This is a genomic window from Moraxella sp. CTOTU47915, from assembly GCF_031986685.1.
GTDB classification, from domain to species: domain Bacteria; phylum Pseudomonadota; class Gammaproteobacteria; order Pseudomonadales; family Moraxellaceae; genus Faucicola; species Faucicola tetraodonis.
On the sequence record NZ_DAMAAE010000001.1, the window covers coordinates 403701 to 461371 of the forward strand.

Consider the following 57671-nt stretch of genomic DNA (forward strand, 5'->3'; position numbering starts at 1 on the left):
CAAATGATTTTTTCACCTTGGCTGTCTAGATGGTCAATGAGCTCAACCGCGATACTCGATGTCACCACCCAATCTGCCCGCGCTTTAACAGCCGCTGAGGTGTTGGCATACACCACCACAGTACGGTCAGGATGCTGGTCACAAAACGCGCTAAAATCTTCAATCGGACAACCCAAATCTAGTGAGCAAGTGGCTTCTAGCGTTGGCATTAATACCGTTTTTGCAGGACTTAGGATTTTAGCGGTCTCACCCATGAATTTGACACCTGCAACAATCAGCACATCGGCATCACTATCACGCCCAAACCGCGCCATCTCTAAACTATCCGATACGATACCGCCTGTGGCTTCGGCAATTGCTTGGATTTTTGGGTCGGTGTAATAGTGAGCAATTAACGTGGCATTATGCTGTTCTAACAAATCGGCAATGCGCTGTTTTTTTTCTGCAAATTCGGCATCATCAATCTCAATATCTTGGGGTATACCGAGCTTATCGAGATGTTGTTTAACAATATCTTTGGCAGACACTGCTATCAGTTGCTCATTATTCGCTAATAGAGGATTGGATGGCTGGGTAGTTGCTTGCGGTGTACTTGATTGTTGCATGAAAAACTCCTTCTCATGAGATGACTTACCCATGTCTATCACAGGTAAGTAGCAATTCATTGATTCTCCTGCTGTTACTATAGCAAACTTTTTTGCGCAAGGTGAATCAATTGCGACTAGTAACTGATATAAGGGTAATTTGGCTAAATTAAATACTGGGACCCATTAAAATATTATTGAGCCTCAATCATGACGCTTTTGCCTTTACCAAACCTTTTAACAGCGCGCGCTCGCTATAGCCGATTAAGCCAATATAGACCAGTAATAAGGTATTGGATAACCAAAAATTCATTTGAAAAGCACTGACGATTATCACACTAAACAGCATTAGCGTACCCAAAAAGAAAACGATTTTTTTGGTTTGGTAAGGTATTGGATAAAAATGCTGTCCAAGCGCGTACGATACTATCATCATGAGGAAATAAACAAAAAGCGTCACCCACGCCGACACCATAAAGCCGTATTGTTTTAAAAACAGCATATGGAGCAAAATAGTCAATCCTGCCCCAAGCCACGAGATGGCTGAGCCAATCCCAGTACGGTCAGTTACCTTATACCAAGTTGATAGGTTGTAATAAATCCCAAAACATAGGTTTGCAATGACGATAATCGGTACGATATTAATCGCTGTCCAATAACTGGGGTCGGTGATAAATAACCGTTTAAGCCATGAAATATTGGCAATAATCCCAAGCGCCACCACCGATGCAAATAAAGCAAAGTACTCTGTCATCATGGCATAAGTATGTTTGGCATTGGCATGGTGCATTTGTTTGAATAAAAACGGCTCAATCCCCATCCGATACGCGGTCACAAACAAAGTCATTAACACCGCCAATTTATAGCAGCCACCGTATGCCCCCGCATCGCCTTTATCAATCATATAATATTGAATGATTTTATCGAAGTTTTCATTCACCATAAACGCCAACCCTGCCAGCATGACAGGATAAGAATAGCGAATCATACGTTTGAACAAGGCTTTATCAAAATGCCAGCGTACTTTTTTGATAATTGGAAACAGCATCATAAAAGTGGCGAGACTGGCAACTAAATTGGCAAAGAACGGATACGCCACTTGCTCGGTCAAACCGAAACTTTTGGCAGCCTCAATAGGCACAAAGCGAAATAGGGCAATAACCACCACAGTCTGTATCAAAATCGACACCACACGCACCACCGAATATTTCACAGGCTGGTTGTGATAACGTAGCCAAGCAAACGGAATGGTACAAATCGCATCAAAAAACGCAATCCAAGCAAACCAGCGCAAAAATTCAGGATGATTGCCATAATCCATCAGGATTGATAGCGGATTGCTAAAGAGCAACACCATGACCAAAAAACTGCCTGCCAACATGGCAATAAACCAAAACGCCGTGCTAAACACATTTTTTTCGGCGGCGCCTGTTTTATCTTCTCCTGAAAAGCGAAAATAAGATGTTTCAAAACCAAAAGTGAGCACAATATTGATAAAAGCAATCCAAGCATATAGGCTGGTAAAGATAGCAAAGGCTTCTTTATCAATGTAATTGATATACAACGGATTGAGTAAAAAGGTAATGACACGGGGTAAAATCGCACCGATACCATAGATAATGGTTTCACCTAACAGTCGTTTGATATTCACAGGCTATCCAAAGTTAATGTCGCTTGATGGGTTTTAAGGTTGGCTAATAATAAGGCTTTTGGCGTTGTAGCGCTAACAAAGCGTGTTGCACTTCTTGCACTTTTTTCTCGGTCAATAAATTGCTGATATTAATCCAAATCCAGTGAAAGCCATACCCGCCGTCCTGCATTTCAATTTTGGCATGCTCAATCGTCCAGTTTTGTACCAAAATGCGATACATAGCAACGGTAATACCCGTGCGATCTGAGCCGTGATAACAATGCACGAGCACCTTGTCGCCACGCGCTTGGTGCCACAAAATATCATACAAAATTTCAGCAAGTTGCTGCGGCTTAATCGCCCAAGTCATCAATGGGTGATTGATAAAGGTCAGCGGTAAGTTGGCTAAATTTTCTTCGTTATCATCGCGATCAAAAAATCGTAAATTGATAAGGGTATTGATGCCGTATTGCTGGATAATACCGATATCATCGGGCGTTAGCTGCTCACTACGAAACAGCTGCTCATCGATTTGATAAAGATTGGCATGTTGACACCGTAATTTTGCCCAAGTAGCGGGACGAAAATGCTGCGTAAATGGCATGTCATTGACCTAGTGGTATGATGAATTTATGCGACATAATAGCTTAAAGTGGACAAAAACGCACCGAAATTTACCTGTAAAAAAACCCAATCGATATTGGGTTTTTTGACGTAATTAACAGCAATTGTTAGCTAAAGAAGTTTCACGCTTAAACATCCAAGTAATCTAGGATACCTTTAGCGGCCTCACGACCTTCCCAAATCGCGGTTACCACCAAGTCTGAACCCCGCACCATATCGCCACCTGCGAAGATTTTTGGATTCTTAGTTTGGTACTTATAAGTTTGTAACTCAGGTGCAATCACCCGTCCGCTATTATCCATCTCAATGCCTTGGGTGGTAAACCAATCAGCAGGGCTAGTACGGAAACCAAATGCCATAATCACCGCATCGGCTGGCAAGATTTCTTCTGAATTGGGAATAGGCTCTGGGCTACGACGACCACGGTTATCAGGTTCGCCAAGTTTAGTGGTTACTACTTTAACACCGGTTACTTTACCGTTTAAACCGATAATTTCAATCGGCTGACGGTTAAATAAAAACTGTACGCCTTCTTCACGCGCGTTACGCACTTCACGGCGTGAGCCTGGCATATTCTCTTCATCACGGCGGTAGGCACAAGTCACAGAAGTTGCACCTTGGCGGATACTGGTACGGTTACAGTCCATCGCAGTATCACCACCGCCAAGGACGACCACTTTTTTACCTTGTAAGTCGATGTACTCTTGTGGGTTCGTTTCCCAACCTTGGCAGCGGTTGACGTTTGCGATTAAAAAATCTAACGCATCATACACGCCAGATAACTCTTCACCGGCATAACCGCCACGCATATAGGTATAGGTACCCATACCCATAAACACCGCGTCATACTCATTGAGTAATTCATCAATGGTAACATCTTTACCAATCTCGGTATTTAAACGAAATTCAATGCCCATGCTTTCGAACACTTCGCGGCGACGACGCATGACATTTTTTTCCATTTTAAATTCTGGAATACCAAAGGTCAGTAGTCCGCCAATTTCAGGGCGTTTGTCAAATACCACAGGTTTGACGCCATTACGAACCAATATGTCAGCACAGCCAAGACCCGCAGGACCTGCGCCAATCACCGCAACTTTTTTATCCGTCCAAGTCACACCGCTCATATCTGGACGCCAGCCTAGCGCAAACGCAGTATCGGTGATGTATTTTTCCACGTTCCCAATGGTGACCGCCCCAAAGCCGTCATTGAGGGTACAAGCCCCTTCACACAGACGGTCTTGAGGACATACTCGCCCACAGACTTCCGGCAACGTGTTAGTTTGGTGACATAAATCTGCCGCTTGGAAAATATGACCTTCGGTAGCCAGTTTTAGCCAGTTTGGAATGTAGTTGTGAACGGGACATTTCCATTCACAGTAAGGGTTACCACATTCAAGACAACGGTGCGCTTGGTCAGTTACGTTGTCTTGCTCAAATGGATAGTAAATCTCAACAAACTCGTGAGTACGGGTATTAATGTCTTTTTTTGAAGGGTCGACACGTGCGACGTCTAAAAACTGAAAATCGTTGTGTAATCGTTTTGCCATGCCCCAATGCTCCTAAAGCAATGCTCCTAAGTGAGTGGTATCCAGCGATTCACTGTATACCGACCTGCTTGACAGCGAACTTTTAAAATTTAAGTTAAAGGTAGAGCGCTGGTCACGCGCTACCTTTAGCAATCCAATATCATCAAATTATGCTACACAATCGCTTATTGTGGGTCTGCCATGGTCGTTTTTAGTAGCGAAGTAATGTTCGCGGCTTTTGGTTTGACCAAATAGAACTTACGAACATAATGCTCAAAGTCGTCAAGGATGGTTTGACCCCATTGGCTACCTGTTTTTGCTACGTGAGTTTTGATAATCGACATCAAGTTGATACGGTGATTTTCTGTTTGCTCACTTGAAATACGATGCATATCGATAAGCTCATGGTTACAACGGTCAAAGAAATCGCCATCTAAATCAAGTACGTAAGCAAAACCCCCTGTCATACCAGCACCGAAGTTGAGACCGGTTTTACCCAACACCGTCACCACACCGCCCGTCATGTATTCACAGCAGTGGTCACCGGTACCTTCAACCACCGCAAAACAACCTGAATTACGCACCGCAAAACGTTCACCTGCAGTACCTGCTGCATATAGATGACCACTTGTGGCACCATACAAACAGGTGTTACCGATGATAGCGGTTTGCTGGCTAGCAAACGTCGAGCCTTTTGGTGGGTAAATCACGATTTCACCCCCTGCCATGCCTTTACCTACGTAGTCGTTGGCATCCCCCTCAAGCTTAATGTTTAAACCGCCTGCATTCCACACACCTAAACTTTGACCCGCGGTGCCGGTTAAGTGCAAGTTGATTGGCGCGCTTGCCATACCATTGTTGCCATGCAGCGCAGCAATCTCCCCTGAGATACGCGCACCGATGGAACGGTCACAGTTGCCAATACGATAGCTAAAGTCACCACCTTTGGCTGATTTGATGGTCTCCATCATATCGATAACCATTTGCTCAGCAAGCAAGCCTTTGTCAAATGGCTCATTGCGCTCAACTTGGCAAGTTTGTGGTTTGCCATCGCCTTTGCTATGGGTAAATAATAGCGGCGCTAAGTTTAGGTGTTGTTGCTTGTTGGTAGTGCCTGACATGGCTGATAGCAAGTCGGTGCGACCCACAAGCTCTTCCATTGAACGCACGCCCAATGCCGCTAACCACTCGCGGGTTTCTTGTGCCACAAATCTAAAGAAATTAATCAGCATCTCTGCTTCACCGATGAAATGCTCATCGCGCAGTTCTGATTTTTGCGTTGCCACGCCCGTTGGGCAGTTATTTAGGTGACAGATACGCAGGTATTTACAGCCCACGGCAATCATCGGCGTGGTACCAAAACCGAAGCTTTCCGCTCCCAGTATTGCTGCTTTTACTACGTCTAAACCCGTTTTTAAACCACCATCTGTTTGCACGCGTACTTTATGACGTAACCCGTTGACACGAAGCGATTGGTGCGCTTCAGATAAGCCCAATTCCCAAGGCGAGCCTGCATAGTGAATTGACGACAAGGGTGACGCTGCGGTACCACCATCATACCCTGAAATGGTAATCAAATCGGCATACGCTTTTGCCACACCCGTTGCAATGGTACCTACGCCTGGGCGCGACACCAATTTGACTGACACAAGCGCGTTTGGATTGACTTGTTTTAAGTCAAAAATTAGCTGCGCCAAGTCTTCAATCGAATAAATATCATGATGTGGCGGTGGTGAAATCAAGGTCACACCTGGCACTGAGTAACGCAAACGCGCAATTAAGCTATTTACTTTACCACCCGGCAACTGACCGCCTTCACCGGGTTTTGCCCCCTGCGCGATTTTAATCTGCATCACTTCTGCAGAACGCAAGTAAGCCGGTGTGACCCCGAAACGACCTGAGGCGACTTGTTTGATTTTTGAGTTACGAATCGTGCCATAACGTGTGGGATCTTCACCGCCCTCACCCGAGTTTGAACGTCCGCCAATCGTGTTCATCGCGGTTGCAATCGCCTCGTGTGCCTCTGGCGACAAGGCGCCTAATGACATACCTGCTGAGTCAAAGCGTTTTAGGATTTGTTCAATAGGCTCAACGTCATCAACACTGATGGATTGACTGGTATCTAACTGCAGCAAATCACGTAACGTCGCGACAGGGCGGCTGTTGACAATCGACGCATATTCTTTGTAGTTGTCGTAGTCACCCGTGCGTACCGCTTTATGTAGCGCTTGAATCACATCTGGGTTGAAGGCGTGGTATTCTTTGTTAAAGACAAATTTTAACAAACCGCCTTGGTCAAGCGGTACACGTTTGGTAAAGGCATTGTTTGCCAAGATTTGTTGGTCAATCGCCAAATCGTCAAACGTGGCACCTGAGATACGGCTTTCAACCCCAGTAAAGCAAAGCTCAACCACTTCTTCTGACAAACCCACGGCTTCAAACAATTGCGCGCCGCGGTAAGAAGAGACGGTGGAAATACCCATTTTTGATAGGATTTTTAATAAGCCTTTATCCAAGCTTTTGCGGAAGTTATTTTTGGCGTAAAGCGGATCACCAAGCAAGTCGCCTTTATCGACCAAGTCTGCAATCACATTGTAAGCCAAGTATGGATAAACCGCGGTAGCACCAAACCCTAACAAGACCGCTAATTGGTGAGAATCACGTACCAAACCTGTTTCGATGATTAAGTTGGCATCTGCGCGTAAACCTACATTAATCAGGTGATGATGCACCGCACCTGTCACCATAATAGCATTGGCAGGTACTTTACTTTTTTCAATATTGCGGTCAGATAATACAATCAATACTTTACCTGCGCGTACCGCTTGAGCAGCTTGCTCACAGATGTGTTTGATGGCATCTTCTAATGGCATTGATTCATCATAATTTAAATCAATGGTTTCAATTTCAAAACCTGGTTTTGTGACGCTGCGCAGTTGCATCATTTTGCTCGATGACAACACAGGCGATGACAACACGATACGGTTGGCATGGTCTGGCGTGGGTTCAAAAATATTCTTTTCGCTACCCAAACAAGTTTCCAATGACATCACAATCGCTTCGCGCAGAGGATCGATTGGTGGGTTGGTAACCTGAGCGAATTGTTGACGGAAGAAATCAGCCACGTGACGAACTTGTTTTGACAGTACCGCCATCGGGGTATCATCCCCCATTGAGCCAACGGCTTCTTGACCGTTTTCGGCTGAAGGACGGATGATTTCTGTGCGTTCTTCATTGGTGATATGAAACATTTTTTGCAGTGCTAACAGGTTCTCGCCTGTTTCACGTTGCTCGTAAGCTTTTTCTTCTAGCTGTTCATCATCCCGTAGACGTACCGCATTTTCCCGTAACCATAGGCGATATGGGTGGGCTTTTTTCAGCTGACGACCCACTGCTTTGGTGTCCATGATGTTACCAGTTTCAGTGTCAATTACTAGCATTTGCCCCGGTCCGACGCGACCTTTAGCAATCACGTCTTCAGGTTGATAATCCCAAGTGCCGATTTCTGAAGCCACGGTGATATAGCCATTTTTGGTAGTCACCCAACGTGAGGGACGCAAACCATTGCGGTCAAGCATACAAACCGCATAGCGACCATCTTGGATCACTAGACCGGCTGGACCATCCCACGCTTCCATGTGCTGTGAGTAAAACTCATAAAACGCGCGTAAATCCATGTCCATCGTGTCAACATTTTGCCATGCTGGCGGCACAAGGATAGAAAGCGCACGGAATAAATCCATGCCCCCTGACACCAGTACTTCAAGCATATTGTCTAAGCTTGATGAGTCAGAGCCGACACGGTTGACTAGTGGCTGTAATTCTTGCAGCTCTGGAATCAAATCGGTGACAAATTTTGGCGTACGAGCGACCGCCCAGTCACGGTTACCATCAATCGTGTTTAATTCACCATTGTGGGCAAGATAGCGAAAAGGCTGTGCCAGTGGCCATCTTGGTAGGGTATTGGTTGAGAAACGTTGGTGGAATACCACAATGTGTGACGCCAAACGTTCGTCTTGCAAATCCAAGAAGAACGCGGGTAAATCGGCAGGCATAACCAAGCCTTTATAGATAACCACTTGTGAGGTCAATGAAGTCACATAAAATAACGGATCATCTTTCAGTTCGATTTCTGCTTTGCGGCGTGCAACGAATAATTTACGGTTAAAGGTTGCCTCGTCCATATTGATTGGGCAATTGACTAAAATTTGTTTAAAGCCCGGGAGTGATTCACGGGCAATGTCACCGACGATACTTAAATCAACCGGCACATCACGCCAGCCAGCGACTAGCAAACCTTGTGCTTCAATCGCTTGGCTTAGTGTATCTTGGCTATGCTGTGCTAATGCTTTGTCGAGGTTAACAAATACCGTGCCGACGGCAAAAATTTCGTTTAGGGTAAAGCCATTGTCTGATGCGATTTTTTTAAAGAATACCTTGGGCGTCGCAATCAATAGACCACAACCATCGCCTGTCTTACCATCGGCTGCCACGCCACCGCGGTGGGTCATACAGCTTAAACTATGAATCGCTGTTTGCACTAAGTCATGACTAGCTTCACCATGGGTATGCGCAATCAAACCAAACCCACAGTTGTCTTTGAACACATCGGGTTGGTAAAGATTATGCTGATCTGAATACTGATTTGAAGACATAAGCGTGTTCCCTTAACAAGCTGGTAGCAAAGAAATGGGCATACTATAAATATGTGCAATGTTTGCTATTGAATCATAAAAGATTGGAATAGATAACTGTCATGTTTGTTATCTATATGTACCATAAGAAATCAAAATGATACCCTTCGTTATATTAACGAAAAAGGGTAAAAAAATCCACTGTTATTTGAATTCCAAAACTAACCAACCCGTCTAAAGTCACTAGTTAGCTTGGGACTTCTGCTTGATTAACTCGCCCATGCTATCCTTTGAGGCATCTTTGGATTTTGGCTTTTCTTCAGACGGCTTGTTGTGGGTTTGTTTGGATTTAACGTCAGCATTATCGTTCTTGCTATTGATAACTTTTGGTTCTGAACGAGTAGTATTTGAGTCGTTACTGTTGCTTTCAGCAATCACTTTACCTTCCTGAATAGAAAGGGTCTCTTGCGGATTGGCTGACTTTTCAATGCTAGTTTTTGGTGCTACGCGTTTTGGTTCTGCTGCTGTGGAAGTCGCAGCTTGTGGTTGTCGTTCAACTTTAGCTTTTGGTGCGGGCAATAATTTTGGTGTGGCGTTTAGCTTGACTTCCCGCGCGGCTGTCTTACCGACATCACGAAGTGGCGGCGCGACTTCATACTCATCCATTTGTGGGGCATACATTTTAAATTCTTCAGGAAATGCCTTAACTTCTTTTGGTAAATTAAAATTCACTACTTTAGCTGCGCCAACCGCTTCTTGTACTGAGCCAAATACGCCATAAGTGACCACAAAGCGTTTTTGGTTATGGGCATCGACGATACGAAAATAATTAAATTTATCACGATCGTCACGGCTATTTAGGTAATCGGTGACCACTTCGTGCTCCACCACGTTCATGACTTGAACTGTCCATTTCCCGTTATTGGCCTTGATAAAGCGACTGTCCTTAAATTCTTTGGGATAGTTGCGCATATCACGAATCACGGCATCAAATTTGATGGGCCTAACCTCGGTATTAAGCTCTTCAGGTGTTTTGGCCAATAGGAGCGCGGTGGGATCTTGATTTTGATTGGCATTACTCGCCGCTTTCACCGCACTTTTGGCAGGCTTTACCGCAGAGGCAATCCACACCACGACCGTCAAGCCCCCTGCAATCGCCGCTAAAATCAGCCAAGTGGTCACTTTAAATGCCCATGAACGATACAGCGTAGATAAAGAATGCACCATAAAACAACCTTCTGTCTGAGGTAAGGTTAACGCCCGATATGACGCTTTAACCCATCTATAAAATTTATATCAATTAGGTTTGTCAGTCAAAGCCAGCACGTCTGTTAGTAACGCTGGATCATACGCTGACGTTAATACCGCTTGTCCCAATTGTTCTAGTAATACTAGACGAATTTTGCCGGATTTGACTTTTTTATCATGACCCATCAAATCCAGCGCCGTATTGACCTCGATGGCTGGCGGATGGGTGGGTAAATCAGCACGGGCGATTAAAGAGCTAGCTCTGTCAACATCATCCGCGCTAAGCCACCCTTGTTTTTGTGACAACTGCATCGCCTGAATCATGCCTACCGCGACTGCTTCACCATGCAGCCAATTGCCATAACCTTCATGCGTTTCAATCACATGCCCAAAGGTATGACCAAAATTAAGCAGCGCACGCGTATTGGCTTCAAACTCATCTTGCGCCACAATATCCGCTTTATGCTGGCAAGAAATCAGTACGGCTTGGGCTAACAAATTCAAATCGAGCGTGCGTAACGACGTTATATGGGTTTCAAGCCAAGCCAAAAACGCCACATCGCCGATTAACGCGTATTTAATGACTTCTGCTAACCCTGCTGATAGTTCACGCGGTGGCAAGGTTTTTAAGGTGGTCATATCTGCCAAAACAAGACGCGGCTGCCAAAACGCGCCAATCATATTTTTGCCCAAGCGATGATTGATGCCTGTTTTACCGCCGACGCTAGAATCCACTTGCGATAACAACGTTGTGGGAATTTGGATAAAATTCACACCGCGCATAAAACTTGCTGCCGCAAAACCCACCATATCACCAATGACGCCACCACCAAGGGCAATCAGCGTACAGTCACGGTTAAAGTGATTTTCCATCAACTGATCATAAATTCTATCAATGCTTTGCTGGGTTTTATACTGCTCACCATCAGGTAAAATACAAGTCTTAATGAGTTTATCGGCAGGCAGACGTGCAACGAGTTTATCAAGATATAAAGGTGCAACTGTCTCATTGGTGACAACCAATATTTGTTTGCCACCAATATAGTCAGCAAAATCAAAGGTTTCGATGAGATTTTCCCCGATAAAAATGGGATAGTCGTGTGAACGTGTATGGACAATTAACTCACGGCGCATGGCAGTACTCATATCAATGTTATCTTTTTGGCATCTAGTAGGTTGTCATCAATTAGCTTGTCATACCTATAGTGCTACATTTAGACGGTTATATTGGTGTCTTGCAATTGCAGCAAAATGTCATGCACCATTTTTTTTGGGGAACTGTGACCCGTAACAACGGTGATATCGGCAAGCTGCTGATAAATTGGGTCACGTTTACAAAACAGTTCGGTTAACTTTTGCTTAGGATTGTCTATTTGTAATAACGGACGGTTGCGGTCACGACAAGTGCGTTCATACTGAATGTCAACTTCTGCCCGCAAATAAATGATTATACCACGTTTTAAAAAATGGTGATTTTCAGCGATCGTTACTGCCCCACCGCCTGTGGCTAGTACGACATGATCCAGCTGGGTTAGTTTATCAAGTACACGTGTTTCGCGTTGGCGAAACCCTACTTCACCCTCTTTTTCAAAAATCCAGCTAATACTCGCGCCCGAGACGCGTTCTATTTCCTGATCACTGTCATAAAACGTAAATCCAAGTTGCTGCGCCAACAGTTTACCAATTGTGGTCTTACCCGCACCCATCGGACCAATCAAAATAATTAACGGCTTAGGTTGATTACACTCCATAAAAAAACCACAAATCACTCTATAATATATTGAAAACATTATACTGTGATTTGTGGCAATGTGCTATAAGACTATTTTGTTATACAAAACGTCTGTTGGGTTGTCAATTAATTGATACTACCTGTGTCATTCACCAATTTTGGGGTCACAAAAATCAATAATTCTTGCTTGTTGTTGGTTTTTGAGGTGCGTTTAAAGAAGCGATCAACATAAGGTAAATCGCCTAAGAAAGGTATTTTAGTCACATCGTTACCTAAGGTATTTTTAAACACGCCACCGAGCACAACCGTTTGACCATCATCGACGACCACGTTGGTTTTAATCGAATCTTTAGAAACCGCTGTGGCCCCATTGACGATAGTTGGTGAACCATTTTCAATACTCAAATCCATGCCAATACGACCTTCAGGGGTGATATTAGGGGTCACTTCAAGACTCAATGCCGCTTCGACAAAGCTCGTTGAGGTCGCCCCACTGGCAGAGGCTTCTTGATAAGGGATTTGTGTGCCTGACATGATTCTGGCGGTTTGTTTGTCGGCGGTTAGCACTTTTGGACTGGAGATGACTTCACCCTTGTTATCCGCTTGCATGGCTGACAATTCTAAATCTAATAGTAAATCTGAAATGCTCAACAAGCCAAAGGCAATCGAGCCTGCGGCGTTGGTTGCCCCCAAATTGACACTGAGGTTATTAGCGGCAGTGATACCGCTATAGACTGGATAAGTGGTACCATCGGCATTTGTAGCCGTGGTATAAGTCTTAAGGCTATCAATGGTACTTAAATTACCACCCACCAACAGGTTACGATTACTTGCCGCGCCTTGTGATAAAATGCCCCATTTTACCCCAAGTTCTTTACTAAAGGTGTCTGTCGCACTCACAATGCGGGCTTCAATCATCACTTGTTTGACGGCGATATCGATTTTACTAATCAAATCACGGATGTTGCTGATGGTTTCAGCCGTATCTTTAACAATCAAGGTATTGGTTCTGGCATCGATTGTAACTGTACCTCTGTCTGTTAACAGTGAGGTATTGCTGCTCGAACGATCGGATGTTGCTCTGCCTGCTTCAATCAATGTTCGTACATTTTCTGCTTTGGCATAGTTGAGTCGGATATATTCGGTACGCAGGGGGTCTAATACTTTTTTCTCTTGTTGCGCTTTTAACTCATCGGCTTCTTGTTTTGCAAGTTCTGCCGCGGGTGCCACCCAAATTACATTACCATTAACCCGTTTATCCAAATTTTTACTTTTTAGGATAATATCTAAGGCTTGATCCCAAGGCACGTTAATCAGACGCAAGGTAATATTACCACTGACACTGTCACTGGCAACAATATTGGTATTGGTATGTTGTGCCAAAACTTCTAAAATCGTCCGCACGCTGACATCTTGAAACTCTAGTGATAAAGGCGCCCCACTATAGGTACGTTCTTCAAGGGTCGGCTCGCGCAGACGTTTGGGGGGATCGATATTGATATTTAGCTGATTACCTGTTTGAAAGGCTTTATAGTCATAATCGCCTGTCATGGCAACACGAATCACGCCATTGCGTCCTTGGTTGGTTGCGATAACATCACGCACCAAGCCATTACCTACGGTCATTTGTTTTTGTAGGCGACTTGGAATGGTAGCGCCTGTCAGACGAATGACCAACTCATCACCCATGCGCTGCACATCCACAGGGATACTGTCATTTACCAAATTGATGCTAATATTACCGCCGCCGTTCGAGGTGCCATTAAAATTAATCGCCGCTAGACCATCATAGTTATATTGTTGAACAACCGCGGCAGCAGGATTTAATAAAGGATTGACTTTGACTACCATGGTATTGGCGGGTGGCGCGACTTTTGGTGTTTGGGTCACGACGGCAACAGGTGGCGGCGTTTGCACGACCACAGGTGGCGGCGTGACAATCACAGGGGCAGGAACAGGTTCAGTCACGACGACAGCAGGCGCTACTACTGCGGGCTGACTCACAACGACGGGGGTAGTCACCACAGGTGTAACGATTGCGGGATTGGTAGCTACAGTGGTTACTGCAGGGGTGCTTCCCTTCGGCTGCATGGAGACAACAAGGCGATTATTGACCACACGCGTACTATAAGTCGCTTGATTTGACAGTTCAATAATCATACGTGTCATACTGTCATTGGTCAGCGTTGTGACATTGTTGACATAGCCTTTGTTATAAGTTTGCATCCGTGATGAAATTTGATTATTCACATTGGGAAAATCCAACACCAGTCGTGTGGGTGAAGCAAGCTCATAAGCTGTCGGCGTCACAGCACTGTTAGCGAAGTCGACATTGAGTTCTGTTAGCACAGCGCTCGGCGTGGTAACCGAGATATTTCTAATCGTATCAGCTGCAAACACACTGCTAGATACTAACATCGCACTCATCGCTACCGCAAGCTTAGACGTTGAAGTTCGAAATGGATAGGCATTAAAATTCATTGAATTATCCCTTTGTTTTATTGACTAACTGCGGCAACAATTGAGTTTGCTTTTTCGACATAGCCGACACGACTGTCTGGTATGATTTCAATTAAGTTAATTTGGGTTGGGGTAATCTCTGCAATACGCCCCTCATTTTTACCCATATAATTACCCACTTTGACACTGGCAATCCCCCCATCTGGGCGTTGCACAAGACCATACACCTCGCCAGATGATGACACCATCGTACCTTTATAGGTAAGCTCATTCAACTCAAATTGTTCAAGTGGCTCTTTGAGTCGGGACACATCCGGTCTCACCCCTTTCATTTGCTGTACTTGATTGGCTTGCAGCATTAAACTGGGCGGCATAAATGGACTACGCAGCGGTGAAGCGCTATAATTAAACTCCTGTACCACTTCGGGTGTCGGTGGTGGCTTTACCGGTTGCGCAGGCTGGTTACGGATGTCCTGCATTTGTTGCTCTGCCAAACCCACACGGTCGGTACAGCCAGATAACAGGGCTAATAGGGCTAATAGGGCTAAGCAAATAGAGAGCGGTTTTTTATTAATTGCCATTATTCGCTTCCTTATTGTCAGGTCCCGCTGAATTTTTTTGATTATCTTTTTGTGCCTTCTTTAATTCTTCTTCATTTAGCTCTTTTGAACGATAAGTTTTAACGTTCAAAACAAGATTGGTTTCTGGTAGCTTGTCTAGGCTAGGACTAGGGTTGGTGACCTCAAAGTCATGCAGGGTAATAATCCGAGGTAGTTTAGCTAGACCACTAATGAATGAGCCAAATTGGTGATAATCTCCTAAAGCGGCAATACGAATTGGCTGCTCAATAAAGAACTCTTGGGAGACTTCGGGTTCAACTTTGATATCCTGAAATTTAATGTTACTGCCCACACCAACCATATTAATGCCATCCACCAAGTCAGAAATACGGGTGTCTTTGGGTAATTGATTGAGCAGTTCTTTAAAATCAGACTGCATTTTTGATACTTGCGCTTGATATTCTTTTAGATGACGTGCTTTGGATTCTTTTTGGCGATATTCATCTAACAAGGTTTGCTGCTCGGCTTCGGCAGCGGCAATCTCATCACGTTTGGTACTAATAGGTAGAAACCAAGTTAAAAAGGCGATAACAGCAACCATAAATAGCAATACGGTAACCTTAACAGGCACAGGCCAGCTACCATAATTATTTTGGTCTAGGGATTTAAAGCTTTCGGTAAAGGCTTTAACATCAAACGATTTTTTTGCGGTAATGTGAACGGGTTTTTTGACGAGTTTCGGTCTTTTTAGCGGATTGGTTAATTTCACCGTTATTTCTCCTTACTCGCACTTGCCGCAACGCCACTTGCAGCGGTGGCACTGGCGATGTCGGTTTGCTTAACCATGGTTGTTACCACAAAAGTCACGTAATTGGCTTCTGGTAATGTTGCGCTGGTACTGCTAGCACTGATGTTACCAGCAGCAGGTGCGGGTGTGGGTGCTTGATAAGCCACCGCATTGGGCTGCTGTATACTGACCACAGCCGATTTTTCTAACCACTGCGTCCCATCAAGACTGCGCATAAATGTTGAAATCACATTCGGGTTGTCGGCTTGACCGGTAAAGGTGATGGTATCAGCTTCACGCTTCATACTGGTTAAATACATTTGTGCGGGGATAATTCTGGCAATATCTTCCCAAATACGGACAGGGACAGGGCGACGGCCTTGCAAGTCTTGAATCACTTTCATACGCGCGATGATATCATCACGCTGCTGCTCGAGGGTTTGGATTTCTTTTAACGCCTTGTCTAAATTAGCGTTTTCTTGTTTGATGCGCTCATTAGCAAGCTGCTGGTTTTCTAGGGTGTTTTTATAGTAACTCCATGCCGCAAAGGCACCAAGTAGTGATAATAATAATACCGCAACCACTAAAGTCATAAACTCACGGTTTCTTTGTTCACGAAGTTCTTGACGCCAAGGAAGTAAGTTAATCTTTGCCATTAATCAAAACTCCGTAACGCCAAGCCACAAGCTGCTATTAAGCTTGGCGCGTCCATAATCAGTAATTCAGTGTTGATATGGTTATTAATCGTCATATTTGAAAATGCATTGGCAATACCTGTGCGGGTACCAAGTTTTTGTTCAACCATGTTCGCTAGACCCGCAATGCTGGCACTACCACCACCCAACAAAATATAGTCTACTTGGCTATTTTGGCTGGATGAAAAATAAAACTGCAGCGAGCGGGTAATTTGCTGCACAATGGCATCTAAAAATGGCAGTAACACATCCGTATAGTAATCATCTGGCAATGACAGGGTGCGCTTATTAATCATCGCCTCCTCGAACGTCAAACCATAACGATTTTGAATACTTTCAGTTAACTGGGCACCGCCAAAAAGCTGTTCACGGCTGTATACAAACTCCCCGTCCTTTGCAATATAAAGCGTGGTTTGGCTGTGCCCGATATCAATAAGGGCTATATGCTGAGGTTGACCTGGCAAGCTATCGACCATCAATTGAAAGGCGCGTTCAACTGCGTAAGACTCCACATCCACAATTTTAGTATCCAGCCCCGCCAAAGCACCCGCGTCGACACGTTGGTCAACGTTTTCAGTGCGAGAGGCAACTAACAATACCTTACACATATCAGGCGTAGCTGAAGGGCCAATCACTTCAAAATCTAAATTAACTTCTGATAAAGGATAGGGAATATATTGGTCAGCATCTAGACGTATAAGGGATTCTCGTTCAAGCTCTGTGAGATCCGCTTCCATCTCAATGATTTTGCTAATAACCGAAGAGCCTGCTACGGCTGTCGCAATATTTTTGCTGGAAAAACCTCTGCTACGAGATAATCTTGCGAGGGCGTCACTGACCGCTTCAATATCTACAATATTTTTATCAACAACAGCACCGCGGGGTAACGGTTCAATGCCGTAATTTCTTAAATGAAATAGACCTTGCTGCCGTGTTATTTCAACCATTTTGATCGCAGTGGTGGTGATATCTACCCCAACGACTAGCTTGTTGTTTTTTGTAAATAACCTCACAAGTATGTTCCTTGTATACTAAGTTCAGTAACGTGATTTTTACTACGCTACAATACTTTAGAAATTTATTTGATTCAACCTTTAGTTATGACTAATTTATTAGCTGGTTTAAAAACAAGCGAAAAGCAAAATAGATTTTTCACAGAACTCAAATTTTTTTAGGTATAATAAAGCTTTATTTTGCTTTGAGCTAATGACTTTATGACCCAGTCGACTGCTGCTACCTTTACTTGGATGAAATTTTTACTCAATCTTTTGGTTGCAATTTTAGCGTTTCTTTTTATTTTGGTATTAGCTTTCCCCATCGGTTTTTATGGTATGGCGATGTATATATCACCTAGCCTACCAAGCTTAGATGACCTTAAAAAAGCCAAGCTATCAATGCCACTACAAATCTATACCGAGGATAACCAATTAATTGGTCAATACGGTAATGATATGTCTCTGCCAGTGAGTTATGAGCAAATTCCCAAAAATATGGTGAATGCTTTTTTAGCAGCCGAAGATTCGTCATTTTTTCAGCACAGTGGTATCAGTATTAAGGGTATCGGGCGCGCACTGACCGAAGCGGTGAGCGACGACGATAGCCAGACAGGTGGGTCGACGATTACCCAACAGGTTGCCAAAAATTATTTTTTATCCTCCGAACGTACCCTTAATCGTAAATTAACGGAGTTATTTTTAGCCCGTAAAATTGAAGAAAAGCTGTCTAAACAAGACATCATGACCTTATATGTTAATAAAATCTATTTGGGTCAAGGTGCGTATGGGATTAAAGCTGCCGCTAAGCAATATTATAGTAAATCATTAAATAACCTAACCATTGCAGAAATGGCAATGATTGCCGGTCTGCCAAAAGCGCCATCAAAATACAATCCTGTTGCCAACCCTGAGCGCGCCTTAGAGCGGCGTAACTGGATTTTGGGTCAGATGCTTAAAAATGGCGCGATTAGCCAAGCGCAACACGACGAAGCGGTTGCCGCACCCATTGGACTGCGCCTATACCAAGCAAAGCTTGATAAAAACTTACCGTATTTGGCGGAAATGACCCGTGCCTCATTGGTGGAGCAATATGGCGAAGCTGTCATCAATTCGGGCTGGCGTGTGAAACTTACCATTAATAGTGAAGCACAAGAAATTGCAGAAAACGCCATTAAACGCGGTCTATTTGCCTATGATCGCCGCCACGGTTGGCGTGGCGCCCCTGCTAATACAAAAGATAAAGAAAAACTTGGCAAGCTTGCCAATTTCCCGGTTATCCATTCTTTTTATCCGGTTGAAGTCACCAAAGTCTATCCTGGCAATGGCTTTGATGCGGTTATGAAAGACGGTACCCAGATTAAAGTGCCTTGGTCAAACATGCGCTGGGCGACGCTGCACTATCGCAATCCCAACTCAGCATTTATCTCCAACAACATCGTCAACCTGCATGATATTGTGTATGTCACATCAAATGCTGACAACACCAGCTGGAGCTTGGTGCAAATTCCAGCCGTTGAAGGTAGCCTAGTATCGGTCAATCCAGAAACTGGCGCGTTACTTGCGGTCGTTGGTGGCTTTGATTTTAATAAAAGTAAATTTAACCGCGCGATTCAAGGTTATCGCCAACCAGGCTCAACTATCAAGCCATTAGTCTATACCACTGCCCTAGAAAAAGGCTTTAGCCCAGATACCATGATATCTGATGATCCATTGACCGTCGGCTCATGGAAACCCAAGAACTCAGATGGTCGCAATTTGGGGATGATTCCACTGCGTAAAGGTTTATACCTATCACGTAACTTAGTATCGATTCGGGTACTACGTTCAGCGGGTATCTCTGATACGCGTGAGCTACTCAATGAATTTGGGTTGGAAAAAGAACGCATGCCAAACACCTTATCATTGGCACTCGGTTCTGGTGAAGCGACCCCATTACAGATGGCTACGGGCTATGCGACCTTTGCCAACGGCGGTCACCGTATTCAACCTTATTTTATTCAGCAAATTTTTGACTACAACGGTAAGCTGCAATACCAAGCCAATCCAAAACAAGCCTGTGCAGTATGTTTTAACAATGATTTACAGCAAACCAATGAAGATAACTTAACCGCCTTCCAAGAACAACAAACTGCTTTGTTAAGTGGCCAAAGTAAAGACACGCAAGCAGGCGATAAAGCGACTGAAAAATCTGATTTATTCAACGCAAACCCACTGGCTAAAACCAACGAACAAGACAGTTTAAACAAACAAGATAAGAAAAAACTTAGCAAAGAAGAAGCGGCATTAGAAGCCAGCACTCAGCAAATGCTAGCACGCCAAGCGTCCCTTGAAGCGCAACTATATGATGCCGGTCCCGACACTGATAAGCTAAAACCCATGCCTATTCAGTATATTCCAGCGCAGCAAGCGCCCCGTATTCTTTCTTCTAATGTGGCATTCCAAATGGCCAATATCTTACGTGATGTCATCCAGCGCGGTACTGCGATTAAGGCGCGGGCGCTAGGTCGCTCAGATTTGGGTGGCAAGACAGGTACTACCAATGATGCCAAAGATGCGTGGTTTGCTGGTATCCACCCTAGAATGGTGACGACAGTTTGGGTCGGTTTTGACCAACCGATCGGTATGGGTAAAAAAGAATTTGGTGGCGTGGCGGCGCTACCTATTTGGATGGATTTCACCTCTAAAATGCTCAAAGGTCAACCTGTGGAATGGGTATCAGTGAATAATCGCGCCAAATCCAAAAAACAAGAGCAGGAAACCATTGAGCTTACTGACAATGGTACTAGACGCGTCGATAGCAAGGGCAATGAAATCACCCGTGATGACAGTAAACCCCCGCAAGCGGTTACCCGAAAACGCCCTGAGGAACAAGCATCCGTGCCGATGCCCACGACGGGTAACAATATCAACTACGCTCAGTTAAATAGCAATAAACCACTAAACGAATGAGTCGTTAATAAAAAAGCTCGATTAATTATCGAGCTTTTTTATGGTCTTTGATAAGTATTAATGGGATAAGTAACAATGTGATAAATACCAAAATTGATTAAACGATTAAAACTCAATCATCCCTTCTCGCAAACTATCGATCGTATCCACCAAATCGCCACGCCATTGGCGAATCATATCGACTGAAATATTGGTACTTGATGGGCTTGCCATAACATCAATCACTGGCAGTTTAGCATTTTTGTTGCTTTCATCACTCTCATTTCCAAGATTCTGTGGCACAGGTTTATAGATAATCTGCTGCCATGCTTTTTCGATATCACCCAAATAATCATTAGCTAATAGTTGGTTTAACCGCATCACTTCAGGTGATACTTGGGTTTTAGCCTCCAACGCCTCACTAATTGATTGCAAACTCGGATTTAGCATAGTTAAATTATAATAGCGCGCTACTTCTTGTAAAAATGCCAAATAGCCGCCGTACAAATGCATGAGCGCACTTTCAATATGTGCTTCCTGTAATTGCCCTTTTGGCGTCTGTTCAGCTTGCTGACAATAAATTCGGCAAAAATACATTTTTTGATTAGTTCTATCTGCTTGATAACGTGCAACACGACCTGCCATATTGTTTCCTTAGACATTTGATACGGATATTTTGATGAAAAAAAAGGCCAGTTGCAAGCACTGACCTTTTTATGACTGGTTAATGATTATTTTGCATCTTGGCTATTAAACTCTTCGGCAAATTGGTCTTCAAATGACATTGAAGCAGGTTCCATGGTTTCAGCAAACAAGCTGTCTAACGCTTCTAGCTGCTGATTTTCAGTAGCTTCTGTAGCGGTGGTTTTACCGCTCTCTAGACGCTGGGCATGGTAAGCTAAACCAGTACCTGATGGTACCAAACGACCGACTACTACGTTTTCTTTTAGACCACGTAAGTCATCAATCTTGCCAGTAACCGCTGCCGCCGTCAATACACGGGTTGTCTCTTGGAATGACGCCGCTGAAATAAAGCTTTCAGTTGCCAATGAGGCTTTGGTGATACCGAGCAATAAACGGTCAAACTTGACTGGGAATTTGTTTTCTTCGTCGAGTTTTTTGTTCATGGCGACGATATCAGCGTATTCAGCTTGGTCACCTTTGAAGTAGCTTGAATCACCGCCATCGGTAACTTCAACTTTACGTAGCATCTGACGAATAATCACTTCAATATGCTTGTCGTTGATTTTTACCCCTTGTAAGCGGTAAACGTCTTGTACTTCATTGACGATGTAATTGGCAAGCTCAGTTTCACCTTTTAAGCGTAAAATATCGTGTGGGTTTTGTGGACCATCGGCAATCACCTCGCCACGCTCAACACGTTCACCCTCAAACACGTTGATTTGACGCCATTTTGGAATCAACTCTTCATGCACTTCGCCATCATCATTGGTAATGATAAAGCGGTTTTTACCTTTGGTGTCTTTACCAAAGCTTACTGTACCACTCATTTCCGCCATAATCGCATGATCTTTTGGACGACGCGCTTCAAATAAGTCAGCAACACGCGGTAGACCACCGGTAATATCTTTGGTACCTGATGATTCTTGTGGTACACGACCTAAAATCGAACCTGTTGTTACTTCATCGCCTTCACGCACACGAATGATGGTTTGCTGTGGTAAGAAGTACACCACTTCTTTACCCTCTTTGGTATCAAGGATAATCGCAGGACGTAAATCTTTACCCGAGCTTGGGCGGTCTTTGGTTGCCAAGATTTCGTATGAGCTCATACCTGTTGCTTCATCGATTTTCATGGTAGCGGTTAAGCCATCGGTGATTTCGCTAAAGCGTGCGGTACCTGATACCTCGGTAATGATTGGATGGGTATGCGGATCCCATTTACCAATAGTTTGACCTGGGGTAACCTCAGTGCCATCCGCCACTAAAATTGACGAACCATACGGTGCTTTATAGCGCTCACGCTCACGGCCCAATTCATCGGTAATACTAATTTCTGCAGAGCGAGAGACCACTACCAAATGACCATCGGCATGGCTTACAGATTTCAAGTTTTGGAAGCGAACAGTACCGCCTTTATTAACCTGAATACTGTTTTCCACGGCTGCGGCGCTCGCGGCACCCCCCACGTGGAAGGTACGCATGGTTAGCTGGGTACCCGGCTCACCGATTGATTGCGCCGCCATAACACCCACAGACTCACCAATATTGACGCGGTGACCACGTGCTAAGTCACGACCATAACATTGTGAACAGACACCATGTGGCACTTCACAAGTAATCACAGAACGTACCCAAACTTCGTCAATACCATGTTCATCAAGTACTTTTACCCAATGCTCATCCAGCAAGGTACCCGATGGGATGGCTAGTTCGCCTGTTTTATTTGACATCACATCTTTGGCGGTGACCCGGCCCAGCACGCGGTCAGCCAATTGTTCAATGATTTCACCACCCTCAATGTGTGGCTTCATCAAGATACCTTTATCGGTACCACAATCAGGCTGGGTGATAACCAAATCTTGCGCAACGTCAACCAAGCGACGGGTTAAGTAACCTGAGTTTGCTGTTTTGAGTGCCGTATCAGCTAGACCTTTACGGGCACCGTGCGTCGAGATAAAGTACTGTAAAACGCTTAAGCCTTCACGGAAGTTAGCTTTAATTGGGGTTTCAATAATCGAGCCGTCTGGTTTTGCCATCAGACCACGCATACCTGCCAACTGACGAATCTGTGCGGCACTACCACGCGCCCCTGAATCCGACATGATATAAATCGAGTTAAACGATTTTTCTTTTTCCGCTTCACCTTGGCTGTTGACAACGGTATCTTGTGACAAGTTATCCATCATCGCTTTGGCGATTTGGTCATTGGTACGTGACCAAATATCAATAACTTTGTTATAGCGTTCACCCGCGGTCACGAAGCCTTGTTCAAACTGGCTTTCAATCTCACGAACTTCCGCATCCGCCGCTTCGATGATTTTGTTTTTGGTAGGTGGAATGAGCATATCTTCCATACCAATGGATACGCCTGACAACGTTGCTTGGGCAAAACCCAAATACATCAATTGGTCAGCAAACATGACGCTGTCTTTCACGCCCATTTTGCGGTAGCAAGAATTGATAAGGCGAGCGATGTTTTTCTTGGTCATCTCTTTGTTGACTTCGTCAAAGCTCATACCTTTTGGGGTGATATTCCAAATCAAACAGCGGCCGGCAACGGTGTCAACCATTTTAGTAACGCTATTGGCATTACCTTCATCGTCATACGTGATTTCTTCAATACGTACTTTAATTTTGGCATTGACGCTTAAATCACCAGTACCTAGCGCGCGATACACTTCTTTCACGTTTGAGAAAGTCATGTTTTCGCCTTTGGCATTGATGTGCGAACGGCTGATGTAATACAAACCCAATACAACGTCTTGTGATGGCGTGATGATTGGCTCACCATTGGCAGGTGACAAGATGTTGTTGGTTGACATCATCAAGGCACGGGCTTCAAGCTGGGCCTCCAAAGTTAACGGTACGTGTACCGCCATTTGGTCACCATCAAAGTCGGCGTTGAACGCGCTACAAACTAGCGGATGTAGCTGAATCGCTTTACCTTCAATCAGTACAGGCTCAAATGCTTGTAAGCCCAAACGATGGAGGGTCGGTGCACGGTTTAGTAGTACTGGATGTTCACGAATCACGCTGGCAAGCATATCCCACACCGCTGGTTCTTCACGCTCAACCATTTTCTTAGCGGCTTTGATAGTAGTCGCGATGCCATTTTGCAAAAGTTTGGCATAAGTAAATGGTTTGAACAGCTCAAGTGCCATTTTTTTAGGCAAGCCACATTGGTGTAGACGCAGGTATGGACCCACGGTAATTACCGAACGACCTGAATAGTCAACACGTTTACCAAGAAGGTTTTGACGGAAACGACCTTGTTTACCTTTAATCATGTCAGCTAAAGATTTTAATGGACGTTTGTTGCTACCTGTAATCGCACGACCGCGGCGACCGTTGTCAAGCAGTGCATCCACTGACTCTTGTAACATACGTTTTTCATTACGCACGATGATGTCAGGCGCATTGAGCTCCAACAAGCGTTTTAAGCGGTTGTTACGGTTAATGACACGGCGGTATAAGTCATTCAAGTCTGAAGTGGCAAAACGCCCCCCTTCAAGCGGTACCAATGGACGCAAATCAGGTGGCAATACAGGTAATACGGTCATTACCATCCATTCAGGCTTATTGTTTGAATCACGGAATGACTCAAGCAATTTTAGGCGTTTTGACATTTTTTTAAGTTTGGTTTCTGAACCCGTGTTAGGAATTTCTTCACGTAACTGGTCGATTTCCAAATCCACGTCAATATCACGCAGCAAGTCTTGCACCGCTTCAGCACCCATTTTTGCGGTGAATTCATCACCAAACTCTTCAAGTGCCTTGAAGTAATCTTCATCATCGAGCAACTGATATTTTTCAAGGGTAGTTAAACCTGCGTCAGTGACGACATAGCTTTCAAAATACAATACGCGCTCGATATCACGCAAAGTCATATCAAGTAATAGACCAATACGGCTTGGTAATGATTTTAAGAACCAAATATGGGCAACTGGGCTTGCCAGCTCAATGTGACCCATACGCTCGCGGCGTACTTTAGCGGCGGTCACTTCAACACCACATTTTTCACAGATCACGCCTTGGAATTTACGGCGTTTGTATTTACCACACAAGCATTCGTAGTCTTTAACAGGTCCAAAAATTTTGGCACAAAAAAGACCATCACGTTCTGGTTTGAAAGTACGATAGTTGATGGTTTCAGGCTTTTTAACTTCCCCATGCGACCAAGATTTGATGGTGTCAGGTGAGGCAAGAGAAATTTGAATGCTGTCGAACTCTTGGTTACCAGAGTCGGCAGGGCTTTTCATGATGTCTAATAAGTCTTTCAAACTGCTTCTCCATCGATTAAATTGAAGGTCGCTACAGATTGACTTTCAATTTAAGGTTAATTTTTATTCGTTTGTCATTAAAAAGGTAAACTATTGAGTTTGAGTATGACGACGTTATTAAAGCCGCCATACTCACAATCATGACTTAGTTTTTACTTTTGCTATGATCTTTTAACTCAATATTGATACCCAATGACTTAATCTCTTTGGTCAATACGTTGAACGATTCTGGCATACCGGCTGACATGTTCTGTTCACCATCAACGATGTTTTTATACATACGGGTACGACCTTCGACGTCATCGGATTTCACCGTCAACATCTCTTGCAATGTATAAGCAGCACCGTAAGCTTCAAGTGCCCAAACTTCCATCTCACCGAAGCGCTGACCACCAAACTGGGCTTTACCACCCAATGGCTGCTGGGTAACCAGTGAGTAAGAACCCGTTGAACGTGCGTGCATTTTGTCATCAACCAAGTGGTTGAGTTTGAGCATGTACATATAACCCACGGTCACAGGACGATCAAACTGTTGACCGGTACGACCATCAAACAATACTTGCTGACCTGAGGTTGGCATACCCGCTAATTCTAGCAAGCCTTTGATTTGCTGTTCTTTAGCGCCATCAAATACTGCGGTACCCATTGGTACGCCCGCACGTAGATTTTTTGACATCGCAATGATTTCTTCATCACTCATGCTGCCTAAATCCACTTGCTCGCCGCCAATTTGGTTATAGATTTTGTCTAAGAAATCACGTAACTCAGCAACTGCCGCTTGTTGTTTGATCATCTCATCAATCTTGATGCCCAAACCACGTGCTGCACCGCCTAAGTGAGTTTCTAGAATCTGACCGACGTTCATACGCGATGGTACACCTAGTGGGTTTAGTACTACATCCACTGGGTTGCCGTTTTCATCATATGGCATGTCTTCAATCGGCATGATACGTGATACCACCCCTTTGTTACCATGACGACCTGCCATTTTGTCACCGGGTTGAATACGACGTTTTACTGCCAAGTACACTTTGACGATTTTTTGCACGCCATGCGTTAAATCATCACCTGCCGTTAATTTGCGTTTTTTCTCAGTGAATTTTTCATCGATTTCTTTTTGTTTATCGGTTAAAAAGTCACCAATTTGTGATAAACGCTCTGCGGTATCTTCTTGGGTTGGCTGAATATCCAGCAATGTTTCAAGTGACATGTCTTGCATTGAGTCTTCACTCAATACCGTACCTGATTTTAAGCCCGCGCCACCACTGACAGTCTGACCGTCAAGCAATGAAATAATGCGACCGCGTGCGGCGTTTTCAAAGATACGCAATTCTTCTTTTAAGTCTTTACGATAGCTATCAAGCTGGGCTTTTTCGATAGCTTGCGCACGGCTGTCTTTTTCTACGCCATCACGGGTAAAGACTTGGACGTCAATCACCGTACCTTTGGTAGAAGAAGGAACGCGTAACGACGTATCTTTAACGTCAGCGGCTTTTTCGCCGAAAATTGCACGAAGTAGTTTTTCTTCAGGAGTGAGCTGCGTTTCACCTTTTGGTGTCACTTTACCCACTAAGATATCGCCACCTTGCACTTCCGCACCAATATAGACAATACCTGCGTCATCTAGATTAGCTAGGGCTGCCTCACCCACGTTTGGAATATCGGCAGTGATTTCTTCTGTACCCAATTTGGTATCACGCGCCACACAGGTTAATTCTTGAATATGAATGGTGGTAAAACGATCTTCTTTAACCACACGCTCAGATAACAAAATCGAGTCTTCGAAGTTGTAACCGTTCCAAGGCATGAACGCCACACGCATGTTTTGACCCAATGCCAACTCACCCAAATCGGTTGATGGGCCATCTGCCAAGATATCCCCACGCGCAATGACATCACCTTGGTTGACGATAATGCGTTGGTTAATACAGGTGTTTTGGTTTGAACGGGTGTATTTGATTAAGTTGTAGATATCAATGCCCGCTTCGCCCGCTTGCATTTCATCTTCATTCACTTTTACAACGACACGGCTCGCATCCACGTCCATAATGACGCCGCCACGTTTGGCAGTCACACACACACCGGAGTCACGGGCAACGTGACGCTCCATACCTGTACCAACCAGTGGTTTGTCAGAACGTAAAGTGGGTACCGCTTGGCGCTGCATGTTTGAACCCATCAAAGCACGGTTGGCATCGTCATGTTCCAAGAATGGAATCAAACTTGCTGCCACAGACACAACCTGACGCGGTGATACGTCCATGTGGGTCACTTTCTCTGGTGCCATACGCACAAATTCACCATAGTTACGCACAGAGACATAATCTTCTGTCAACTGACCGCTTTGGTCAATCGGCGAATCCGCTTGCGCAATCACAGTGCCTACTTCTTCAATCGCTGATAGATACTCGATTTCATCCGTCACTTTACCGTCGACTACTTTACGATACGGTGTTTCTAGGAAACCAAATTCATTGGTTTTAGCGTAGACAGCTAGTGAGTTGATTAGACCGATGTTTGGACCCTCAGGGGTTTCAATCGGACACACACGACCATAATGGGTTTGGTGTACGTCACGGACTTCAAAGCCTGCACGTTCACGTGTTAAACCACCTGGACCTAATGCAGAAACACGACGCTTATGGGTGATTTCTGACAACGGGTTGTTTTGGTCCATGAACTGTGACAATTGTGATGAACCGAAGAACTCTTTAATGGCGGCTGCCACAGGTTTTGAGTTGATTAAATCTTGTGGCGATAAGTTATCTGTTTCAGCTGAGCTTAAACGCTCTTTAACAGCACGCTCAACACGGACTAGACCCACGCGAAATTGATTTTCTGTCATCTCACCGACTGAACGAACACGGCGGTTACCTAAATGGTCAATATCGTCCACTACCCCACGACCATCACGAATTTCAATCAACATTTTTAATACGTCAATAATATCTTCGTTGGTCAACACACTGCGTTCACGTTGCACATCAGGGTCATTGGTTGGCTCATAGGCACGGCCCAAACGACGGTTGAACTTCATGCGACCGACATTTGATAAATCATAACGGTCCGCGTTAAAGAACATCGATTCAAACAGTTTTTCAGCTGTATCGAGTGTTGGTGGCTCACCTGGACGCATCACTTTGTAGATTTCAATCAACGCTTCTTCACGGCTCATCGCGGTATCCGCGCGCAGTGTATCGGCGATGTATGAACCATGATCGATATCGTTAGTGAATAAAATATCAAATTCTTTAATGTCGTTATTGCTGATTTTGACCAAAGTCTCGTGATCGAGCAATTGGTTAGCGCGTGCAATGACTTCATCATCCACAACGATATCTTGAGCCAAAATACGCTCATACAGGTATTCATCAGGCACAGGCAATTTAGTCATACCGGCTTGTTCGATTTTACGAATCGCGCGCGCGTTGATACGTTTGCCCTGTTCGACAATCACTTCGCCATCCGGTGAAACGATTTCAAACTGCGCCATTTCACCGCGTAAACGGTCAGTGACAAGATCGATTTCAAATTGCTCATCACCTTTATAGACGTGGGTTTTTTCATAAAACGCATCTAAAATTTGTTGCGTATTCATCCCAATGGCATGCAAAATCACCGTTGCCAATAATTTACGGCGGCGGTCAATACGAGCAAACACCAAGTCTTTGGCATCAAATTCAAAGTCTAACCATGAACCACGGTAAGGAATAATACGGGCGTTATATAGCACTTTACCACTTGAATGTGATTTGCCTTTGTCATGGTCAAAGAATACGCCTGGTGAACGGTGTAATTGCGATACGATGACACGCTCAGTACCATTAATCACAAAAGTACCATTTTCAGTCATCAATGGGATTTCACCCATATAGACGCTTTGTTCACGGATATCTTTAATTGCCGCTTTAGCATCTTTGTCTTTAACATCTTTGTCTTTGATGACCAAACGGATTTTGACACGTAATGGCGCTGCATAGGTTGAACCACGTAAAATACATTCGCGCACATCAAACTCTGGTGTACCTAGATAGTATTCAACAAATTGTAGCTCCGCATTGCCAGTATGGCTTTCAATAGGGAAAATAGAATTAAAAGCGGCTTGTAAACCAATGTTTTCCCGACCTTTTGGCTTTTTATTTTCTTGCAAAAATTGCTCATATGAGTCAACTTGGATGGCCAATAAGTATGGCACGTCCATGACGGTGGGCAACTTTGCAAAACTTTTACGAATGCGTTTTTTTTCAGTATACGAGTATGCCATTAAAAGTCCTTAAACATTCAAAGCGTTAATGCCTACCCATCTATCAATACTTCAGTGCACTGATACCGCTATGCACTGATAAAGTCACAAATCACCAAATTTCCTGTTAGGAAATTAAACTTTTTGCGCATTTATCAACGATGGAATCTATTTTTAAAAGATTTGATGACCCAATCCCTACAGTCTTAAGTCACCAACTTAAATCCAACTTCCTAACGGAAATCTTAAAACCTTGCTCAATCAGCGGATAAGTTAATCATCACAGGATGCATAACCCAATCGGCGATATAATATAAAATCGATACAAACAAAAACTGTAGAGACGACAAAAAGCCAAACACCTTTGGGGTATTTAGCTAAAGTTTTTTACGCATTACCAGACTTTCTAACTTGCATGGAACAATTCTGTCCTTGGTGCGTGTGCCATCTTATGTTCAATCAGACACGAAAGGTCAAGAGAATGATTATAATAAAAAAAAGCCATTATTGCAAGTGCAATAATGGCTTTTTGAAGGTTAGAGAACTTAAGTGCGAGAATTATTTCAATTCTACTGATGCGCCTGCTTCTTCTAATTTTTTCTTCAATTCTTCAGCTTCAGCTTTCGCTACGCCTTCTTTAACTGTTTGTGGTGCGCCTTCAACTAGGTCTTTAGCTTCTTTTAAGCCCAAGCCAGTGATTTCGCGAACTGCTTTAATAACAGCTACTTTCTTGTCGCCAGCGCCAGTTAATACAACGGTGAAATCGTCTTTTTCTTCTGCTGCAGGCGCGTCACCGGCAGCTGCAGGTGCTGCTGCTAGTGCAGCGGCTGATACGCCAAATTTTTCTTCCATTGCAGAGATAAGATCTACAATTTCCATTACTGATTTTTCAGCGATTGCATCAAGAATTTCTTGGTTAGTTAATGCCATGATGTGTGTTCCTAAATAAGTGAATTTGGTTTAAAAATGCTAAGCGTAGCTAAGTTTGCTTAAATAAATTAAGCGGCTTCGCCTTCGCCTTGCATTTTGTCGCGTAATGCTGCCAAAGTACGAACAAATTTGCCTGCAGCGGCTTCTTTCATCGTACCCATTAAGCGCGCAATCGCTTCGTCGTAAGTTGGTAAGCTTGCTAAACGATCGATATCTTTAGCAGCGATAAACTCGCCTTCAAAAGCTGCGCCTTTAATTTCAAACTTATCGTTTGTTTTAGCAAATTCTTTGAACAAACGTGCCGCAGCACCTGGATGTTCAGTTGAGAATGCGATAAGTGTTGGACCTACAAATACGTCATTTAACACAGTGTAGTTAGTGTCTTCTAACGCACGACGTAATAAAGTATTACGCACGATACGCATATCAACACCCGCTGCACGAGCTTCTTTACGCAGTTGGGTCATTTTACCTACTGTTACGCCACGAGCATCGGCAACAACAGCAGAAAGGGCACCTTTGGCAGATTCACTTACTTCAGCAACAATCGCTTGTTTGTCTTGAAGATTTAATGCCATGGGTTGTCTCCATATTATCAGTTTCCTAGTTATGATTAACTTAGGGCACCAATAAACCTAGTTAATATAATAAGTTAAAGTACAACTTATTATCACTCCGATACGGTGGCAGTCAATGATAAAATTAAACTGCCATCCCGTCTGCGTAGGCTGTGAAAAACTTTCACAATTAAACTATTTACGATTAAACCAATAGAACCTACGGTCTTAGACAGCACAACCCGTTTGTGCTGAACTAAATTTAAAATATATTAAAATCTACCATCAAGCGTGATAGCTTAAGCATTACGATAAGGTACTGGATCTAAGTTGATACCAGGGCCCATCGTGCTTGATAAGGTGATTTTTTTAATATAGATACCTTTTGAGGTCGCAGGTTTTGCTTTTTTCAAATCAGCGATTAATGCAGACGCATTTTGCTCGATTTGTTCAGCACTAAAACCTACTTGACCAATCGTGGTATGGATAATACCCGATTTATCAACACGGTAAGTTGCCTGACCCGCTTTGGTGTTTTTAACCGCTTCAGCAACGTTAGGGGTAACTGTACCTACTTTAGGGTTTGGCATTAAACCACGTGGACCTAAAATTGTACCTAATTGACCAACAACGCGCATTGCATCAGGCGACGCAATCACAACATCAAAGTCCATGTTACCCGCTTTGATGCTTTCTGCTAGGTCTTCAAAACCTACGATATCAGCACCCGCTTCTTTAGCTGCATCCGCTGCTGCACCTTGAGCAAATACGGCAACGCGTTTGGTTTTACCAGTACCTGCAGGTAGGTTGGTAGCACCACGAACTACTTGGTCAGATTTACGTGGGTCAACACCTAGATTGATAGCAATATCGATTGACTCTTTGAATTTTGCAGGTGGTAATTTGTTTAGGATTTCCACCGCTTCAGCCAATGTGTATTGTTTGTTCGCATCATAGCTTTCAGCGATTGCTTTTTGACGTTTAGTTAATTTAGCCATTTACACGCCCTCCACGTCAATACCCATTGAGCGAGCAGTACCCGCCAATGTGCGAACCGCAGATTCTAAGTCAGCAGCAGTTAAGTCAGCGTTTTTGGTGTTAGCAATTTCTTCCAACTGTGCGCGGTTGACTTTACCCACTTTAGTTTTGTTCGGTACGCCTGAACCTTTGGCAGCACCTGCAGCTTTGCGAATTAAGAACGCCGCTGGTGGTGACTTCATGATGAAGGTGAACGATTTGTCGTTGTAAACAGTGATTTCAACAGGAACAGGTAGACCTGGTTCCATGCTAGAAGTAGCTGCGTTGAACTCTTTACAGAATGCCATGATGTTCACACCTTTTTGACCCAATGCTGGACCGATAGGTGGTGATGGATTAGCTTTACCAGCTGGCACTTGTAGTTTGATGTAACCATCAATCTTTTTAGCCATGATAGACTCCTGTTATGGGTAATAGCGCTAGATACCCACTCATCGAATGGTAATCCGGCTCCCCGGGTGATATTGTCAATCTTACAGACAACAGAAAAAAATAAAGTGCCATATTATAAGCGAATTTTTACCGAGGTAAAGCAAAAATTGCTAAATTTGGCACTTAGTTACAATTTTAGGGCCAAAAACCCGTGAAAAAAAGAACCTATCAAAAATTAGTTAATTTTTTCTACTTGTTTAAACTCTAGCTCAACCGGGGTTGGACGGTTAAAGACATTGACGGTCAACTGTAAGCGCGATTTTTCGTAATCAACTTTTTCCACCAAGCCTCTAAACTCGGTAAACGGACCATCGATGACCAACACTTCTTCACCTGGCTCAAACAAGGTTTTTGGACGCGGTTTATTTTCGTTAGTATTTAAACGATTTAAAATGGTATCGGCTTCTTTTGGGGTAATTGGCGCAGGATTTTCTGGCGTACCGCCAATAAAGCCCATCACACGTGGACAGTCTTTAACTAAGTGCCATGTGTTGTCGTTCATATCCATTTCAATCAATACGTAACCTGGGAAGAATTTGCGCTCAGATTTGCGTTTTTTGCCATCCCGCATTTCGATAACTTCTTCGGTTGGGACGAGTACTTGACCAAACGATTCTTTGTATTCGCTGCGATTGATACGTTCAATCAATGAACGCTGCACTTGTTTTTCAAAGCCTGAAAATGCTTGTACGATATACCAACGCATGGATAATCTTCCTCTAATTCATTGCTAAACACATCGCCTACTATACCAAATATGAGCAATGCAGGTAAAATATTGATATTGCTAGATAGATAAAAACCCACAGATGTGGGTCAAATAAAAGGGTTTGGCTAAATTTTTGCTATTGACCAATGACGTATTGAATCAACTGGCTAAATACGGTATCTAATAACCACACGATAAAGGCTAATATCCCAGCCACTACCGCAACTTGCCAAGTGTATTCAAGGGTTTCTTGTTTGGTCGGCCAAGTCACACGGCGTAATTCAACGCGAGAATCTTGCAACAGTGTTTTAAAAGCACTGCCTTGGTTGGTCAATGCCAGTGCCAATAATGCAGCAATGATTAGTCCAGCAATAACAGCCACTCGCGTCCATAAATTGCTAGCGGGTTGCCAATATGCGGGTAAATATTGATTGACTAAAGTTGCACTGATTAATGCAACAAAAGCAAAAATCCACAGGGCAAAATCTTTAGGGGAGTGTCGTTTGGCAATCTCAATAGCGGCAGGTTGGTGGACAACCACTTTTTCACCAGACATCCTTTTGCCATTGAGCTCTGCTAGTTTTTTCTCTAGCATTTGTTTCATAAGGCTGCCCTGTCTATCATTAAAACGTATTTTATTATTAGAATAAAGCGTATACGCTAAACTAACTAAAATGTGGCAGGCGATGAGGGACTCGAACCCCCAACATTCGGTTTTGGAGACCGACGCTCTACCAATTGAACTAATCGCCTATGTTGAGTTTGAGTATTATAGCGAGTTTTTTTTTGAATGCAACACTTTCTATAGTTTTTTGCGATTTTAATCTTAGCGTAGCACCGCTAAGATTTTACGGCGTAAAAGTGCAGCGTCCGGCATAGCTTCCCCATTGATTCGTAGTATCGGAATACCTGCACTCAATAGCGCTTTGTCTTTTTTTTCGTCTTGCTGCTGACGGCGGCGGTTATTGTGCGTCCAGTCGTCTAATTCAATTGCCAATAGTACGGTTTGCTTGTCTTGATCGACCAGCACATAGTCAACACTCATACGGCAAATACGATTGAACCAAAAGCCTTGGTCAGTATCGTCATCGTCATTTGGCATGATAATACGTGATAGCTGTACTTGCCCAAAAATAATCAGCTCAGGCACTGCCTGCTGCAAGCGATTAAAAAATATCACTTCGGTGGGCGTCATGATTGGCATCGGCTCAAATGGCCATACCGCTAATTCATCTCCTCGAACTGGCTTAATAACCTCTTCACGGCTACTGCCACTACTGCGGAATGCAAACACTAACAGGATAAACACCACAAACGCTAACACTAAAAAAATTGTCACACTAACCACACACTCATATCTATAGGATAATTACCACAAGCGAGCATTATTCCTCTATTGGGTGATTTTCACAAGCATATAGACAAACAATGCGACACAAAATGTCGCATTGTTTGGGTTGTTTGGCCTTGTTTGCATAGTTTGGCTTTAAAAGGTTAAATAGGCTTACCAGTAAAGCACCCAGCCACTATTGACATTCACGCGGCTATCGTTATTGAGCTTGTCTTTGAGCGCCAAGGCAGCGATTTTGCCTTTTTCTGGACCTACGACGATACGTACTCCTTTACTCGTTTGGGTGGTTTTGACTTTGTAGCCTGCCGCTTGTAATTTTTGGGTGATTTCACTGGCATTCTTTTGGTCGGTTGCCAATGCGACTTGTACTCCAAACGTACCTTTGGCATCCGTTTGTTTCACTGTCTGACGCGCCTGCCTTAAATTGTCTTGTGCCGCTTGGAATGCTTGTTTTTTTTGGGCTTGTTGCTGAGCTTCTAGTTTTTTCTGGGCGATTTCTTGTTGACGTTTTTGCTCTTTTAACTGCTCTTCTTGCTTTTTGCGGGCCATCTCATTTTGACGTTGTTGCTCTCGCGCTTGAGTTTGTTGGGTGATACGGTTGACTTGTGCCGCAGTCGGGATGGTGATAGTTTGCCCGACACGTAAATTGCTGGTTGTGTTGAGATTATTGACGCTTGCCAATACGTCGACTGGCACATTGTAGCGACGTGATAACCCTATCAACCCCTCGCCTGCCTTAACTTGATAGGTGCCAGGATTGTTAGGGGTGGCTTTTGCCACGGGCTGCGGCTGTGCGACGGCGGGTGCTGTCACTGCAGGCTTTGGCGTAGCTGCTTGTTCTTTAGTTTGCGTAGCGCTTCGAGTTTGCGCAGCGCTTTGGCTCTGTGCAGTATTTTGTACGGTATTGGGTACTGCAGCTTGCGTTTGTGGTGGCGCGGCGACCGTGTCAACGGGCCGGGGCTTTACCACAGGTTGGGTAATCGCGGTCACTGAGCTGGCAACCACCGAATTGGTATTGGTGGCATTTTTGTTGGCATACAGTTGATTTTCAGCACGGCTACGCGCCAAAGCTTCCGCTTCAATCCGCTGTTGCTCGGTCATGTATTGCTGGGCTTGTTGTTCTTGCGCAGCGACCCGTTGCTCGCGTTCTTTTTGTTTTTGCGCCAGTAAATTTTTTTCGGTTGCGATATCGGCGGTGAGTGGCTCGTTGCTGATTGCTGATTGTTTATCTGTCGTGGGTTTAGCGATAACTTGTTGGCTATTGGCTGCAGGTTTGGCAGGCGCGTTCAAGACTTGGTGCATAGTGGCATATAACAACACGCTACCGCCTAACAATACCGTTGTACCCAATAATGCTTGCTTAGAAAATTTCATGCCAAATACCCTAGTTTATGTGTCTTGATAAATGATTTTTTCAACCTATAAAAATCAACGAATTTTGACTAATCATAGCAAAATTCGCTTTAGCAGTTTTCACCATTATTGAGATATTAACTGAAAATTTTGAAAAGTAAAATCATTTGACGCACAAATTCGTTATTCACTGAGTGATTGGCTGGTCAATACACCGCTGATGGTATAAAAAGAACCACACACCAAAATCAGGTCATTATCTTGGCTTTGGTCAATCACCGATTGGGTCGCCAAATTCAAATCCTCAAAAATAGACACAGAATTAAAGTAGCGTGGCAACAACTCAGTTAAGCGTTCTTGACTACTGGCTCTAGGGTGAGATATAACGCCGCTGTGAACACTGTCAATCGGCATTACCGTCTGAGAGAATTGCTGTAGCTGCGCGAGCACCGGCTCGATGTCTTTATCAGCGAGCATGGATATGACCAAATGCAATTTGGCGGTTGGATGCTGGTGTTGGTAAGCATGCACATACGGCGCCAACTGCTTGAGCAAAAACTTCATCCCATGCTCATTGTGGGCAACGTCAAACACCCATTGGCGAGCTGACATGCGTCTGCTGTCAAAACGCCCTGCCAATTTTACCTTTGGTAACGCAGCTTGGATGTGGTCTTGGGTTATGGTTAATGGGCTGGCTAAGAGGGCTGTGATAGCCGTTGCGGTATTGTGCAAAGACAAATTGGGCATAGGCAGCGATAAAGTCACCGCGTTATTGCTATATTGCCATGTCACTGCCGCCTCAGTATGACGGTAGCCATAATCTTTGCCATACTGTAGCAAATGGGCATGGTGCTGTGCAATCAAGGGGGGGATGGTCGATGGCATATCGGTTTCGCCATACACCAATGTCAGGTTATCACGCAAAATACCAGCTTTTTCTACCGCGATTTTTTCACGGGTGTCGCCGAGCCATTCGACATGGTCAATACCCACATTGGTAATCACCGCAAGGTTTGGTTCGATGACATTGACGACATCGAGGCGACCGCCTAACCCCACCTCCAATACCCAGACATCACAATGGTTTTGGGCAAAAATCAAAAAAGCGGCAAGCGTCGTCATTTCAAAAAATGACAGCGTCAACCCACAATCCACTCTCGCCTGCTCGATTTTGGCAAACGCATCAATCAAAGTTTGGTCATCGACCATTTCTCCGTTAATTCTGACACGCTCGTTAAACACCAGTAAATGCGGCGATTGATACAAAGCGGTTTTATAGCCTGCTTGTTGACAAATCTCGGCAATAGTGGCGGTGGTGGAGCCTTTGCCATTGGTGCCTGCCACGGTAAACACAAAGGCATCGGTTTGCTTTATACCCAATGCTTGAAATACGGGTATCACCCGCTCAAGCCCCATATCAATCGCGGACACATGGATGCCCTGCATATAGTTTAGCCACTCGGTTAACGAGCTTGAAACGCTAGGCGGCACTGGGGATGGTGAGGGTGAGGGTGCGGCGGGTAAGCTTGACTGTTGCATGGATAAAACCGTGATAATAATGAATTAGTGAGCCTGACGAAAATAGGTCATTTTTTTGAGTAAGCGATGAATCGTTTCTTTCATTTGTAGACGATGGACGACCTGATCAACCACACCATGCTCTACCAAAAACTCAGCGCGCTGGAAAGGCTCGCCCAGCACCTCGCGAACGGTTTGTTCAATCACCCGTTTGCCCGCAAAACCAATCATGGCTTTGGGCTCCGCCAAATGGATATCGCCTAACATCGCAAGTGATGCCGTCACGCCGCCATACACAGGATTGGTCAGTACCACAATATAAGGAATATTGGCGTGTTTGAGTTTCTCAATCGCTGCAGCAGTACGCGCCATCTGCATGAGTGATAACAAGCCCTCTTGCATACGGGCGCCACCCGATGCGGCAAAACACACCAGTGGGATTTGTTCTTTAAGTGCCGTCTCGGCAGCGAGCACAAATCGATCGCCTACCACAGAACCCATTGAGCCACCCATAAAAGCAAAATCAAACGCACAAGCCACTACGGGTAGCCGCTGAAGTTTGCCTTTCATGACGATAAGCGCTTCGGTTTCGCCCGTCTTGGCTTGCGCTTCGCTCATCCGTGTTGGGTAAGGTTTGCTATCGACAAAGTCTAAGGGATTGCCTGCTTGGTACTGCTGCCCTAGCTCGTCATCGACTTGGTCAAAAAACCAGTTCAGACGCGTGCGGGCGGTCATGCTAAGATGTTCATCACACGATGGGCAGACATAATTATTAAAAATCAGCGCCGTATTGGTGATGATTGAATTACAGTTGGGACATTGAGTCGATGGTTCGGTCTCAACCGCCGTCAGTATTTGCTTGGCACGCGGCTTGATGGTGGGTAATGGGCGTTTTAACCAAGTTTCTTCCAGTGTCTGTCCCATCGGTTGAGGCTTCATATCAGTGCTCATAATAAGTCCCTATTAACAGTGCAATTTAAGAGTGCCAATGAATAGTAGTTTTTTGAGTGTACAAGTACAAACTCATTTTATAATGCGTATGCTAACTGATTTTAGCAATAAATGAAATGATTAACCTCAAGTACCTCAAACCATTCTATCACTCAAGACTATCAATCGCTTCTCTTAGCTCATCCATTTTATCTAAGATGGCTTTTTTGGCATGGGCAATTTTCTGTTCATCATTGCCCACATCCGCAAAGTTTTTCACTAGCTCACTACCGACAATCACACCATCCGCATATTGTCCGACTGCTTTTGCCGATGCACCATCACGAATACCAAAACCAACACACACAGGCAAAGCAGTTTGTGCTTTAATCGCTTGGACGTGCTCGCCCACATCTTGGGCATCCAATGCTTTTGAGCCTGTTACGCCTTTGACCGATACATAATAGATAAAACCTCCGCCATGTTTTAACACTTGCTCGCGGCGTTCTGGCAAGGTGGTTGGCGCAAGTAAAAAGATTTCGTTCATTGCGGAATTGGCGAGTTTTTGGGTAAAATCGCCCGCTTCTTGTGGCGGTAAATCGACCATCAAAACACCGTCAATCCCTGCATCTTGACAAAGGCTGATAAACTTGTCATAACCGATGATTTCAATCGGATTCAGATAGCCCATGACTAGCACTGGCGTGGTGGTGTTGGTTTTACGAAACGCTTTTACCATCTCAATCGCTTGGCGGGTACTGGTGCCACCTGCCATTGCGCGCTCGCCTGCGAGTGCGATAGTTTCACCGTCTGCCATCGGGTCGGAAAATGGCAAGCCAACTTCGATGACGTCTGCGCCGTGGTCAACGAGTTCATGCAGTAAGCTGACGGTAACACTTGGGTTTGGGTCGCCTGCCATCACATAAGGAATTAAAGCTTTTTTGTTTTGCTCTCGTAACGTGTTAAATGTGGTTTCAATTCGGGTCATTTTTAACTCTCTTTTAGAAAAACATGAATTTTTAATTAAATAAATTATCAGCAATATTATTGTATCTTTCAGGAAGCAAGCCTATTTCACCAAATCCTAAATGTTCGACACATAATCCTATTCCATTATCAGTAATGGCTCCGTAAAAGATTACAAATCTCCCTACAGATTCATCTCCTATTCCATGTTTTCTTTGTAGCCCATGTAAAGTTTTGACACAAAAATCTTTATAGTTTGGGTGTGAAAATTCAAGGTAAGTCATTCTTATATTTTCATCAGTTGGATTTTTACCAAAATGAACACTACTTATTATTTTGCCTATAAATAATTTTTTATCAGCATTTGGTTCATTGATTTTTCTAACATCATTTAATAGCTCGCTTAAAGGTAAGATTTGATTCGAGTTTGGAAGATAGTAACCTTTCACCAAATTCCTATCAAAATTTCTACAAATTCCACCTCTAACAGTAGTAATTTTCGATGGCAATTCATAAGATTGGTTTCTATGCCTATTCACAGTCACGTTAGAAGTAACATCAACATCATTTTCATAATCAATGACTTCAGTATTGATGTCATCATCATTCAAGATCGGTTCATCGGTTTTAAAATTATGTACGATTACTAAATTCTCATTATCTATAGCCTGTCTAGCTTCAGATTCATTATCATAATTAAAAGCATCGCCTTTATTAGACCTAAATTCACACTCAATATGACTGTAAGAAGGAATGTGCTTAAAATATGCTGAAGTTCCTTCTTTAGTGAAATTTTCTTCTAATGGACTTCGAGTAAGCTTAGTAAAACATTTTGGACAAAAGATAAAATCTTTCATTTCCTTAAAATCAAATTCATCTGAAGTTATTTTTTGCCCATGCTCAACTAAATCTTGTTCATTTCCTTTCTCAAAAGACCAATTCTTAAGAAATATTGCATAAGGTATTTTTCTTTTCATTTTAATCTGCTACACCTGAATACCATCACGTTTCATGACCGTATGCAAATCTTTATCCCCACGACCCGACAGATTGACAATAATCGACTGGTCTTTGCTCATGGTTTTGGCAAGTTTCAACGCATACGCAATGGCATGCGAGCTTTCTAGTGCAGGAATAATGCCTTCTTTTTGGGTACATTCACGAAATCCCACCATCGCTTCTTCATCGGTACAAGGTACATACTGCACACGGTCGATATCTTTTAAGAAACTATGCTCAGGACCCACGCCAGGGTAATCAAGCCCTGCTGAAATCGAATGGGTGCCCAAAATCTGCCCATCATCATCCGCCATCAAATACGTGCGGTTGCCGTGTAATACGCCCACTCGACCGACGGTAAGCGGTGCAGCATGGTTGCCTGTCTCGACCCCATCGCCGCCGGCTTCGATACCATACATTTTGACGTCTGTATCATTTAAAAAGTCATAAAACAGTCCGATGGCATTACTACCGCCACCGACACAAGCGACCAACGCATCGGGCAGTTTGCCTGTTTTTTGGTAGTGTTGTAGTTTGGCTTCTTTGCCGATAATGGCTTGAAAGTCACGCACCAGCATGGGGTATGGGTGCGGACCTGCGACAGTGCCAATGACATAATAAGTGCTATCGACATTGGTGACCCAGTCACGCATGGCTTCATTCATGGCGTCTTTGAGCGTGCGAGTGCCCGAGGTGACAGGTACCACTGTTGCGCCAAGCAAACGCATACGATACACGTTCATGGCTTGGCGTTCGACATCATCTGCGCCCATATACACCACGCACTCTAAGCCCAGACGCGCCGCGATGGTGGCAGTTGCTACGCCATGTTGCCCTGCACCTGTCTCGGCAATGATGCGTTTTTTGCCAACCATTTTGGCAAGCAACGCTTGACCGATGGTGTTGTTGACTTTGTGAGCGCCTGTATGGTTTAAGTCTTCACGTTTAAGATAAATCTGCGCGCCACCGATATCATCGCTTAGGCGCTTGGCATGATAAAGTGGCGTTGGTCTGCCAACATAATTGACCAAGTCGTCTTGAAAGGCTTTCCAAAATTCGGGGTCAGCTTTGGCAGTGTTATAGATATGCTCAAGTTGTTCTAATGCCGCCATCAGGGTTTCAGAGACAAAGCGTCCCCCATGAATGCCAAAATGTCCGCTGGCATCTGGGTATTGATTGAAGTCTTTTACTTCAGTTGGGTTTTGAATGTTCATTATTTTCTCTCTAATTTTATAAATCTTTAACGACTTTTAAACCTGCAAAGGTTTGTGCGGTTGGCATGACTTCGATACGGTTGATATTGACGTGTTTGGGCTGTTCAATCAGCCATGCCACCATATTGGCGATATCTTGTGGGGTGACATATTGCACGCTGTCATAAACTTGGGCGGCTTTGGCGTCATCGCCATGAAAACGAATATTGCTAAACTCTGTGCCACCACATAGTCCTGGCTCGATATTACTGACACGGATATTTTTACCGACCAAATCGGCACGTAAGTTTAGGCTAAACTGGGTCACAAAGGCTTTGGTCGCGCCATACACATTACCACCAAAATACGGATAATTACCTGCAGTTGAGCTTAAATTAATAATGTAGCCGTCGTTGTTGGCGACCATACTAGGCAGGATTTCATGGGTTAAGTGAATCAAGCCTAGAATATTGGTATTGACCATTTGTTGCCAATCGGCAAAGTCTGTTTTATCCGCGGGTTCAAGTCCGAGTGCCAATCCTGCGTTATTGACCAGTACGTCGATGTTGGTAAGCAAATCATTTGGCAAAGTTTGTAGCGCGGTTTTGGTGGCGGGCAAGTCCGATACGTCAAAGTTTAGCGGTATAAAGTTATCGCCCAGTTGGCTCTGTAGTTCGTCCAGTTTTTCTTGGCGTCTGCCAGTGCCGATGACGGTATGACCTTTTGAGATGAGTAATTCGGCAATCGCTTTGCCAAACCCTGCGGTTACGCCTGTGACCAAGATATTCATAATAATTCGTCCATCATAAAGTCTTACGTTCTATTATACTAGTACGTTAGTATATAGAATTTTATTAATTTTGCAATGTTAAATTAATACTTGATTGAATTGACTCATTATTCACTTTTTCCTAGAATCCATTTATCAAATTCTTCAAAGTTTAGTTTCATCAGTTCTGTGTTGATTTTTTTCTGCCAATTGTCATTATCAATCACAAAACTATAAATTTCATTTATTTCACTTAGAAACATAAATAGATTGTGATTATTTCGCCAATGAATAGTGAATGAAGAAAAGTCTCCAACCAAACTGTTAATTTCATAAATATCTTCTTTGTCCAATTCATCAATCCAATTGCTGAAGCTTTCAATGTAAAGAAAATCATTTGGATTATTGGTAAGATTTTTTATTTTACCATTAACATTCCTTTTATCATAAAGCCATTGATGAAAACTTTCAGTTTTTTCCTTAGGAATATATAAAGTAACGAGTTTCATTCTGTTCCAAATGACTTCTAATTTGATTTAACAACGTTTAAAAACGCTGTCATTTTCTGCAAACTTTTCACCCCTTTCGCCGATTCAATACCGCCACTGACATCCACGCCATACACGCCTGTTTGTGTAATTGCGTCACCCACATTGTCTGCGGTCAATCCCCCCGCCAGAATAATCGGTAACGGCGAGTGGTTGGGGATTTTTTCCCAATCAAAACTATCACCTGTACCGCCAAATTTATCGGGATGATAGGCATCAAGCAGCACGCTACACGCGCCGAAGTCTTTAAGCGCTTGGATTTGGGTGACAATCGTCTCCGTGGTGTCATCATGGCTGATGCGTAATGCCTTTATCCAGCGTTTATTGATTCTATCCGCCATCAGCTTGCACTCTCGCGGCGATTCATCCCCGTGAAACTGCACGATATCAAACGGCACGTGATGCGATAGATAAACCAATTCTTGCTCGGGCATATTGACCACCAATGCCACCACCGTGGTAAACGCAGGCACCGCTTTGGCAAGCTCACAGGCTTGTTCGGGGGTCACTGCGCGCGGACTTGGCTCATAAAATACAAAACCCACCGCATCGACGCCAAGATTGACCGCATTTGTAATATCTTCAAGTTGGGTAAAGCCACAAAATTTGACCGCTGTATTTTTCATTGAGTTGTGTTTGTCTTGAGAATGATAAAAGCTAGTATAACGAAAAAAGACACCCAAACGGATGCCTTTTCTCAGTCTTTTATTAGGCTATAACGAATGTCACATTCGCTTAAATTAAAGCCGCCTAGATTAAGCCTCTTTTTTTTCTGACTTTTCCGCCTTGTCTGCATCGTCAGCTTTCTTGGCTTCTGCAAGTTCTTCTATTTTTTCATGAGCAGTCTCTTTAAGCGTGGCTGCTTTTTCTTGAACTGTCTCTTTTAAGGTTTCAGCTGTTTGCATGACGCTGTCAATCACTGTGCTTTTGTCATCAGCGCTATCTTTCGCATGGTCTTTGGATCGCGCTTTAGAATGCTTTTTGCTATCTGCTGCTGATTTGGCGGTATTGATGCCAAGCTTGCTATAACAAGGACAATGACCTGTCGCCCCTGATATTAAAGGCGCTAGGGCTAATAATTTCATTTTTTTTGATTTTGACGATTTTAAGATTGCAAGACCCGCAATCACGCGCGCGATACGCTCTTTGTTGCCCACATTGGTTTTCATTTATTATTCTTCCTTATTTTATGATAATTGATTTAAGGGAATTTTAAGGTAGCGAACGCCATTGTCTTCTGGTTTTGGCAATTCACCTGCATTGATGTTAACTTGTACTGATGGCAAAATCAAACGTGGCATTGCAAGTGTTTTGTCACGTTGGTTACGCATTCGTACAAACTCTGCTTTAGACGTGCCTTGTTTGACATGAATGTTGCGTAATTTTTGCTCACCTACATAAACCGTTGCGATATGCTCACGCCCACCCTTGGGTGGATAATCATGGCAAAGATACAGCAGGGTATCATCGGGCAAGACTAATAAACGCTGAATCGAATCATACAAATCCTCGGCACTACCATGGGGAAAGTCACAGCGTGCAGAGCCGACATCAGGGGCAAAAATAGTATCACCGACGAATACCGCAATTTTTTCATTGCCTGCGCTTTTATCCGTCACTTTATAAGCCATATCGGCAGGGGTATGACCCGGTACATGCATGGCTGTAATGCTCAAATCACCCAGTTTTAGCTCGCTGCCTTCCTCAGTCAAAATATCAAATTGACTGGCATCGGTGGCTAGTTCGTCAAAGTTAAAAATGGTTTTAAAGGTTTTTTGCACCTTATCGATATATTTACCCATCACTATTTTACCGCCTAATTGCGCCTTGATATAAGGCGCGGACGATAAATGATCGGCATGGGCGTGGGTTTCGATGATATAGTCCAAGGTCAACCCTTGTGATTTGACAAACCCAATGATGTTATTGGCATTGTCATAGCTAATTTTGCCGGCTGCGGCGTCAAAATCCAATACTGGGTCGATGATGGCACAGTGTTTGCTAGCTGTATCGACTAGGACGTGGGTAAAAGTTTCAGTGTCGTTGTCTAAAAAAGAATGAATGTTCATAAGTTTTCCTGTTATCTAAAAACGCTTTTGGCATATCTTTATGGCAATTTCAACTGAAAAAACACTTTATACTTTTGTATAATAGCCGCATTGAAAGGCGTTGCTCAATTCATTATATTATTTTATAATATGTTATTCAATATATTGTATTGGCACAAACGTTTATTTATTTTAAAATTATGTGATAAGTTTGATGGTAGCAGCACTTAGTATCAGGCATTGCGTATTAGCCATCAAAATACCTTGGGGGGAAAGTCATGTTTGAAATTGCCGAACCGCAGTCCGATGCGCCTGTGTCGATGGATGCAACCATGCTCGATCAAATGCACGCTGCTGCAGGAAAAGCCAGCCAGTTGTTAAAGTCGTTATCTCATCCTGACCGCTTGATGCTGCTGTGTCAATTGACGCAAGGTGAGCATTGTGTGAGCCAGCTTGAAGAGAAAGTGGGACTGGGTCAACCAAGTCTGTCGCAGCAATTGGGGATTTTGCGTAAAGATGGTTTGGTCAACACCCGCCGCGAGGGCAAACAAATCTATTATTCAGTCGCCAGTGACGATGCCTTAGCAATCCTCAATGTACTGTATGATCGCTTTTGTCAGACAAAATAATTAAATCTAAAGTTAACCAGTCTGCCAATTTATTGGACGCTAATTTATTGGAATAACCACTGTATCGGGATAACCACCTTGCCATTACATTTAGCCAACTTGCGACGCTTACCCCACTGGGTAACGCACTATAACAAGGCAAATCTCAGTCAAGATTTGTTGGCGGGTGTTATCGTGGGTATTTTGGTGATTCCGCAAAGTTTGGGCTATGCCATGCTGTCGGGTTTGCCCCCTGTATATGGGTTATATTCAGCGATTGTGCCGGTACTGGTGTATGCGTGGATTGGCGCAAGCTCGGTCAACGCCGTCGGTCCTGTGGCGATTACGGCGATTATGACCGCACAAGCGCTGCAGCCCTATAACGAATTACCGCCCATGCATTATGCCATTATGGCGTCGTTTTTGGCGCTGATAACAGGGGCACTATTATGGCTAGCAAGCGTGTTTCGGCTCGGCTGGATTACCCAGTTTATTAGCCGTGGCGTGACGGCAGGGTTTATTAGTGGCGCGGCAATTTTGATTTTGGTCGGACAAATCAAATATGTGACGGGTATCGCGATCAGTGGCAATTCACTGCTAGAGAATGTTGAAACCTTTTTGTTTCATCGCCGTGAGTTGCACGTGCCCACCTTGATGGTCGGTGTTGCGGCATTCACCGTACTGTTTATCAACCGCTATTATCTTAAAACTTGGCTCAAGCCTTTATTGGCTGCCAAAGTCATTGAGGTCATCACGCGTATGTTACCCCTTGCGGTGCTGGCAATCGGTATTATCGCCAGTCAAGTTGGCAACTTTGCCGCTATCGGTATTCGCACGGTGGCGGATGTACCCAGTGGTTTGCCGCATTTTGTGCTGCCGTTTTATCAGATTTCGCCCGTTGAACTCATTAATTTATTACCTGCAGCCGGATTGATGGCGCTGATTGCGTTTGTCTCTAGCAACTCGGTTGCCAGCTCATTTGCCCGACAACGCCATGAAGCTTACGATGCTAATCTGGAACTCAAAGGGTTGGGTTTTGCCAATATCGCAGGTGCGTTTTTTCAGTCGTTTACCATTGTCGGTGGCTTCTCACGCACCGCGGTAAATGTCGATGCGGGCGCGCAAAGCCCCCTTGCCAGTATGTTATCGGTACTGGTGATGGCATTGGTATTGCTGTTTTTTAGCCAGACTTTAGAGCCACTGCCCTATGCCATATTGGGCGCTACGATCATGTCAGTGATTATCAGCCTGATTGATGTGCAAACGCTCAAGCAAGCGCTGCGCTATGACAAACTCGATGCGCTGGCATTTGGTGTGGCGCTCACAGGTGTGTTATTGTTTGGGCTAAATATTGGCTTGGTGCTGGGGCTGTTTGCCTCCTTTGCAGGCTTGATTTGGCAAACCAGCCACCCGCATATCGCGATTGTGGGTCAAATTGGTGATACCGGGCATTTTCGTAATGTTGCACGCCATGCAGTGACCCAGTTTGATGATTTGTTGATCATTCGCATTGATGAAAGCCTGTTTTATGGTAATGCCCAGTCCGTACTACAGTTTATTGAGCAAGCGATTGCCAGTCATTCACAGACTAAAAATCTGGTACTGATGTTATCGGCAGTCAATCATATCGATTTGACGGCACAAGATATGCTCATCAATTTAAACCAAAATTTGGCAGCTCAAGCTATCGCCCTACATTTTTCGGAAGTCAAAGGGCCTGTGATGGATGTGATTGAAAAAACCGATGTGATTCAAAAATTAACAGGCAAGGTATTTTTAAGTACGCAACAAGCGGTTAAACAATTAACCCAATAAATATACTTGTCGCAGTCAGTAAAAACATGAATAATCAACGCTAACTTTATAAGGAAACACAACATGCCAAAAAATACTGTTTTTTATGGTCAAATTGAGCCACAGCAAGTTGACAAAATCGGGGCGCAGGGCTTTAAAACCATTATCAATAACCGCCCAGATGGTGAAGAACCCAACCAACCGCTGCAAACGGATATCGCTACTAAAGCACAGCAAGCAGGGCTCGCCTATCATTATCTACCGGTCGTTGGTGGTCAATTAACCCGTGAGCAAGTTGAACAGTTTGCCGAGATTTTTAATCAAGCAGAAAAACCCGTGTTTATGTTCTGCCGTTCGGGCAACCGCTCAAACGTATTATTCCAATCTGCCAAACAGCTTGATTTGCTAGACGACTAAACCTTTTTAGTGAAAGCCATGACAGCAAAAATTACCCTGTGGATAGACGCTGACGCAATTCCCAATATTGCCAAGCAAATCATCATCAAAGCCGCGGAGCGCACGCAGACGACCACGATTTTTGTCGCCAATCGTGCCATTGCTTTACCGCGGTTGCCAGTTTTGCAGATGACAGTGGTCGAAGGCGGTTTTGATAAAGCGGATGACTATATCGCAGCGCAGTGTGTGGCGGGTGATGTGGTCATCACAAGCGATATCCCACTTGCCAATGACTGCATTGAAAAAGGCGCCAAGGTAGTCACCTCTCGCGGTTTTGTGTATGACAAAGACAACATCAAGCAAAAGCTTAATATGCGCGATTTTATGGATACCATGCGCAGTACGGGCATGTTAGAACCTTCACAGCAAGGCGGACAAGCGCCCTATAGTGACAAAGACAAACAAGCCTTTGCCAATATTTTGAACGCTTGGATTCGCTAGTTGATTATGCTAAACCCTATTAGTGCTATTAAGTTATTGTATCAACTGGAAAATCACTCCGAACCGCTGGGTGTCAGTCAGGCGATGATTGAGCAAAATGAGCAGGCCTTGGGCGTTCAATTATCTGCAGGTTTGTATCATTATTTATTGGCTTTAGGCAATATTGCTAGTCTCAATAGTGGCTTTAATCACCTTTGCTTATTGCCGTTAGAACGCTTGGGCGACCATCTCGTCATTGGCAAAACCTGCGATGATGATGCCGTTTGGGGCATTCATATAGATGCCCTAAGCCCAAAAAAGCAGCATAACCCGATGGTGCAAATGAGCCGCAACTTTGATGCGATTGAACAAAGCGAAATTCATTGGTTTGATGAATTACCGTTAGCGGAGTTCTTACTGGCGCAAGCGATTATTAATGGCGTCAATGGGGGATTAAAACACCATGCCCAAATTTATGATTTTGATGGACGGTCAATTCCAGCCGATTTGAATGAAAAATTACAGCATATCGCCAATGAAATTACCGAACTGCGGCAGCCGCATGAGCGCTATTTTCAAGCTGAGGATTTTGGCGTAGTGATGTTATTGGGTATGGATGAGTCTATTCCCAATGCCTTTATGATTGGTTCGCAAGATGAACACAAATTCAATGACTACATCCAGCAATTAGTGATTGGATTTGAACATTGACCTAAAAATAGCCTTATGACGACTTAACAAACCATTTTTGTCCAAACATAAAAAACGATACGCCCACCAGCATCAATACAATCCCCAAAAATTTACTCCAATGTAGGGTTTTCACAGGCATACCAAATAAACCCAAACTATCCACCACCATGCCCATGACCAGCTGACCTAAAATAAACAAAAACACCGTATTGGTAACACCGATTTTTGGCGCTAAAAAAATCGACGCAAAGACAAAAAACGCGCCCAGCGCACCGCCAAGCCATTTCCACCAGTCACTGATTTGCATGTCTGATAGACCCGATTGCACCGCTTGCCAATCGACAAATAGCAAAGACACCAATAATAATAGTGCGCCAACCGTAAACGATACGAATGCGGCCATTAGCGGTTGACCACCAAACATTGCGCCCAATCTAGTATTAATCGCTGCTTGAATCGGGATGCCCAAGCCTGCCACCAGCCCCAAAAATAAATGCCAAAGTTTCATATCAATTCCTATTTTTTGAGTTCACTGCTGTTAGGCGTGAGGGGTGGGTAAAGCGATGACATCGCGGATATGGGTTTTGCCCGTTTTAATCATCAGCAGTCGATCGATGCCAAGCGCAATGCCACTACAAGCTGGCAGGGCATCACAAGCTGCCAGCAGGTTCTCATCAATTGGCATCACAGGTAGCCCGCGTTTTTTACGCGCCACATTATCTTCATCAAAGCGCAGACGCAGCGCCTGTCCGTCAGCCAGCTCATCATACGCGTTGGCGATTTCAAGACCATTGATATACAGCTCAAAGCGTCTCGCCACCCGATTGCCATCTTTGTCTGTGACTGTCTTGGCGAGGGCGGCAGTGGCGACAGGATAATCGTAGATGAGTGTCGGTAGCGCTTTTCCCAAATTAGGTTCCACCAAATGACTAAATAATAAATCTAACCAGCCTTGGTGATCCTCCCCCAAATCAATGTTAAGATCATTATCTTTGGCGATGGCTTTGAGGGTATCGCAACTGGCATTGAAGGGATGAATTTTGACAAAATCCATAAAGGCATCCACATAGCGATAATGGTCAAAAATCACCGGATAGCCGAGTACCGCGGACACCAAATCATTGGTTTCTTTTGCCAGTTCATCCAAACTAAAATTGGGACGGTACCATTCGAGCATGGTAAATTCAATGTTGTGGCGGCTGCCAATTTCGTTGTCGCGAAACACGGGGCAAATTTGGTACATCGGTACTTGCCAAGCTGCCAATAGACGCTTCATGGCAAATTCGGGTGAGGTGTGCAGATAATAGGTTGTTGGATGGTCGGCCACAGTGACATTGCTAGAGACGGATTGCAAAAATATATCGGTATTGCCCGCCTGTGACATCACTGGGGTTTGCACTTCTAGCACCTGTCGCTCGGCAAAAAACTGGCGAATGGTGGCGTACATCGCAGCACGGGCTTGGGCGGTTTGTAGGGTGCAAGTAGGTTGATAAGTGGTTGACATAGCAGTTTGGATAGATGGATTTGCGACAATATTAGCAGACCCAAAAAAAATAGCTAGTATTTTCCCATACTGGCTATTTTTGCTTTATGTCATGGTGAACATTTTTATCAAATTTTAAACACGTATGATTGCCATTCACGGCGCAGCGGGTAGTTTTTACGCAGGTTATCAAAGTCTTTGCCTTCAATATCACCGTTTGCGTTTGCCACACTACGTAAACGCTTGTCATCGGCTTTGATATCATACATCACAGGAATTTTATTGAGCAGTTGATGGCGCTCGTGGTCTTTGAGTGGGTTATGCACTTTTTGAAACAGCGGCACTTCAGCTGGCATCAAGGTATGAAAATCAACCGTTGGGGCAACCTGTAAATATTTGCATAAGGCATTGTAGACAAACTGTGTGCCCCTAAGTTTGCCTTCTAGGGTATAACCTGCGATATGCGGGGTGACGATACTACAGGCTTTGAGCAGCTCTGCATCGATATTGGGCTCGTGTTCAAACACATCGAGTACACACACATTCGGGCTTGCGACAATATCATCACGACCGAGGACTGCACCGCGCGAGGTATTGATGATGATGGCAGTGTCGGATACGGTTTGCCAACGCGCTTGGGTCATCAGATAGTCGTGATGGGTGGGATATGAGCTGTTGTGCGCATGCGTCAGCGGTACGTGAAAGCTAATCACATTGCTTTCTTGCAGCACAGTTTCAAGTTTGGCGTTGTTCACCACCGACGGTGGTTTGAGTGGGTCATAGCCCAGCACATTCCAGCCATAGGAAATCGCATATTGCGCTAGCGTATTACCGATATTGCCCACCCCAATAATGCCAAGGTTGATGGGTTTGAATAAATAATCAGGGCGCAAATTGGCAATCGCTGCCACCACATATTGTGCAACCGAATGCTTACTACAGCCAGCGGCATGGGCAAAAATGATACCGCGCTTGGCGAGGTACTCCACATCGACATGGTCGATGCCGATGGTGGCACTACCGACAAATTTGACGCTTTTATTGTTGTCTAATAACAGCTTGTTGACAGGCGTGACGGAACGTACCAGCAAAATATCAGGCTGATACTCATCTATCACAGCCGCGTCAATCTCACGCCCTGCCATCGCAATCAATTCGATGGGTCGCCCTAAAGTGTGTTCATTAAAAAAATCGCTTAAATGAGCAATATTGCCATCAGCAATAATTTTCATATTGTATCCCTATCTTTCTTTTTGTTGTCATAATCCAACTTACAGACCGTTAGCATAACAAATTTTTATGACCTTTTGATGTGTATGCTGACTTTTTTCAAATAAAAATTGGGCAAATTTATCGCATTATTTTGACCAGTATCACCAAGATGATCAAAACAAGCATCCCACCGAGAGCAATCACCAGGAGTTTTTTATCTTTTGCTGTATCTTTGGTGGATAATTGGGTTTGTAAGCGCAGCTTGTCATTCATGAGTTGCTGCGTCAATTCATTGGATAGTGAGGCTGGTGGCGGCGCTTTTGGTGTCTGGGCTACCTGTGATGTTGACTCTATCGATGGCTGTAAAGTTGGCTTCACATCAGCAAGTTTTTGCCCAGTCGTTTGTTGAATAGTGGCTTGTTGAATAGTCGCTTGTTGCATACTGCCCTGTTGCTTAGCAGTAGCTGACATGGGGTTTTCTAGCTTGTCTGACAACACGATAGCTGAACTTTGTTGTCGGCTAGGTGCTCGATTGGATGCTCGATTGGGTTTAAATTTTGGCCATAGCCGCTTTTGGGTTGCGGCATCGGTGCTATCCTGTGCGTATTTTTGCTGCCAGTGGATATAGGGAAGTAAATCATAATCTTGCCCAAATTGCTCATAAGCCAAGCTTAGCCAGTAATGATAATAGGCTTTATCCCATAATTGGCTAGGCAATACCATAATTTCGCCCTGCTCGGCTTTATTTTGGTAAGCAGTAGTATGAATGATAATGGGCACTATGCTGTTTGATAACATGCCATTGGGCAAATGACGCCGCCAAATCCAACTGGTAGTTATCCGATAGTTTGTCGCTGCGATACTGGCTGGATAAGCCAAATTAAATACCCTAGATGTGTGGTCTTGGCAATGTAATTGATAAAACGCCACGTCAGGTGGAGTATTTGGCGGCTGATTGACTGTACCAACCGCATCCATTAATTGACTTGCCTTGGCTTGCAAGTCTTCTACCCTTGCTTGCCCGCTTGGATCAAACAAAATGTCGGCACAACTAACCCGATGGTTGGCAAAAGGCGTGTCGCGTTCTTCTTCTGACATAGGCTCGGTTAACGCCGCATCAGATTTTATTACGACACCCCACACCACTTTGCCATAGCGATATAAATCTTCAGTCGCTTCTACTTGCCGATACAGCTCATCTTTAATCAAGTTATCACTGACATATACCTGCAAATAGCTTTGTTCGTGGTGGCTGGCTTGCAAAATATGTTTTGCCAAATCAAACCCGCGCCAATCAATGCTGCTATAGTCAAAAACTGCCATATTCACATTGGCTTGATTATCGAGTATCGGCAATAGCGCAAAATCAAAATGCGTCACCAGCTGCGCGTTTTGTTGCTGGATACGCTGATCTTTGGGCGGCAATACCCAACTATCAAGTTGATTGACATAGGCATCTTGCCACAGCGTTTTGACCGCGGTATTTTGTGTTGAAGGTGTGCTTAGCAGTGCTTGGTAAAAGTGAGTGGTTAATGCAGCTATTTGTTCGGATGTAAGCGCTGTTTGTGCGCCGTTTTGATGACTGACTAACGGATAAATTTTTAGACTGTGCCAATTATTGGCAGACTGATACGGCAACACAAGCTGCAACTGTAAGCGAGGGTTTTCATACACCCATATTTCAATGACCACCCCTTCAGTACGCCCCATCGGCAAATTGGTATAGCTATCAAAACAGCCTACGATTATGGGGGCTAATTGTGGGTTTTGATGCAGCGTTTGGTAGAGGCTATCAATCACCGTGTCTGTGTCTGTATCTGTGGCTGTATCTAAATCCGTATCGCTAGGAGATAACAGCGCAATATTGGATGGATTAAATGCGGTTAATTCATCCCCTGTATTGTCGCTGCTATGGGCTTGATAGACAGAAGGTAAAATCGGCTGACCTTGTGATAACCTTGATAGCACAGATGCCACCAACGCACCCGCCGCCTGCATGGCTGACGTCCAATGCGCTGGCAAGTCAGCGGTAGCGCTCACAGCGTCTTGATAAGGATAAACCGCTAGGTGACCTGCATTTTGCCGTTGTAAAATATCGGCAAACTCAGCAGCGGTAGTCGGAAAACTGCTAGCAAGTCCAAATAACCGATTGGTCACTACCAGCATTGGCGTGCGATAGCAGTCCTCAAACAGCAGCACAAAACTATGCTCAAGGCATTCAGCAAACGTCTCGCCCAAGCTGTCATACATCTGGGCAAAAGATACCCAGCGCACGGGCGCATTGGCCAAGCGACTGCTCGTCACGCCAATATAAAACCCCAGCAAATAGCAAAATGCTTGACGTGAGGCGTCTTGCAAAAAGTCCAGATAATCCGCTTGCGTAAACCCAAACGCCTGCTGGATAGCCGATAATGCCTCATCAATTTGCACCAAACTATCACGGCTATAATCAAAATTCACCGCTGCCAGATAGGTAGAAAATGCGATAGCGTCGTCTTGTAGTTTGCCTGTTTTCACTTTTGCCAAATAGCCCCGACACACCGCCTCAGGCGATTGTAATAAGTTGACTTGCGATTGCTGATACACGGTCTGCGTCATCTGGGCAATAAACTGTGGCAACACATCCTTACCCTGCAGCAAATCTGGTAATAGCTTAAGCGGTTGGCAATAGACTTTGTGCCCGATGTGCGCGGTGAGTGACGCGTAAAAATCGGCAGGTAACTGTGACTGGATGGGGTACTTATTTTGCCGTGCCAGTTGTGCTGACATCCTGTCATAGTCATACCAAGCAATCGGTTGCCCGGTGGTTTTGGCTAAATAGTCTGCAATATAGGCGGCGAGCGCTACCACAAACGCTTCCCCGCTTTGGTTTGCCAATAATTGTGGCAATTGAATGTGGCGTTTTGCCATTGCTGCAAAAAACCGACTGAGCTGTTGTAGGCTGTTGGCTGAATAATCAAAGTCAATCTTTTGCAAGTTTTCCCAAAACAGGATCTCAAACGGCGGTGTCTGCTTGGTCTGCAAATAATATAATAAGGTGTTGACTTGTTGGGCGGTGGTCGGCTTCATCGGGGGTTTTTGGCAACAATTTTTTATCATTTTGGGGTAAATTGTTGGCTTTGGCAAGTGCTAGCCGTGGGTGCTGCCGCAATAAAAAAACAAAGCCCATGTTGGGTCAATGGGCTTTTGTCATCTACTGACTTTTAAATACTGACTTTTAAACTTTTTTGAGGCTTATTTTAAAAAATCAGGGTCTTTATAAGCCGGGTTTGGATAATCATAAAAACCTTTCCCCACTTCAAACCCTGTGCGACCTTTATCGATCAGTTCGGTTTGCAGTTTTTGGATAAATCGCTCGGCAGTTTTTGAGCCTGTTTTGGCTTTTTGCTGGCTGATATTAACAATGGTATTAACCCCTATGATATCCATCATGGCAAACGGTCCCATCGGTGCACCTGTGCCAATCATCCAAGTTTTATCGACTGTGTGGGGATCGGCAATGTCATTGGCATACAAGTGCATGCCGGCATTTAAAAAAGGCACCAATAGGGTATTTAAGATATAGCCAGGCTGTTCTTTATTGAGTGGTAACGCCACCATGCCGATGGCTTTGGCATAAGCAACAATGCTGTCAAATACTGCCGGGTCGGTATGCGCTGAGCCCATGACTTCTGCGGTGTTGTTCACCCAGATACGGTTGGCAAAGTGTAACGCCAAAAATTTATCAGGACGACCTGTAGCCTCGACCATTTGGCTAGGAATCAACGTTGAGCTGTTACTGGCAAAAATCGTGTGGCTTGGGGCTACCTTTGCCAGCGCCTTATAAAATTCATTTTTGATATCAAGGACTTCTGGTAAAGCTTCGATGACCAAATCAGCCTCTGCCACTGCTTCGCCTAAGTCAGTCACATAGCGAATCGCATCGGTGATTACTTGGGCTTGTGCTGGGCTTTTGTCATAGAATTTGGCGTAGATGGGCATGAGTTTTGCGATGCGCTCTTTCACCTTTTCGGGTTCTTTATCAAAGATTGTGACGTTAAAGCCAAAAAAGGCGTTTTGCATGGCGATTTGAGAACCCAATACGCCGCCGCCGGCTACCGTAACCTGCTTAATGGATGAAGTATTTGCTGTTGTCATGATTTATTCCTTTAAATCGCTATTAATAGTTTGCAAGTTATTGTAGCGGATTTTGGGTAGTATGCCTACCTCGCCAATATAGACTGACAAGGCAATACCATATTAGCCGCCAAAAAAAGTTACTCGCCAAAAAAAATTGCCCGCCAAAAAAAAGCCAAACTATGACGTTTGGCTTTTTTTGAAAAATAACTAAAAAATTATTGCAACATGAGGTATTCAAACGCACTGAGCGCCGCTTTACTACCTTCGCCCATCGCAATATTAATTTGCTTAAATGGCACGGTAGTGACATCACCACAGGCAAAAATTCCGGGTTTGTTGGTTTGGCATTTCTCATTGATTTCGATTTCACCAAATTTGGTCACCTGTACCAAATCTTTGACCACTTCCGAGTTTGGCACCAGTCCGATTTGCACAAAGATAGCAGATAGGGGCAATTCTTTGTTTTCACCGGTGGTACGGTCTTGGTAAATTAGCGAACTGACTTTACCAGCAGTTGCTTTGACCTCTTGGCTCGCTACACCTGTCATGATATCAATATTATCGCGCTCTTTGGCTTTATTAATCAATACTTGGTCTGCTTTGAGCGTGTCAGCAAATTCTAACACTGTCACGTGTTTGACAATGCCTGCCAAGTCAATTGCCGCTTCAATCCCTGAGTTACCACCGCCCACAACTGCCACGTCTTTGCCTTTAAAGAACGGACCATCACAGTGCGGACAATACGCGACGCCACTACCGATATTTTCGTCTTCACCTTTGATGTTAAGCTTACGCCATTTTGCCCCCGTCGCTACGATAATCGCACGAGTGCTAAAACTTTCACCGGTATTGAGCGTAATTTGGTAGGTTAGCTTATCCTCGCCTTGCTCATTTATTTGTGCAGAATTTTCGGTGATGGATGTCACGCTTACCATTTCTTTGACCGTGATACTATAAGCGGTAATATGTTTGACAAAATTGGCAGATAATTCATTACCATTGGTCAATGGGATTGAAATCAAGTTTTCGATATCTTGGGTATCTTTCACTTGCCCACCGATACGATCAGCCACCATGGTGACTTTTAAGCCTTTACGTGCTACATAAATGGCTGCCGCCACGCCCGCAGGTCCGCCACCGATGATGGTCACATCTTGCTGCTCAAGCTGTTCGGCTGCTGCTGCAGCACTCATCAAATCTGGATATTGCTGTTGCAGTTTCTCGATGAGTTTGGCAGTGTCAATTTTACCATTGGCAAAAGGTTTGCCATTTAAATATACCGCAGGTACGCCTTGGATATTGCGCTCGTTAATCATGTCTTGGAACACACCACCATCAATCATTTCATTGCTGATGTTGTCATTGAGTAACGCAAATTGGTTCAGCGCTTGCACCACGTCTGGACAGTTGTGGCAAGACAACGAGACGAAAGTTTCAAATTTTAGCGGCTGTTTAATCGCCTTAATGATATTTTGAATACCTGGGTCAAGTTTGAGCTCACTACCACCAGATTGTAAAATCGCCAAAATCAATGAGGTAAACTCGTGACCACCTGGAATACCACTAAAAATGATACCCGTATCTTTGTCTTGGCTACGGATTTTAAAACTCATCGGTGATAGATTGGCATCGAATTGTTGACTCAAACGAATCTTGTCAGTAGTGCCTGCAATTTGGGTCAAAAAATCCACCAGTTCAGCGCGCTGTTCATGTTCACCCTCACCCAACACAAACTCAATCGGGCGAGTCATACGTTCGCTATAACTTTTTACTGCATCTAATAAACCTTGATCTAACATGGTAGTTTCCTTCTAGTTATTGGGTAAGTCATTGTGTTAACCTTATTATTGTGATTTTTGTGGGCTTTGACAATCTAAGAAAGTTGATAGCTATGTTTTAAAAAACAAAACGTTTATTATCTTATACAACAAA

At 44.2% G+C, this 57671-nt stretch carries 46 protein-coding genes and 1 tRNA gene (1 of these 47 only partly in view); 6 read left to right on the forward strand and 41 right to left on the reverse strand.

Translation table 11 applies throughout. The features are described 5' to 3' along the window. The 13 genes from nadA to RTL34_RS01905 form a co-directional block, all read right to left on the reverse strand. Positions 1 to 605: the 5' portion of a quinolinate synthase NadA gene (nadA, locus tag RTL34_RS01845; RefSeq protein ID WP_312114097.1), read on the reverse strand. Its footprint begins 532 nt before the window's first position; 605 of the gene's 1137 nt are visible here — the first part of the coding sequence; the start codon lies at positions 603 to 605; the stop codon falls past the left edge of the window. Positions 606 to 792: 187 nt separating this feature from the next. Then, a complete protein-coding gene (locus RTL34_RS01850) occupies positions 793 to 2235 on the reverse strand; it encodes a lipopolysaccharide biosynthesis protein (RefSeq protein WP_312114099.1) in 1443 nt (480 codons plus the stop codon). A 43-nt stretch (positions 2236 to 2278) separates the two neighbouring features. Then, on the reverse strand, positions 2279 to 2818 hold the full coding sequence (locus tag RTL34_RS01855; protein WP_065253758.1) for a tyrosine-protein phosphatase: 540 nt from the start codon (positions 2816 to 2818) through the stop codon (positions 2279 to 2281). 148 nt (positions 2819 to 2966) lie between these two features. Next, positions 2967 to 4388 carry an FAD-dependent oxidoreductase gene (locus RTL34_RS01860; protein WP_312114113.1) on the reverse strand — a complete coding sequence of 474 codons (1422 nt, stop codon included), beginning with the start codon at positions 4386 to 4388 and terminating at the stop codon, positions 2967 to 2969. A 164-nt stretch (positions 4389 to 4552) separates the two neighbouring features. Beyond that, positions 4553 to 9022, reverse strand: a complete 4470-nt coding sequence (gene gltB / locus RTL34_RS01865; RefSeq protein ID WP_312114115.1) for a glutamate synthase large subunit — start codon at positions 9020 to 9022, stop codon at positions 4553 to 4555. 222 nt (positions 9023 to 9244) lie between these two features. Continuing rightward, positions 9245 to 10228: a hypothetical protein gene (locus RTL34_RS01870; RefSeq protein ID WP_312114117.1), complete on the reverse strand. Its 984-nt coding sequence runs from the start codon at positions 10226 to 10228 to the stop codon at positions 9245 to 9247. A gap of 69 nt (positions 10229 to 10297) precedes the next feature. Then, complete coding sequence (aroB, locus tag RTL34_RS01875; protein WP_312114119.1) at positions 10298 to 11395, reverse strand: 3-dehydroquinate synthase; 1098 nt, start codon at positions 11393 to 11395, stop codon at positions 10298 to 10300. 68 nt (positions 11396 to 11463) lie between these two features. Continuing rightward, positions 11464 to 12000: a shikimate kinase gene (locus RTL34_RS01880; protein WP_312114121.1), complete on the reverse strand. Its 537-nt coding sequence runs from the start codon at positions 11998 to 12000 to the stop codon at positions 11464 to 11466. Positions 12001 to 12107: 107 nt separating this feature from the next. Continuing rightward, positions 12108 to 14462 (reverse strand): type IV pilus secretin PilQ, encoded by a 2355-nt coding sequence (pilQ, locus tag RTL34_RS01885; protein ID WP_312114123.1) that lies wholly within the window; start codon positions 14460 to 14462, stop codon positions 12108 to 12110. Positions 14463 to 14479: 17 nt separating this feature from the next. Continuing rightward, a complete protein-coding gene (locus RTL34_RS01890; protein ID WP_201664569.1) occupies positions 14480 to 15022 on the reverse strand; it encodes a pilus assembly protein PilP in 543 nt (180 codons plus the stop codon). Further along, the gene (locus RTL34_RS01895) at positions 15012 to 15770 is read right to left on the reverse strand and encodes a type IV pilus inner membrane component PilO (protein ID WP_198510467.1); all 759 of its coding nucleotides are present in this window, start codon (positions 15768 to 15770) and stop codon (positions 15012 to 15014) included. Before RTL34_RS01895 ends, RTL34_RS01890 begins: the two co-directional genes overlap by 11 nt. A gap of 2 nt (positions 15771 to 15772) precedes the next feature. Next, positions 15773 to 16444, reverse strand: a complete 672-nt coding sequence (locus RTL34_RS01900) for a PilN domain-containing protein (RefSeq protein ID WP_209391456.1) — start codon at positions 16442 to 16444, stop codon at positions 15773 to 15775. Further along, the gene (locus RTL34_RS01905) at positions 16444 to 17496 is read right to left on the reverse strand and encodes a pilus assembly protein PilM (protein WP_099807698.1); all 1053 of its coding nucleotides are present in this window, start codon (positions 17494 to 17496) and stop codon (positions 16444 to 16446) included. Before RTL34_RS01905 ends, RTL34_RS01900 begins: the two co-directional genes overlap by 1 nt. A 201-nt stretch (positions 17497 to 17697) precedes the next feature. Here RTL34_RS01905 and RTL34_RS01910 point away from each other — a divergent pair, with 201 nt between their 5' ends. Beyond that, complete coding sequence (locus RTL34_RS01910; RefSeq protein ID WP_312114128.1) at positions 17698 to 20427, forward strand: penicillin-binding protein 1A; 2730 nt, start codon at positions 17698 to 17700, stop codon at positions 20425 to 20427. Positions 20428 to 20532: 105 nt separating this feature from the next. On the opposite strand, the gene RTL34_RS01915 is transcribed toward RTL34_RS01910, so the two are convergent. The 22 genes from RTL34_RS01915 to RTL34_RS02020 all read right to left on the reverse strand — a co-directional run bounded on the left by RTL34_RS01915 (position 20533) and on the right by RTL34_RS02020 (position 44975). After that, complete coding sequence (locus RTL34_RS01915) at positions 20533 to 21051, reverse strand: DUF6586 family protein (protein ID WP_312114129.1); 519 nt, start codon at positions 21049 to 21051, stop codon at positions 20533 to 20535. Between the two features lie 86 nt (positions 21052 to 21137). Further along, a complete protein-coding gene (gene rpoC / locus RTL34_RS01920) occupies positions 21138 to 25370 on the reverse strand; it encodes a DNA-directed RNA polymerase subunit beta' (RefSeq protein WP_312114130.1) in 4233 nt (1410 codons plus the stop codon). Positions 25371 to 25515: 145 nt separating this feature from the next. Further along, positions 25516 to 29634 carry a DNA-directed RNA polymerase subunit beta gene (gene rpoB / locus RTL34_RS01925; protein WP_312114132.1) on the reverse strand — a complete coding sequence of 1373 codons (4119 nt, stop codon included), beginning with the start codon at positions 29632 to 29634 and terminating at the stop codon, positions 25516 to 25518. Positions 29635 to 30171: 537 nt separating this feature from the next. Next, on the reverse strand, positions 30172 to 30543 hold the full coding sequence (gene rplL / locus RTL34_RS01930) for a 50S ribosomal protein L7/L12 (protein ID WP_007116395.1): 372 nt from the start codon (positions 30541 to 30543) through the stop codon (positions 30172 to 30174). 68 nt (positions 30544 to 30611) lie between these two features. Next, on the reverse strand, positions 30612 to 31121 hold the full coding sequence (gene rplJ / locus RTL34_RS01935; RefSeq protein WP_007116396.1) for a 50S ribosomal protein L10: 510 nt from the start codon (positions 31119 to 31121) through the stop codon (positions 30612 to 30614). Positions 31122 to 31399: 278 nt separating this feature from the next. After that, the gene (gene rplA / locus RTL34_RS01940; RefSeq protein ID WP_076774553.1) at positions 31400 to 32098 is read right to left on the reverse strand and encodes a 50S ribosomal protein L1; all 699 of its coding nucleotides are present in this window, start codon (positions 32096 to 32098) and stop codon (positions 31400 to 31402) included. Then, positions 32099 to 32530: a 50S ribosomal protein L11 gene (gene rplK, locus RTL34_RS01945; RefSeq protein ID WP_007116398.1), complete on the reverse strand. Its 432-nt coding sequence runs from the start codon at positions 32528 to 32530 to the stop codon at positions 32099 to 32101. Positions 32531 to 32745: 215 nt separating this feature from the next. Next, positions 32746 to 33276, reverse strand: coding sequence for a transcription termination/antitermination protein NusG (gene nusG, locus RTL34_RS01950; protein ID WP_007116399.1), 531 nt, complete (start codon positions 33274 to 33276; stop codon positions 32746 to 32748). Positions 33277 to 33415: 139 nt separating this feature from the next. After that, complete coding sequence (gene secE / locus RTL34_RS01955) at positions 33416 to 33883, reverse strand: preprotein translocase subunit SecE (RefSeq protein ID WP_050323995.1); 468 nt, start codon at positions 33881 to 33883, stop codon at positions 33416 to 33418. Positions 33884 to 33956: 73 nt separating this feature from the next. Then, positions 33957 to 34032, reverse strand: a tRNA-Trp gene (locus tag RTL34_RS01960). Positions 34033 to 34105: 73 nt separating this feature from the next. Beyond that, positions 34106 to 34618, reverse strand: a complete 513-nt coding sequence (locus tag RTL34_RS01965; protein ID WP_312114137.1) for a DUF2726 domain-containing protein — start codon at positions 34616 to 34618, stop codon at positions 34106 to 34108. Positions 34619 to 34783: 165 nt separating this feature from the next. Then, on the reverse strand, positions 34784 to 36004 hold the full coding sequence (locus RTL34_RS01970) for an SPOR and LysM peptidoglycan-binding domain-containing protein (RefSeq protein ID WP_312114139.1): 1221 nt from the start codon (positions 36002 to 36004) through the stop codon (positions 34784 to 34786). Between the two features lie 162 nt (positions 36005 to 36166). Continuing rightward, a complete protein-coding gene (gene folC / locus RTL34_RS01975) occupies positions 36167 to 37522 on the reverse strand; it encodes a bifunctional tetrahydrofolate synthase/dihydrofolate synthase (protein WP_312114141.1) in 1356 nt (451 codons plus the stop codon). Between the two features lie 24 nt (positions 37523 to 37546). Next, a complete protein-coding gene (gene accD, locus RTL34_RS01980) occupies positions 37547 to 38452 on the reverse strand; it encodes an acetyl-CoA carboxylase, carboxyltransferase subunit beta (RefSeq protein ID WP_050323991.1) in 906 nt (301 codons plus the stop codon). A gap of 148 nt (positions 38453 to 38600) precedes the next feature. Next, complete coding sequence (trpA, locus tag RTL34_RS01985) at positions 38601 to 39419, reverse strand: tryptophan synthase subunit alpha (protein WP_282841488.1); 819 nt, start codon at positions 39417 to 39419, stop codon at positions 38601 to 38603. 31 nt (positions 39420 to 39450) lie between these two features. Next, the gene (locus tag RTL34_RS01990) at positions 39451 to 40374 is read right to left on the reverse strand and encodes a hypothetical protein (protein WP_312114145.1); all 924 of its coding nucleotides are present in this window, start codon (positions 40372 to 40374) and stop codon (positions 39451 to 39453) included. Positions 40375 to 40383: 9 nt separating this feature from the next. Further along, entirely contained in the window at positions 40384 to 41610 is a 1227-nt protein-coding gene (gene trpB / locus RTL34_RS01995; protein ID WP_312114147.1) for a tryptophan synthase subunit beta, read from the reverse strand. 16 nt (positions 41611 to 41626) lie between these two features. Beyond that, positions 41627 to 42379, reverse strand: a complete 753-nt coding sequence (locus RTL34_RS02000; protein ID WP_062334068.1) for an SDR family NAD(P)-dependent oxidoreductase — start codon at positions 42377 to 42379, stop codon at positions 41627 to 41629. A gap of 107 nt (positions 42380 to 42486) precedes the next feature. Then, a complete protein-coding gene (locus RTL34_RS02005; RefSeq protein WP_312114151.1) occupies positions 42487 to 42867 on the reverse strand; it encodes a hypothetical protein in 381 nt (126 codons plus the stop codon). 17 nt (positions 42868 to 42884) lie between these two features. After that, entirely contained in the window at positions 42885 to 43532 is a 648-nt protein-coding gene (locus tag RTL34_RS02010) for a phosphoribosylanthranilate isomerase (RefSeq protein ID WP_312114261.1), read from the reverse strand. A 129-nt stretch (positions 43533 to 43661) separates the two neighbouring features. Beyond that, complete coding sequence (locus RTL34_RS02015) at positions 43662 to 44075, reverse strand: YgaP family membrane protein (protein ID WP_312114153.1); 414 nt, start codon at positions 44073 to 44075, stop codon at positions 43662 to 43664. Between the two features lie 18 nt (positions 44076 to 44093). Beyond that, on the reverse strand, positions 44094 to 44975 hold the full coding sequence (locus RTL34_RS02020) for an MBL fold metallo-hydrolase (protein ID WP_312114154.1): 882 nt from the start codon (positions 44973 to 44975) through the stop codon (positions 44094 to 44096). Positions 44976 to 45274: 299 nt separating this feature from the next. Here RTL34_RS02020 and RTL34_RS02025 point away from each other — a divergent pair, with 299 nt between their 5' ends. The 5 genes from RTL34_RS02025 to RTL34_RS02045 all read left to right on the forward strand — a co-directional run bounded on the left by RTL34_RS02025 (position 45275) and on the right by RTL34_RS02045 (position 48943). Continuing rightward, positions 45275 to 45583 (forward strand): ArsR/SmtB family transcription factor, encoded by a 309-nt coding sequence (locus RTL34_RS02025; protein WP_257619619.1) that lies wholly within the window; start codon positions 45275 to 45277, stop codon positions 45581 to 45583. A gap of 78 nt (positions 45584 to 45661) precedes the next feature. Beyond that, a complete protein-coding gene (locus RTL34_RS02030) occupies positions 45662 to 47377 on the forward strand; it encodes a SulP family inorganic anion transporter (RefSeq protein WP_312114156.1) in 1716 nt (571 codons plus the stop codon). A gap of 63 nt (positions 47378 to 47440) precedes the next feature. Then, positions 47441 to 47773, forward strand: a complete 333-nt coding sequence (locus tag RTL34_RS02035; protein WP_159374305.1) for a protein tyrosine phosphatase family protein — start codon at positions 47441 to 47443, stop codon at positions 47771 to 47773. Positions 47774 to 47803: 30 nt separating this feature from the next. Continuing rightward, complete coding sequence (locus RTL34_RS02040) at positions 47804 to 48253, forward strand: YaiI/YqxD family protein (RefSeq protein WP_312114265.1); 450 nt, start codon at positions 47804 to 47806, stop codon at positions 48251 to 48253. A gap of 6 nt (positions 48254 to 48259) precedes the next feature. Further along, positions 48260 to 48943 (forward strand): hypothetical protein, encoded by a 684-nt coding sequence (locus RTL34_RS02045; RefSeq protein WP_312114160.1) that lies wholly within the window; start codon positions 48260 to 48262, stop codon positions 48941 to 48943. A 13-nt stretch (positions 48944 to 48956) separates the two neighbouring features. Here the strand turns inward: RTL34_RS02045 and RTL34_RS02050 are convergent, their stop codons facing one another. The 6 genes from RTL34_RS02050 to ahpF form a co-directional block, all read right to left on the reverse strand. Next, complete coding sequence (locus RTL34_RS02050) at positions 48957 to 49433, reverse strand: DMT family transporter (RefSeq protein WP_203171531.1); 477 nt, start codon at positions 49431 to 49433, stop codon at positions 48957 to 48959. A 30-nt stretch (positions 49434 to 49463) separates the two neighbouring features. Beyond that, positions 49464 to 50429, reverse strand: a complete 966-nt coding sequence (epmA, locus tag RTL34_RS02055; RefSeq protein ID WP_203171530.1) for an EF-P lysine aminoacylase EpmA — start codon at positions 50427 to 50429, stop codon at positions 49464 to 49466. Between the two features lie 107 nt (positions 50430 to 50536). Beyond that, the gene (locus tag RTL34_RS02060) at positions 50537 to 51640 is read right to left on the reverse strand and encodes a 4-phosphoerythronate dehydrogenase (RefSeq protein ID WP_203171529.1); all 1104 of its coding nucleotides are present in this window, start codon (positions 51638 to 51640) and stop codon (positions 50537 to 50539) included. A gap of 118 nt (positions 51641 to 51758) precedes the next feature. Beyond that, complete coding sequence (locus tag RTL34_RS02065) at positions 51759 to 54689, reverse strand: hypothetical protein (RefSeq protein WP_312114163.1); 2931 nt, start codon at positions 54687 to 54689, stop codon at positions 51759 to 51761. A 165-nt stretch (positions 54690 to 54854) separates the two neighbouring features. Then, positions 54855 to 55757 (reverse strand): 3-hydroxyacyl-CoA dehydrogenase, encoded by a 903-nt coding sequence (locus tag RTL34_RS02070; protein ID WP_312114165.1) that lies wholly within the window; start codon positions 55755 to 55757, stop codon positions 54855 to 54857. Positions 55758 to 55954: 197 nt separating this feature from the next. Continuing rightward, positions 55955 to 57538, reverse strand: a complete 1584-nt coding sequence (ahpF, locus tag RTL34_RS02075) for an alkyl hydroperoxide reductase subunit F (protein WP_312114167.1) — start codon at positions 57536 to 57538, stop codon at positions 55955 to 55957. Positions 57539 to 57671 lie beyond the last annotated feature (133 nt).

Excerpts from the sequence above, each read along its gene's own strand:
- RTL34_RS01855 (WP_065253758.1), bottom strand. The coding sequence starts at position 2,818 with ATGCCATTTACGCAGCATTTTCGTCCCGCTACTTGGGCAAAATTACGG.
- RTL34_RS01860 (WP_312114113.1), bottom strand. The coding sequence starts at position 4,388 with ATGGCAAAACGATTACACAACGATTTTCAGTTTTTAGACGTCGCACGT.
- gltB (WP_312114115.1), bottom strand. The coding sequence starts at position 9,022 with ATGTCTTCAAATCAGTATTCAGATCAGCATAATCTTTACCAACCCGAT.
- RTL34_RS01870 (WP_312114117.1), bottom strand. The coding sequence starts at position 10,228 with ATGGTGCATTCTTTATCTACGCTGTATCGTTCATGGGCATTTAAAGTG.
- aroB (WP_312114119.1), bottom strand. The coding sequence starts at position 11,395 with ATGAGTACTGCCATGCGCCGTGAGTTAATTGTCCATACACGTTCACAC.
- RTL34_RS01880 (WP_312114121.1), bottom strand. The coding sequence starts at position 12,000 with ATGGAGTGTAATCAACCTAAGCCGTTAATTATTTTGATTGGTCCGATG.
- pilQ (WP_312114123.1), bottom strand. The coding sequence starts at position 14,462 with ATGAATTTTAATGCCTATCCATTTCGAACTTCAACGTCTAAGCTTGCG.
- RTL34_RS01890 (WP_201664569.1), bottom strand. The coding sequence starts at position 15,022 with ATGGCAATTAATAAAAAACCGCTCTCTATTTGCTTAGCCCTATTAGCC.
- RTL34_RS01900 (WP_209391456.1), bottom strand. The coding sequence starts at position 16,444 with ATGGCAAAGATTAACTTACTTCCTTGGCGTCAAGAACTTCGTGAACAA.
- RTL34_RS01910 (WP_312114128.1), top strand. The coding sequence starts at position 17,698 with ATGACCCAGTCGACTGCTGCTACCTTTACTTGGATGAAATTTTTACTC.
- RTL34_RS01915 (WP_312114129.1), bottom strand. The coding sequence starts at position 21,051 with ATGGCAGGTCGTGTTGCACGTTATCAAGCAGATAGAACTAATCAAAAA.
- rpoB (WP_312114132.1), bottom strand. The coding sequence starts at position 29,634 with ATGGCATACTCGTATACTGAAAAAAAACGCATTCGTAAAAGTTTTGCA.
- rplL (WP_007116395.1), bottom strand. The coding sequence starts at position 30,543 with ATGGCATTAACTAACCAAGAAATTCTTGATGCAATCGCTGAAAAATCA.
- rplJ (WP_007116396.1), bottom strand. The coding sequence starts at position 31,121 with ATGGCATTAAATCTTCAAGACAAACAAGCGATTGTTGCTGAAGTAAGT.
- rplA (WP_076774553.1), bottom strand. The coding sequence starts at position 32,098 with ATGGCTAAATTAACTAAACGTCAAAAAGCAATCGCTGAAAGCTATGAT.
- rplK (WP_007116398.1), bottom strand. The coding sequence starts at position 32,530 with ATGGCTAAAAAGATTGATGGTTACATCAAACTACAAGTGCCAGCTGGT.
- nusG (WP_007116399.1), bottom strand. The coding sequence starts at position 33,276 with ATGCGTTGGTATATCGTACAAGCATTTTCAGGCTTTGAAAAACAAGTG.
- secE (WP_050323995.1), bottom strand. The coding sequence starts at position 33,883 with ATGAAACAAATGCTAGAGAAAAAACTAGCAGAGCTCAATGGCAAAAGG.
- RTL34_RS01970 (WP_312114139.1), bottom strand. The coding sequence starts at position 36,004 with ATGAAATTTTCTAAGCAAGCATTATTGGGTACAACGGTATTGTTAGGC.
- folC (WP_312114141.1), bottom strand. The coding sequence starts at position 37,522 with ATGCAACAGTCAAGCTTACCCGCCGCACCCTCACCCTCACCATCCCCA.
- accD (WP_050323991.1), bottom strand. The coding sequence starts at position 38,452 with ATGAGCACTGATATGAAGCCTCAACCGATGGGACAGACACTGGAAGAA.
- trpA (WP_282841488.1), bottom strand. The coding sequence starts at position 39,419 with ATGACCCGAATTGAAACCACATTTAACACGTTACGAGAGCAAAACAAA.
- RTL34_RS01990 (WP_312114145.1), bottom strand. The coding sequence starts at position 40,374 with ATGAAAAGAAAAATACCTTATGCAATATTTCTTAAGAATTGGTCTTTT.
- trpB (WP_312114147.1), bottom strand. The coding sequence starts at position 41,610 with ATGAACATTCAAAACCCAACTGAAGTAAAAGACTTCAATCAATACCCA.
- RTL34_RS02000 (WP_062334068.1), bottom strand. The coding sequence starts at position 42,379 with ATGAATATCTTGGTCACAGGCGTAACCGCAGGGTTTGGCAAAGCGATT.
- RTL34_RS02005 (WP_312114151.1), bottom strand. The coding sequence starts at position 42,867 with ATGAAACTCGTTACTTTATATATTCCTAAGGAAAAAACTGAAAGTTTT.
- RTL34_RS02010 (WP_312114261.1), bottom strand. The coding sequence starts at position 43,532 with ATGAAAAATACAGCGGTCAAATTTTGTGGCTTTACCCAACTTGAAGAT.
- RTL34_RS02015 (WP_312114153.1), bottom strand. The coding sequence starts at position 44,075 with ATGAAAACCAATGTGGGCAACAAAGAGCGTATCGCGCGCGTGATTGCG.
- RTL34_RS02020 (WP_312114154.1), bottom strand. The coding sequence starts at position 44,975 with ATGAACATTCATTCTTTTTTAGACAACGACACTGAAACTTTTACCCAC.
- RTL34_RS02025 (WP_257619619.1), top strand. The coding sequence starts at position 45,275 with ATGGATGCAACCATGCTCGATCAAATGCACGCTGCTGCAGGAAAAGCC.
- RTL34_RS02035 (WP_159374305.1), top strand. The coding sequence starts at position 47,441 with ATGCCAAAAAATACTGTTTTTTATGGTCAAATTGAGCCACAGCAAGTT.
- RTL34_RS02045 (WP_312114160.1), top strand. The coding sequence starts at position 48,260 with ATGCTAAACCCTATTAGTGCTATTAAGTTATTGTATCAACTGGAAAAT.
- RTL34_RS02050 (WP_203171531.1), bottom strand. The coding sequence starts at position 49,433 with ATGAAACTTTGGCATTTATTTTTGGGGCTGGTGGCAGGCTTGGGCATC.
- epmA (WP_203171530.1), bottom strand. The coding sequence starts at position 50,429 with ATGTCAACCACTTATCAACCTACTTGCACCCTACAAACCGCCCAAGCC.
- RTL34_RS02060 (WP_203171529.1), bottom strand. The coding sequence starts at position 51,640 with ATGAAAATTATTGCTGATGGCAATATTGCTCATTTAAGCGATTTTTTT.
- RTL34_RS02065 (WP_312114163.1), bottom strand. The coding sequence starts at position 54,689 with ATGAAGCCGACCACCGCCCAACAAGTCAACACCTTATTATATTATTTG.
- RTL34_RS02070 (WP_312114165.1), bottom strand. The coding sequence starts at position 55,757 with ATGACAACAGCAAATACTTCATCCATTAAGCAGGTTACGGTAGCCGGC.
- ahpF (WP_312114167.1), bottom strand. The coding sequence starts at position 57,538 with ATGTTAGATCAAGGTTTATTAGATGCAGTAAAAAGTTATAGCGAACGT.